The sequence below is a fragment of the Cupriavidus basilensis genome, from assembly GCF_008801925.2.
Taxonomy (GTDB): domain Bacteria; phylum Pseudomonadota; class Gammaproteobacteria; order Burkholderiales; family Burkholderiaceae; genus Cupriavidus; species Cupriavidus basilensis.
Genome location: NZ_CP062804.1, coordinates 567,565 through 623,088, shown reverse-complemented (window position 1 = coordinate 623,088; position 55,524 = coordinate 567,565). Strand labels below are relative to the sequence as shown.

The window sequence follows — 55,524 nt, the reverse complement described above, 5'->3', positions numbered from 1 at the left end:
GCAGGCGGCTTCACCGCCGCCGCGCGCAAGCTGGATATCTCGCTATCGGTGGTCAGCCGTATCGTCAACGAGCTGGAAACGCACCTGGGCGTGCGCCTGCTGACCCGTACCACGCGGCTGGTCCGCATGACCGACACCGGCGCGGCTTACTTCGAGAACTGCCGCCGCCTGCTGAGCGAGATCGACGAAGCCGAACTGGCGGCAACGGGCGCGCATGCGGCGCCGCGCGGCCAGCTTGCCATCACGGCTTCGGTGCTGTTCGGCGCCGCCTACGTGATGCCGATCGTCACCGAATACCTGACCCGCTACCCGGAAGTCGACGCGACCTGCCTGTTCCTGGACCGGATCGTGAACCTGGTCGATGAAGGTATCGACGTGGGCATCCGCATCGGGTCGCTGCCGGATTCGTCGCTGCAAGCCGTGCGCGTGGGCCAGGTGCGGCGCGTTGTGTGCGCGGCGCCGTCCTACCTGGCCAAACACGGCACGCCGCAAACCCCGGACGACCTCGCCAGCCATGCGACCATCCTGCCCAGTGGCGCCAGCAATACGGCGGAATGGCGCTTCAACCGCGACGGCACGCCCGTCGTCACCCGGCTGCAGCCGCGCCTGACCACCACCACCAGTGACTCCGCGATTGCCGCCGCCGTGGCCGGCTTTGGCGTCGTGCGGTTGTTGTCGTACCAGGTGGCCAGGCAACTGCGCGACGGCACGCTGCGCATCGTGCTGGCCGATCTGGAGCCGCCGCCCCTGCCCATCAACGTGATCCACCGGGAAGGCCGCTATGCCACGCGCAAGGTCCGCGCCTTCCTGGACCTCGCCATCGAAACGCTGCGCGCGGACAGTACGCTGAACGCACCGGCAAGCTGACGGGGGCGCCAGGCGCCCGGACTCTTCTCGCAACGAGAATAGTGCCTTCTCGCCGGGGCCGTTTTTCGTGCTTCGGGACGCACCTATGATCCATTCACGCACACGGACCGGACACGGCACAGGCAGGCCATCTCCCAAACCCCCGTCAAGAACCCTCCGCACCCTGTGCCAGCCGCCACCAGGCGGCGCCATTCCCCCAACACGCCGAGGATCACCGCCATGCAAATCTACTGCCACCCCCTCTCCGGACATTCGCACCGCGTCCGCCTGTTCCTGTCGCTGATCGGCGCCCATGCCGAAGCGATCGAGGTCGACCTGGCCAACGGCGCGCACAAGGCCCCCGAATTCCTCAAGCTCAACCCGTTCGGCCAGGTGCCCGTGCTGGTGGACAACGACATCGTGATCACCGACTCCAACGCCATCCTGGTGTACCTGGCCAAAAGGTTCGGCAAGACGGACTGGCTACCCGAATCGCCCGCCGGTGCCGCCGCGGTTCAGAAATGGCTGTCGGTCGCCGCCGGCGAGATCGCCTACGGCCCGGCCGCCGCGCGCCTCGTCACCGTGTTCGGCGCCCCCTACAACGCCAAGGAAGTGATTGCCCGCGCGCACGTCATCCTCAAGCGTGTTGACGACGCGCTGGCCAAAGGCGCGTGGCTGGCCGCCGGCCACCCCACGCTGGCCGATGTGGCGCTGTATAGCTACATCGCCCGGGCGCCCGAGGGCTTTGTCGATCTGTCGGACTACGCCAACGTCAAGGCCTGGCTGCAGCGCATCGAAGCCCTGCCGGGCTTTGTGGCATTCAAGCAGACGCCGGCCGGCCTCGCCGCCGCCTGATCGGCACGCCGGCCCATTAGCCCGCCCATCGATCTCCGCACAGCAAGGAGCATCCGCCATGTCCACCCAAGCCCATCCGTCCGCGCAGCCCTGGCACGCCGGCGAGCGTAGCCTGCAGGCTCGAGCAGGCGTTGCCGCGCGCATGGAGGACGTCGGGCTGCGCGTGGTGCGCGACTACATGCCCGACCAGCACCGCGAGTTCTTCGCCCAGTTGCCCATGGTGGTGCTGGGCGCGGTCGCGCCGGATGGCCGGGTGTGGGCAACGCTGCGTGCCGGAAAGCCGGGCTTCCTGAACTCGCCGGACGCCACCACGCTGAACATCGCCATGGCCCGCGAGCCCGCCGACCCGGCTGACGCCGGCATGGAAGACGGCAGCGCCATCGGCCTGCTGGGCATCGATCTGCTGACCCGCCGGCGCAACCGCATGAATGGCACGGCGCGGCGCGGCGCAGGTGGCGGCGATGGCAGCGACGGCGTGCTGCGGATCGACGTGGGGCAGAGCTTCGGCAACTGCCCGCAGTACATCCAGAAGCGCGTGGTCGAATTCACGCGCGCGCCAGGCGCGCCCGCCCCGGCGGCGGCGCGGCACTTCACCGCGCTGGATGCGCGCGCGCGCGCGCTGATTGGCTCCGCAGACACGTTCTTCGTTGCGTCCTACGCGGACCTCGACGAGGGGGAGCGCCAGGTGGATGTGTCGCATCGCGGCGGCAAGCCCGGCTTTGTCCGGATCGATGCGGATGGCGGCCTGACCATTCCCGACTTTGCCGGCAACCTGTTTTTCAACACGCTTGGCAACTTCGTGGTCAACCCCATCGCCGGCCTCGTCTTTGCCGACTTCGGCACCGGCGAGCTGCTCCAGCTCTCCGGCAAGGCCGAGGTCATCCTGGACTCGCCCGAGATCGCCGCCTTCCAGGGCGCTGAACGCCTGTGGCGCTTCCTGCCCGAACAGATCGTGCGCCGCGACGAAGCACTGCCGCTGCGCTGGCAGCCGCAAGCCGATGGCGCGTCGCCAAACTCGCTGATGACCGGCAGCTGGGACGAAGCGGCCAGCCGCCAGCGCGCCGCGGCGCTGGCCAACGCGTGGCGGCCCTTGCGCGTCGCGCGCATCGTCGACGAAAGCAGCGTGATCCGGTCCTTCCACCTGGAACCCGCTGACGGCGCCGGCCGCGTGGCGCATCTGGCAGGCCAGTTCCTGCCGATTCGCGTCACGCTTGCGGGTCATGCGCAGCCGGTGATGCGCACCTACACGCTATCGGTGTCGCCGGCGGACGATGTGTACCGCATCAGCGTGAAGCGCGACGGCACTGTGTCGCGCCACCTGCACGACAACGTCAAGGTCGGCGACCTGATCGAAGCCCGCGCGCCGTCCGGCCACTTCACCATCGACACCGCCGAGCGCAGGCCGGCCGTGCTGCTGGCCGCAGGCATCGGCGTCACGCCGATGCTGGCCATGCTCCGCCAGATCGTCTATGAAGGCCTGCGCAAGCGCCGGGTCCGCCCGACGTGGTTCTTCCACTCGGCGCGCACGGCGGCCGAGCGCGCATTCAGCAAGGAGCTGGCGACGCTCACCGAGAGCGCCGGCGGCGCGGTGGAACTGGTGCGCCTGCTGAGCGACCCGAAGGACGCCACCCGGGGCAAGGACTACGACGTGTCCGGGCGCATCGACATCGACCTGCTGCGCGCGCGCCTGCCCCTCGACGACTACGACTTCTACCTGTGCGGGCCAACCGCGTTCATGCAATCGCTCTACGATGGCCTGCGCGCGCTCAACATCGCCGATTCACGCATCCATGCGGAAGCCTTTGGCGCATCGTCGCTGGTACGCAGCCGCGACGCCGGCCGCCCGGCCCCGCCCACGGCCAGGCCCGCGCTGCAGCCCGTGCCAGTCACTTTCGTGCAATCGGCCAAGGAAGCCCGCTGGACGCCCGGCGGCGGGTCGCTGCTGGAGCTGGCCGAGCAGCGCGGCCTGGCGCCGGCCTTCGGTTGCCGCGGCGGCAGTTGCGGCTCGTGCAGCACGCGTGTGCTGCAGGGCGCGGTGGCCTACGCCAAAGCACCGGAGTTCGACGTGGCGCAAGGCGAAGCGCTGATCTGCTGCGCGGTGCCGGCGGCGGTGGATGGCGACGGGAACCAGGCCGTCGTGCCGCTGCAGCTGGATCTTTGAGCCGGTTTGCCAGAAGAACGCGAACGCCGGTGGCGGGGCAAGCCGGCTAATCCACCTTGTTGAACAAACTGCTCCCATGGTCATGCAGCAGGGCAATCAGCCGGCCAGCCGCCGGCGATAGCGCCACATCCTTGCGATAGGTCACACCAAAATTGCGCACCAGCGTGGTCGCCGCCAGCGGCACCTCCTCCAGTTGCCCGCCGCTTGCGCGCAAGGTGCGCCGCGAGACAAAGGTCAGTAGTTCGGTGTCGGCGACCACGCGCGGGATCAGCGGGATGGAGTTGGTCTCGATCTGCGCCACGGGCCGGGGCAGGTCCCGCGATTCGAAGGCATGGTCCAGCCAGGTCCGGCTGGCCACCGCGCGGTGGGGCAGCGCCCACTGATAACCGGCGAGCTTGTCCAGCGTGACGCGCCGGGTCTTGAGGATCGGATGGCCCGCCACCGCAGCCACCACCACGGTGTCCTTGAGCAGCGTCTCGCAGTGAAACTCCTCCTCCTCCTCGGGCACGAAGCCCAGCACCAGGTCAAGCCGCCCCTCCCGCAACTCGTCGCGCAACTCGTAGTTGTTGCGGATGGTGAGCTGCAGCATCACGTTGGCGGCTTGCCCGAGCAGCATGCTGCAGATCCTCGGAAGCAGGTATTCCGCACCGAGCGGCCCGCTGCCAAGGCGCACGGTGCCAGCCACGCCGCGCGCGATGGCGCCCACCTCGTCGCGCAGCAAGTCGGCCTCCTGCAGCAGCGAGGTGGCGCGCGCACGCAGGGCGATGCCGGCCGTGCTGAGCTTTTGCCCTCGGCCCTCGCGCTCGAACAACTCCGCGCCGAGCGATGCCTCCAGTCTGTCGATGGCCTTGGTGAGCGTGGGCTGGCTACGGTGCACCAGCTCGGCCGCGCGGCGGAAGTTGCCCGCGCTGGCCACGGCAAGGAAGTACTTGAGATCGCGAAGGTCCATGGGAGCGTGCTGCCGGGGCAGTCTTGACTGATTACTTTTTTTGAACAGATGCCAAAAATTATAAGCTGGACGGAAACTATCGAGCGAGCAAGAATTCGGCATCGCACCGGGCCTTTGCCCAACGCCTTGATCAGCCTGAGCGCCATGCCAACTACCGTACTCGTCACCGCCCCTCGCCTGGCTCCGGCCGGTGTCCGCCTGCTGGAAGCAGCGGGCGCGCGGATTCTCTACCTTGCCGATGCGAACGGCGCCAACGATGCTGGCGAGGTGGCCCGCATCCTCGCTGCCGAGCCCGTCGATGCCGTCATCTCGCGCACGGCCGCACTGAGCGGCGCCGCCATCGCGGCATGCCCCACGCTGAAGGTCATCTCCAAGCACGGCGTGGGCGTCAGCAATATCGATGTGCAAGCCGCCACCGCGCGCGGTATTCCCGTCTATGTCACGCCCGGCGCCAACGCCCAGTCGGTCGCCGAGCTCACGCTTGGCCTGATGTTCGCGGCAGCGCGGCGCGTGACGTGGATGGACCGGGAGCTCCATGCCGGCCGGTGGTCGCGCGCGCAAGATGGCATCGAACTGCATGGCCGCACGCTGGGGCTGGTTGGTTTCGGGCAAGTCGCCCAGCGCGTGGCCACCGTGTGCCTGGCGCTCGGCATGCCCGTGTTGGCGTTCGACCCGGCGCTGGCCGGACGCGCCAGCCCTGTCGCAGGCGTGGCGCTCACCGATTCCCTCGACGCGCTGCTTGCAGCCAGCGACGTGCTGAGCCTGCATGTGCCCCTGAACCAGCACACCCGCAATATGCTGGCCGCGCCGCAGTTCGCGCGGATGCGGCGCGGCGCCATCCTGATCAACACCGCGCGCGGCGAGGTCGTGGACGAGGCCGCGCTGGTAGCCGCGCTGCAAAGCGGGCAACTCTACGCGGCCGGGTTGGACACCATGGCCGTCGAGCCCCTGCCCGCGAACAGCCCGCTGGCCGCGCTGGACAACGTGGTGCTCACACCCCATGTGGGTGGCTCCACGCCTGCGGCGCTGGCCGCGATGGCAAGCGATGCCGCGCGCAACGTGCTCGGCTTCCTGCAAGGCAGGCCGCCCGCCGCCACCGCCTGCGTCAATCCGCAGGTACTCGCCGCCCTCGGCGCGTAACACCGCGCCCCACACAACAGCAAGACACCAGGACCACTGACATGAGCAACGAAGCCACCAAGGCATGGCCCGCGGGCTACCGGATCAACCCTTGCGCCGCCGGCCCCGCGAAAGACATCGTCGCGGCCTTCCGGGAGATGCCGGTGGCCGCCATTGGGGATGCCATGAGCCGCAACATCGGCACCATCGGCCTGCGCCCGTATCACAGCCGGCCTGACACCGTGCTGTGCGGGCCGGCCGTGACCGTGCGCGTGCGCCCGGGCGACAACCTGATGATTCACAAGGCGCTGATGATGGTCCGCCCTGGCGATGTGCTGGTGATCGACGGCGGTGGCGACATCACGCAGGCGCTGGTTGGCGGCCTGATGCGCACCACGTGCGTGGCCAGGCAACTCGGCGGGCTGGTGATCGATGGTGCCGTGCGCGACGTGCTGGAGTGGGCCGAAGACGGCATGCCCATCTTCGCGCGCGGCCACACCCACCGCGGCCCGAGCAAGGACGGCCCCGGCGAGGTCAACGTGCCGGTGTCATGCGCCGGCATGGCCGTGATGCCAGGCGACCTGATCGTGGGCGACGCCGACGGCGTGATCGCGGTGCCGGCAGCCGAAGCTGCCGACATCCTGCAGCGCACCCGTGCCCACCTGCTGAAGGAAGCAAAGATCCGCGCCGACAACGCCGCCGGCACCTCGGACCCCGAGCGCTTCGATGCCACGCTGCGTGCCAAGGGACTGCCGGTCTGAATCCGCCAGGGCAAGCCCGCATGGGCACCTAGAAAAAACCTGGAAAAAAACAGGAGACAAGACATGCAACGACGCCATTTCCTCCAGGCCAGCGCCGGCATGACGCTGGTCGCCAGCGGCATTGCCCGCGCACAAGGCCCGTGGCCACAAAAGCCGATCCGCTTCGTCGTGCCCTTCCCGCCGGGTGGGGGCACCGACACCACCTCGCGCCTGATCGCCGAGAAGCTGACCCTGAGCGACCAGTGGACGCTGGTAATCGACAACAAGCCCGGCGCGGGCGGCAACATTGGCCTGGACGCTGTAGCCAAGTCCACGCCGGACGGCTACACCATCGGCATGGGCCAGGCCGCCAACCTGGCGATCAACCCCGCGCTGTACCCGAAGATGCCGTTCGATCCGTTGAAGGATTTCACGCCCGTTGCCGGCGTGGCGGAACAGCCCGTGGTGCTAGTGGTGCGCCAGGATTCCCCGCTGCGCACGCTGGCCGACTTCATCAAGGCAGCCAAGGCGCGCAACGGCGACATGGGCATCGCGCAGGCCGGCAACGGCACCGTGGGCCACCTGGCCGGCGAGATGCTGGCGCGGCGCGCGCGCGTGCGGGTGCTGTAGGTGCCGTACAAAGGCGCCGGCCCGGCCATGACCGACCTGCTCGGCGGGCAGGTGGACACCTACTTTGGCAACGCTGTCTCCGTCATGCCGCAGCTATCCGCCGGCAAGATCCGCGCGCTGGCGGTGACCTCGGCCAAGCGCCTTTCCGCGCTGCCATCCGTGCCAACCGTGGCCGAGCAAGGATTCGCAGGTTTCGAAGCCGCCACCTGGCTGGGCCTGGTCGGCCCCGCCGGCCTGCCGGCCGACATCACCGCACGCCTCAGCGCGGCGACCATCAAGGTGCTGGCGCGCCCGGACGTGCAGCAAAAGCTGGCGCAGGAAGGCAGCGTGCCCACACCCCAGACCTCGCCGCAATTTGCCGCCCACATCCGCGCCGAACACGCCAAATGGGGCGCACTGATCCGCGAGGCGCAGATCAAGCTGAGCTGACAACCCCAACCTGCTGGTGTGCGAACTACCGAGTTCTCGCGAGCGCCCGCCCTCTCCCCCGGCCCCTCCCACAAGTGGGAGAGGGGAGCCAACCAGCGGCAAGATCAACCACTGTGGTAGCCGTGATTCCCGCCCGAAGGGGCGGGAATCACCCACGGCGATGCGAAGCGAGCCGTGGAGGTGTTCAGAGGCCGTATGGGGCGCCTTCTTTGCCTACTTTCTTGGCAAGACAAGAAAGTAGGTCGCCGACCCGCAGGGGCGGTGAAACTGCAGTTGTCTTTGACTTCAAGCAGTTGCATCCACAACCAACAACCCCAATCCCCCATCAACCAGAACCAAACCAAACCAAAATGGAACAAGTTGACTGCGCCGTCATCGGCGCCGGCGTAACCGGCCTCGCCATCGCCCGCACCCTCTCCGCCAACGGCCGCGAAGTCATCATCCTCGAAGCCGAAAACGCCTTCGGCACCCACACCAGCGCCCGCAACTCGGAAGTCATCCACGCAGGCATCTCGTACGCCCCGGGATCGCTGAAGGGCAGGCTCTGCGTCGCCGGCAAACAAGCGCTATATGCCTACTGCGCCGAGCGCGGCATCGGCCATGAACGCATCGGCAAGCTGATCGTGGCGGTGCAAGAGGCCGACATTCCCGAGTTGCACAAGTACGTGCAGCTCGGCGCTGCGCAAGGCGTCACCGACCTGCGCCTCATCGGCGCCGACGAGGCCCGCGACCTGGAGCCCGAGGTGGCATGCGCGGGCGCGCTGCTGTCGCCCTCCACCGGCATCGTCGACAGCCACGGCCTGATGCTGGCCTACCTGGGCGACGCGGAGCGCCACGGCGCGGCGCTGGCGCTGAACAGCCCCGTGCTGGCGGGACGGCCAACGCCGGACGGCATCGTACTGAAGGTGGGCGGGGCGGAGCCGATGGAGTTGCTGTGCGGCACCGTGATCAACGCCGCCGGCCTCGGCGCGCAACGCGTGGCCGCGGCCATCACCGGTATGCCTGCCGGCAAGATCCCGCCGCTCTACTACGCCATCGGCCACTACTTCACGCTCTCTCGCCCCTCGCCCTTCCGTCGCCTGGTTTATCCCACCGGCCGCGAAGGCGCGCTGCGCGCGCACGTTACGCTGGACCTGGGCGGGCAGTGCAAGTTCGGCCCCGACCTGGACTGGCGCGACGGCGTGGACTACAGCTTCGACGCATCGCGCGAAGCTGTGTTCTACCAGGCCGTGCGCCGCTACTACCCCGCCCTGCGCGACGGCGACCTGCAGCCCGGCTACACCGGCATCCGCCCACGCCTGGCCGGCCCGGGCTCGTCGATGCACAACAGTGCAACCGACTTCATCGTGCAAGACGCGAGCGAGCACGGGATTCCCGGCCTGATCAACCTGTTTGGCATCGAGTCGCCCGGGCTGACGGCATCGCTGGCGATGGGTGAATACGTGCTTGAGCGGGTGGCGGCGCTGGCGCACTGACTGCGGCCCTCATGCCGCAGGCCGCGCCCCTTCAAACGCATCCTGCAGCAACTGCCGGATCGCCGCCCTCTCAAGCGGGCGCGGATTCGGGTACTGGTTCAGCAAGGCAAGCTCGCAAGCACGATCCAGGTCGCGGTCCCGCATGCCGATATCGCGCAGCGCAACCGGTGCGCCATTGTCGCGGGCCAGATCGAACAGCGCTTGTGGCGCGCTCGCCGCGCCAAGCGCCGATGCTACCGTGGCGATCGCCTCCGGCGCGGCGCTCGCGTTATAGGCCAGCGCATGCGGCAGCACGATGGTGTGCACCTCGGCGTGCGGCAGGTTGAAGCTGCCGCCCAGCGTATGGCACAGCTTGTGATGCAGCGACATGCCCACGTTGGCCAGCACGCTGCCGCACAGCCACGCGCCATACAGCGCATCGCTGCGTGCGGCCAGCATGTCCGGTGCGCTGCCGCTGGCGTGCGCCTGGCGGATGGCGGGAAGCGCACGGCCCAGCGCGGCGATGCCTTCGCGCGCCATGAGGCTGGCGACGGGATTGGCATCGCTCGCGTAGAGCCCTTCGGCGGCGTGCGCAATGGCGTTGATGCCGCTGGTCACGCTCAGCATCAGCGGCAGACCAAGTGTGAGCTCGGGGTCGTACACCACGGTGCGCGGCAGCACGCGCGCGTCGCGGCCGGTGCGCTTGATGCCGCCTTCGGTCAGGCCGAAGATCGGCGTCATCTCGGATCCAGAGTAGGTGGTTGGCACCGCCACGATCGGCAGGCCCGACTCCAGCGCGATGGCCTTGCCCAGCCCGATGGTGGAGCCGCCGCCGATCGCCACCGCGCCATCCGCGCCCAGGCGCGCGGCCTGCTCGCGGGCGGCGCGCGCGGATTCGATCGGCACGTGCATCACGGCACCGTCGAAGACGCCCGCGGCACGCTCGCCCAGCAGGTCCGCCACATGCTCGGCCTGGCCGCGCTGGCCGGGCGTGGACAGCACCAGGACGCGGCGCGCGCCCAGCGCGTCGATCTCGGCGCCGAGCCGGTCCAGGGCGCCGGCGCCAAACACCACGCGCTGCGGATGACTTTGGTAGACAAAGGATTTCATGATGCGATGCTCAGTCGGCCACGATATTGCGGCTCTTGATCACGCGGGACCAGCGCTGCGACTCGCTCTTGACCAGCGCATTCATCTCCTGCCGGCCGCCCGCCACCACCTCGAAGCCGCCGTCGGCCAGGCGCTGCGCCACCTTGGGGTCACGCAGGGTGGCGCTCATGTCCGCTGCCAGCCGGTTCAGGATGGCCTCCGGCGTCTTGGCCGGTGCGATCATGCCTACCCACGAATAGACTTCGAAGCCCTTGTAGGTCTCGGCAATCGCCGGCACTGCGGGCAGGTGCGCATCGCGCTTGGGCGAGGTCACCGCCAGCGCGCGCAGCTTGCCGCCCTGGATATGCGGCAGCACCAGCGGCAGGCTGGCGATCATCGAATCGACGTGGCCGCCAAGCAGATCCGAAATGGCCGGGCCGCCGCCCTTGTAAGGGGTGTGGATGCCGCTGGTGCCCGCGGTCTCGTGGAACAACTCGGCCGCCAGCTGGTTGGAGCTGCCGGCACCCACCGATGCATAGGAAACGGTGGCCGGCTTCTTCGCGGCGGCCACGTAATCCTGCAGCGTCTGGAACCGCGAGCTGACCGGCACCACCAGCACCATGGGCGAGCGCACCATGTATGACACGCCGGTCAGGTCACGCTCTGGCGCGTATGGCAGCTTGGGGTACATCGACGATTCCGTGGCGAACGAGTCGAAGATCATCCCCACCGTGTAGCCGTCCGGCGTGCTGCGGGCGATGGCGCCAGTGCCGATGGTGCCGCCCGCGCCAGCGCGGTTCTCGATGACCACTGTCTGGCCAAGGCGGCCACGGAAATCCTCCTGGACCAAGCGGCCTACCTTGTCGACCGTGCCGCCGGCCGCAAACGGGATGATCAGCGTGACCGGCTTGGCCGGGTAGGTTTGCGCGCTGGCGCCGCCAACAAGGCCGAGCGCCAGCGCAGCGGTGGCCGCCAGGTGCCGCAGCAGCGCTTGGCCGCGTGCGGCGTGGGGTTGATCGGAATGGCTTGTCTCCAGTCTTGTTGTCATTTTGTCTTCCTGTTGCGGTGACGGCGCCTCACCATCGTGCACGCCGAGGCAAGTGCACGATGGCGTGCTTTTGCCAAAATTGCGAAGATAGCCCGAGAGAAAGGCGTGGATTCGATGCTAACCTGTCACATCGGCCGGGGCAATCCGGTCCGGCCGCGAAACGCCTTTGCACAGGACGCACAAATGGAATCGGCAAAATTTGCGGAGAATCTTTCGATCTTTGTCGAGGTGGCGCAGGCGCGCAGCTTTTCCGCCGTGGCCCGCCGCAAGGGCATGGTGGCCTCGTCGGTGGCCCGCCAGATCGACTCCCTGGAGAACGAGCTGCAGGTGGCGCTGTTTACCCGTTCCACCCGCGCGCTGGTCCGCACCGACGCCGGCAACCTGCTGTTCGAGCGCGCGGTCAAGATCCTGCACGACATGACCGACGCGCGCAGCGAGGTCACCTCGCTGGAGCAGGGCGTGGGCGGCCTGCTTCGCGTAAGCTGCCTGCCCGCCTTTGGCCGGCGCCACGTGGTGCCGCACCTGGCCGCCCTCTATGACAAGTACCCGCGCCTGGCCATCGAGCTGGACCTGACCGAGCGCATCGTCGACCCCGTGGTGGAGCGCATCGACCTGGTGATCCGCGTGGGCCAGCAGGCGGACAGCAGCCTGATCGCCCAGCGCGTGGCCAGCCAACGCTACGTGATCTGCGCCTCTCCGGCTTACCTGGCGCGCCATGGCAAGCCGCGGCATGCCAGCGAACTGGGCAGCCACCGGCTGATCGACCGCCGCCACAGCACCAGCATGCGCGGCTGGCGGGAGCTGCTGGACAGCGACGTCGCGCAACAGGCCATGTTCGCCTTCGAGTGCGACGACTGCGATGCGCGACGGCTATCGGTGCTGCAAGGGCTGGGCATTGCCCTGATGCCGGACTGGTCGATCGGCGGCGATATCGGCGATGGCCGCCTGATCGAGCTGGAGATGGATGGGCTGGCCACGCAACCGGAGACCGGCATCTACCTGCTGCGCGCGCTGCCGCGCGCCAGCGCCAAGGTGCGGGCGTTCTGCGAGCACCTGAGCGCCAGCATCGGCAGCCCGCCGCGCTGGCAGGTGGCCATGGCGCCGGTGGGCGAATAGCGCCGGGCTGGATGACACAGCATCGCGCAGGCGCCCCCGGCCGCGTTGTCCGCGCTATTCGCCTGGCAGCAGCCCCAGCGCAATTGCCGTGCGCACCGCCTGCAAGCGGTTTCCCACATCCAGCTTGCGCATCACGTTGCGCATGTGGTGGGAAATGCCATGCTCGGAGATGCCGAGGATCTGCCCGGCCTCCCAGGAAGTCTTGCCCAGCGCCACCCAACGCAGCACCTCCAGCTCCCGCGCCGTCAGCGACACCGCCGGCTCGGCACGCCCGCGCGCGATCGCGCAGAAACGATCGAGCACGGCCTGCGTGATGGCCGGGCCGAACAGGCGCGCGCGGCAGACGGCGGCCTCGTCGTCGCCCGCGTTGCCATCGAGCGACAGCAGCGCCAGCGTGCCCATCTCGTGGCTTGGCATGCTGGCGGAAAAGGCAATGGCCGCGGTCAGCCGGCGGTCCAGCTCGGCCCGTGCCAGCGTCGCGTCATCAGGGGTCCGCACCAGGGGTTCCGCGCTGCTGCACACCACCGGCCCCAGGGAATCGCGCGCCTTGACCACCAGCGCCGCCAGGGCTTCGCCGTGGGCTTGCAGCGGCAGGCTCGCGCCGCCCGGCAGGCTGGTCAGCGAACCGGCATGGGCCGCGCCGGAACCCGGCAGCCCCTTGTAGCGCAAATAGAAATGATTGAACCCGAGCAGCCTGGCGGCGGTGCAGACGGCGCCCGCCAGCCCCTCGATATCCTGGGCACGGTCGATGTCGCCAAGCAGCACGGCCAGGGCGGGAGGCGCATCCGCGGGAATCGCGGCGCCAAGCGAAATATCGGGAGAACGCATATGTGAAAACCGCCGCTCCTGCCGCGGGATGGCATCTGTCAGACGCCAATCATAAGCGCGTTTCCCGCACGGGCAGCGTAAAACGGAATGTGGCGCCCGGACCCGGCTGCTCGTCGACCCAGATGCGCCCGCCGTGCGACTCCACCACCGAGCGGCAGATCGACAAGCCCATGCCCAGACCCTCCGGCCGGGTGGTAAAGAAGGCGTCGAACAGGTTCGGGATGTTCGCCGGCGCGATGCCCGGGCCCGTGTCCTGCACCGTGCAGAGCACCCGCGGCGGCGCGGCGCAGAGCCGTTCGCACCGCACCAGGATCGAACGCAGCCCGGCTGGCACCGCCGCGCAGGCCTGCATGGCATTGAGCAGGAGGTTGATCAGCACCTGCTGCAGCTGGATGCGATCGCCCAGCACCGCCGGCAAGCCCGGCACCACATGGGCGGACACCGCCACGCCCTGGTTGCCCATTTCGGGCATCAGCAGCGCCAGGGATTCAGCGAGGGCGGCGCCCAGGTCCACGGGTGCGCGCTGCGGTACGCCCTTGGCCGCCAGCGCGCGCGTGCGGCCGATGACGGCGCTGGCGCGCCGGCCTTCACTGATCATGCGCTGCACCGCGCTGCGCGCCTCCTCCAGGTTGGGTTGCGCCCGGTCCAGCCAGCGCAGGCAGGCTTCCCCATTCGTGATGATGCCCGCCAGCGGCTGGCTGACTTCGTGCGCGATGGATGCCGTCAGTTCGCCCAGCACGGCGACGCGCGACACATGCGCCAGTTCCGCCTGCGCCACGCGCAGCACTTCCTCGGCGCGGCGGCGCTCCGTGATATCGACCACGGTGCCGACAAAGCCCAGGCTGTGCTCGCTGCCCCGGCGCGGCTGTCCCACGCAGATGAGGTGCTTTTCTTCGCCGTTGTGGCACAGAATGCGGAACTCCTGCTGGAACGGCGTGCCCTCCTTGCAGGCGCGAGCCATGCCGGCGAGCACGCGGGCACGCTCGCCGGCATGGATCATCGCTACCAAGGTGTGCATGCCGGGTGCGCCAGGCGCGGGGTCGAGCCCGAAGAGCCGGTACATCTCCGCCGACCAGCGCATCTCGCGCCGCGCCGGCCACCATTGCCAGCTGCCGGTCTTGCTGATGCGCTGGCCCTCGGCCAGGGAGGCCTCGCTTTCATGCAGGCCGCGCCGCCTCGCACGGGCGTTGCCCAAGCTGCCTTTGCGCAGCGAATGACGCGGATGATAGGGTCTGCGCATCGTGATCACGCCTGCGCCGCCGCGTTGGTCAGGCCAAGCACGTGCGCCATCACCACCAGGTCGGCAAAGGTCCGCGCGCCCATCTTCTTCATGGCCTGCGCGCGGTGGATCTTGACCGTGACCGTGCTCAGGCCCACATCGTCGGCAATCTGCTTGTTCATCAGGCCCGCCGCCGCCAGTGCCATGACTTCGCGCTCGCGCGATGTCAGCGTCTCGAACGCAGCCTTCAGTTCGCGCCCGCGCCGCTCGCAAGCGCGCCGCTGCACGTCCCTGCCAATGGCTTCCGTCACCGCATCGAGCAGGTCCTGGTCGCGGAACGGCTTGGTCAGGAAGTGCGTTGCGCCGGCCCGCATCGCCATGACCGACATGGCAACGTCCGCGTGGCCAGAGATAAACACCACCGGCACCGGGCAGCCCACCTCGGCCAGCATGGCCTGCAGCTCCAGCCCGCTGGCCCCCCTGAGGCGTACATCCAGCACCAGGCAGCACGGCACATCGGGAATCGGAAAGCACAGGAACTCGGCCGCCGAGGCAAAGGTCCTGACCTGGATGTCCATCGAGCGGAACAGGCTGGCAATGCCATCGCGCAAGGCCGCGTCATCGTCAACGACCAGCACCACGCCGTCGTCGACGAGCCAGGCGCCGCCGGGACTGGGATAGCTGCCGGATATCGTCATGCCGCGTCCTATGCCCGGCACCTGGGAAAAAGGCATGCGACGATCATTTGAATCCTCTATTCTCAAACTCCGGGAAAAAACGGCAACGCGAGATGCGCCAACCTGCCTGGCGGGCAGCGCGATTCTTCCCTATCCGCATGAGGCCGGCCATTGTCCAGGGGTGTACACGGCCGTCCCTGGGTGTAGCCGGGGCGTGAGCCCATGCAAAGGACACCTCGCCAGCCTCACAATTCCGGTTGATGCCGGGTGCCTCGCGTCGATTCTGCAAACGTTTGCATTATGGATTAAAACACCGAAAGATCAAGGCCGAAAACATCGGCGCGCCGGATCCGCACAACTCAAAAATGACCTGCAGCCCTTGCTGCGCATGGCTTTGAAGCCGATGACCCGTGCCCACTACAAGGATGTGTAGTTGACCACCGTTGCGATTCCCGGAAGATGCGGGTTGCTCGCCTGCGCGAGCCGCCTAGTGCGCCGGCGGCGCCGTCGAGCCGCGTACGATCAGCTCCGGGCGGAGCACCACGCTGGCAGCCTCGGCCTTCGCGTTCTCGATGCGCGCCAGCAGCAGCGTCGCCGCCTGCACGCCCATCTCGTGAACGGCAATCCGGATGGTGGTGAGCGCGGGCGTGAGCGCATCGACAAAGGGCATATCGTTGTGGCCGATCACCGAGACGCGCGCGGGGCATGCAATCCCGGCCTCGCGCAGGTAGTCATAGCATCCCAGCGCCACCAGGTCGTTGCCCGCGGCGATCGCGGTCAGCGCGGGAAACTGCGCCAGCAGCGCGCGGCACGCTTCGCGCCCCGCTTCGCGGCCGTAGCTTGCCGCTTCCACGATCGCCCATTCGTTCTTGCGCAGCTTGTGCCGGCGCACCGCATCGATAAAACCCTGCTTGCGCTGGTGGCCGGTGGACAGCGAGTCCGGCCCGGCGATATGGCCAATGCGGCGATGCCCGAGCGCCACCAGATGATCGACGGCGAGCCGCATCCCGAGCAGGTTGTCGCTCACCACGCAGGGCACCCGGCCGAGATCTTCGCCGCGATTGACCATCACCACGGGGATGTGCTGCTTGACGCAGTAGTCCAGCACGGCATCCTCGCGCTCGGCGGTCGCCAGGATCAGGCCGTCGACCTGGCGGCCCATCATCTGGTCGATGACAAAACGCTGGCGCGTCTTGTCGGCGCCTACATTGACCACGATGGGCACATAGCCATGCGAGGCCAGCACGCCCTCGAGCCCGGCCAGGATCGGCGGGAACACGGGGTTGGAGATATCCGGCAGCACCACGCCGATGAGCCCGGAGCGCTTGGTGCGCAGCCCGGCGGCGATGCGGTTGGGCCGGAAACCGAGCTCGTCGGCCATGCGCAGGATGCGCTCGGCCACCTCATCGGCGACCAGGTGCCGCGTGGCGGCGTTCATCACCCGGGAAACGGTGGAGTAATGGACATCCGCCTTCGCCGCCAGGTCCTTCAGGGTAATGCGCTTGCGCTGGTCCATGCGGGCAGGAGGGCTGGTGTGTGGTGAGTGAGAACATGCCATTTTAAGCGAAGACGCACGCGCCGGGCCCGCTTGCCTGCCAACCTTCCCGCGCGCCTCCTACTGCCCGGCCTGCACGCCGGACTGCCGCACCACCGGCGCCAGCTTGGCGATCTCCGCCTTGATATAGCGCTCGAACTCCTGCGGCGTGGACGTGCGCGCTTCGGCGCCTTGCACCGACAGCCGCTCGCGCACCTCGGGCGTGGCCAGCGCCTTGGCGATCTCGCCATTGAGCGCGGCCACGATCTCCTTGGGTGTGCCCGCGGGCGCCAGCACACCGAACCATGACTCGAAGGCGTAACCCGGCAAGCCCGACTCCGCCACCGTCGGGATGTCCGGCAAGGCGGTAGCCCGCTTCGGTGTGGTCACCGCCAGCGCCTTGAGCTTGCCCTGGCGCACGAACGGCATGGCGGAGACAGTGGGCGCAAACATCAGGTCGACACGGCCCGCCATGACATCGGTGAGCGCCTCGCCCGTGCCCTTGTAAGGAATGTGCGCGATATCCACGCCGGCTTCCATCTTGAACAACTCCCCGCTCAGGTGCGTCGAGCTGCCGGACCCGGCGGAATCGAAGTTCATCGTGCCAGGCTTGGCCTTGGCCGCTGCCACCACGTCCTTGACCGAACCCAGCTTGCTGGCGCTGTTTACCACCAGCACGTTGGGCACCGTCGCCACCAGCGTCACCGGCGCGAAGTCCTTGACGGTGTCGTACGACAGCTTGGGATAAAGCGTGGCATTGATGGCATGCCCGACCGATACCAGGATCAGGGTGTAGCCATCCGGCGCGGCCTTGGCGACCAGCCCCGCGCCGAGCGTGCCGCCCGCACCGGGCCGGTTCTCCACGATCATCTGGTAGCGGCCGGATTCGCCCAGCTTGTTGCCAACGATGCGGGCGAGGATGTCGGTCGCGCTGCCGGATGAGAATGGCACCACCAGGCGGATCGGCTTGGCGGGATACTGGGGCGGCTGGGCGAGCGCGCCCCCGGCGCTCACCGCGAGGGTGGCGCACAGCAGGATGTTTCGAATCACGGTTGTCTCCTCCACCGCCTCGGGTCCGGCCGGATCGTGGTCCGGCCGGGGCTGGGCGGCGCGATGGTCAGGTTCGAGGGTTAGAAGTTGTGGCGCATGCCTAGCGCAAAGGTTTGCGGATCGGCGCCTGCCGAAACGCCGAGGCTGTTGATGGCGAAGTCGTAGATAGCGTTTTTCCTGTTGTTGATGCGGCTGTAGTAGGTAAAGAGCGCGGTGCGCTTTGACAGCGGGTAGTCATAGCCGACCGTGAACTGGGTGGCGCCGGTCTGCGCGCCGCTGCGAAAAAACCCCACCGTCTCGGTGGCATTGCCGGCGCCGTTGCTGGCTAGCGCGAAACCCAGCCTGATGCTGCCGGGCCCGAGCTTTTGCACCACCGAGGTGTAGTACCCGTTGCGCGTCAGGTCACCCGTGGCGGTGCGGTAGTGCAGCCGCTCATACAGGGCGGAGACCTTGGTGCTGGCGAACTGGTAGGACACGCCCACCTTGATGGCATCGTCGTTGCGGCCCGCCGTCTGGTAGTGCTGGTGTATCTCGTAGGCCAGCGCCACGTTGAGCGGCCCGCGGTCATAGGTGGTGGCGAACGAGTAGAGCGCCGGGTTGCGCGGCGTGGTGAGCTTTTCCTCGGGCACGCCCCAGCCCACCCCCGCGCGCAAGCCTCTCCATTCCGGGCTGCGGTATTGCACGATGTTCTGCTCGCGGCGATCGAAGGAGTGCGTGTCCTGGATGTTGTTGGTGCTCGATGCCGAGCCGTTGCTGATCAGCGCCATATACCCGGCGGTGGTCGGGTAATAGGGGTCGTATTCCATGGTGGCTTCGGTGTAGGGCGTGGTCCAGTGCCCCATGAAAAACGTACCGTAGTCACCGCTCAAACCAATGCGAGAGTTTCGTCCCGCAATCTGCCCGGCCCCGTTATCGATCGACAGGTTGCTCTCGATCTGCCAGATTGCCTTGAGAGAGCCGCCAAGGCCCTCTTCGCCCCGCAAGCCGAAGACCGACCGGTTATTGGTCAGCCGTCCGGTGCCGCCCAGCACGGCGCCGTCGGTGGCGGTGCTGGCGCGCGAATACTCGATGCTGGTGTTGAGCCGCCCATAGACCGTTACCGTGGATTGCGCATGAGCGGGCCCGCACACCGCCACCACGGCGAGCGCCCCGGCGCCAGCCATCAGGCCCGGCCACCGGTGCCGAGGCGCGGGGCTCGCCGCGCTGTCCTTTGTTGTCTCCTGCCACCCATGCAACCGGTGCCTCCTATGCCTCCAGGCATTTCCCATATCTCTCTTCCCCTATTGCGGATTCGCGGCGTGGCGCGTCCGTCTGGTCAATTTGAAGCATTTGCAAACGTTTGCAAGCAAAGTAAAAGTTCAAGGCGGATACGGCATGGCCAGCAGCAGCATGGCGGGACGGTTGCCGGGATTCTCCACCTTGCGGGCTTCACCCGGCGCCAGGCAGACCGAGTCGTACTGCGACAGACGCGCGACCTGCTCCCCGTTGCTGATGGTGACTTCCCCCTCCAGCACCACATAGTGCTTTTCCATGGGCGAGGCATCCAGCCCGGTATGGCCGCCCGGCAGGATCACCGAGACACCGAGCCAGAGCGACGCCGACGGCCCGGCCTCAAACCCCTGCAGGCGCAGGCAGCCCATGCCCTCGTGGCCGGGCGGGAAATAGGCCGGCGCGGCGGCGAACCGGGTCGTGTTCATGGCATCAGCACCACACGTTCCGGGGCGCCTTGCAGCACCGCGCGGTAAGCCTCGGCGGCGCGCGCCAGCGCGAAGGTGTAGTCCGCGTGCACCGGGAAGGGCCTGAGCTGCCCGGCCGCGAACATGGGGCCGAGCTGATCGAAGACCGCCGCGCAAGCGATGCTGTCCATGGCTAGTGTGTCGATGCCCACATACGTATGCTGCCCGCGGTAGAAGGCGAAGATGTCGAACGGCACGGCGCGGTCGATGGTCGAGATGAAGATCTGCGCGGCACCGATCGCCATGGCCTTGTTGGCTTGCTCGAAGTATGGGCTGCCGACCGTGTTGTAGACGATATCCGCGCCGTGCCCGTCGGTCTCGTTGCGCACCACTTCGGCGATGTTGTCGCGGCTGGCGTCCAGCATGCGCACGGTGCTGCTGGCGTGGCCGCGAAACGGCCCGGCCTCGCGTTCCACGGCGAAGACGCGCGCGCCCAGCGCGGTGGCAATCTGGATGGTAGCCTGGCCAACCTTGCCGTTGCCGCCGCACACCAGCACCACGCTGCCGGCCTTCGGCAGGCCAGCGCGGCGCAGGCCCTCATAGGCGGTGACAAACGGCACGCCAACCGCGCCGGCTTCTTGCAAAGTCACATTGGCGGGCTTCTCGCGCACCGCGGCAACGTCGAGCGTCAGATAGCGGCTGTGCGTGCCATCGCGGCGAATGCCAAGCTCGCCGCCGCTGCCCCAGACTTCCTTGCCCAGCAGGTGCGCGGGGCCGTCCACCACCACGCCGGCGTAGTCGCGGCCGGGGACACGCGGCCATACGGCGTGCGGCATCAAACCCAGCGTGGCCTTGACATCGCTCGGGTTGACGCCCGCGCTGGCGACTTCGATGACGCATTGGCCGGAGCCGGGCACGGGCTTGGGAATGCCGACGAACTCGAGTTGCAGCGCGTCGATGTTCGCTGCCTTCTGGGAGACGCGGATAGTGTTCATGATGATGTGATGTATGTGTATGTGTATGTGTATGTGCTTGTGTATGTGCTGGCCTGTTCGTTCATGCCGCCCGCAGGCCGAGCGTGGCCCGGGCCTCGTGTGGCGACGCCAGCGCGCCGCCCAGCGATTTGATGATGTCGCGCGCCTTGGCGACCAGCGCTGCGTTATCCGGCGCGAGCACGCCCTTTTCCAAGTAGATGTTGTCCTCCAGGCCAACCCGGACATGCCCGCCCGCCAGCCACGCCTGCGCCACGATCGGGAACTCCGCCCGGCCAACGCCGAAGGCGGACCAGTGCGCGCCCGGCGGCAGCATATTGCGCGCGTAGAACAAGGTCTCCGGCGTGGCCGCGAAACCGTATTTCACGCCGAGCACGAAGGTCCACAGGCCGGGGCCGTCCAGCACGCCTTCCTGGATGAAGTCGCGCGCCATGTGGAGGTCGCCGGAGTCGAAGATTTCAAGCTCCGGCATGACGCCCGCCTCGCGGATGATGGCCGCCATCTTGCGCACGTTCCGGGGCGTGTTGATGACCACGTCCGCACCGGAATTCATGGTGTTGAGGTCCAGTGAACACACATCGGGGCGCAGCGCGGCGATATGCGCGACGCGCACTTCCGGGCGGACCAGCGTGGTGCCCGGGCCGGCGTTGCGGGGTTCGTCCTCGCCCGGCACGAAGCGCCCGCCCGGGCCGGTGGTCAGGTTGATGATGAGTGCCTTGTTGCGCTTGCGGATCAGCTCGATCACCTCGGCGTAGTACTCGAGCGCCATCGATGGGCGCCCGGTCTCGGGGTCGCGCACATGGATGTGGGCTGCGGCCGCGCCCGCCTCGGCCGCCTCCAGCGCCGCCGTGGCGATCTGCGCCGGCGTCACCGGCAGGCCGGGATGTTGCGCCGGGGTAACGATATTGCCGGTGACGGCGCAGGTAATGATGGTCTTTCTGCTATGCATGGTGAACGTGTTGGTGTCTTGCTGCCTGGAACAATGTGTGGGAGGCGGGATCAGCCAAGCTGGCGCCCGCCGTCGACCACGATGGTGGTGCCGGTGGAAAAGCGCAGCGACGTGGCACAGGCCACGATGGCATCGGCGACGTCATCCGGCTTGCCGATGCGCTTGAGCGGCGTGGTCCTGGCCGCGCGCTCGTTGAAGGCGCTGTCGCGCCCGGGCACGAAATCGGTGTCAACCACGCCGGGCGATACGTTGAGCACGCGGATCTCCGGCGCCAGCGCCCGGCCCAGCGATACGGCCATCATGTCGAGCCCTGCCTTCACCGCGCAGTACGCCACGTTGCTGCCCATGCCGGTGCGCCCCGCGATGGACCCCACGTTGACCACCAGCCCCTCGCCCGTTGCCTTCAGGTGCGGCGCCATGGCGCGGATCGCGGCGAACTGGCCGCGCCAGTTCACGGCGAACATCTCATCGATCAGCGCATCGTCCAGCGCGTCGAGGTCGGCATGCGCTATCGCCTTGGTGAAGCCCGCGCTGTTGACCAGCATGTCGATGCGGCCGTACTTGCGCTGCACGTCATCGGCCAGGCGCACGAGCGAGGCGGTGTCGCTGATCTGTGCCACGGCCGCATGGTGGTTGCCCGGCGGCAATTCAGCCACCGCCCGCGCGGCAGTCTGCGCGTCGCGGCTGACCAGCACCACGCTGGCCCCCAGGGCGGCGAGCTTGCGCGCCGTCGCCATGCCGATGCCGCCGGTGCCGCCGAGGATCACGGCAACCTTGCCGGCAAGTTGCGGGGTCGAGCCTTGTTGTTGAATGGTCATCGTCAGTTCGTCCGTGTTCGGTAATCAGTCGATCGGCGGCGTCGGGAAGGTCTGCTCGCCCGGCTCCAGCACAAAATTGAAATCCAGCGTGTAGAACGGCGCCGGGAAGCCGCCCCAAGGGCTGGTGCCTTCGTCCACACGCCGGAAATGGCCCACCAGTTCGCGGTGCACGCCAAAGGTCACGTCCGACTCCAGATGCTCGGAATCGTCGGCGAACACCTGCGTGACAAGCGTGCGATAACCCGGTGCCGCGGCGATGAAATGAATGTGCGCCGGGCGGTACGGATGGCGGTTCTGTTCGGCCAGCAGCTGGCCGACGGGGCCGCCCGTCGGCACGGGATAGCCCGCCGGGCGCACCGTGCGGAAATGGAAGCGGCCTTGCGCATCGGCCCGAAAGGCGCCGCGCAGGTTCTTGTCCGGTTGCGAGGGGTCCTGGTTGTCGTAGAGGCCAACCGGCGAAGCCTGCCACGCTTCCACCAGCGCGCCGGCCAGGGGCTCGCCGGCGGTGTTGCGCACTTGCCCCCTCACAAACAATGGCAGCCCCGGCGTCTCGCCTTGCACCACGCAATCCCCGCACGCGTAAGACGGCGCGCCGCCGCGATAGAACGGGCCCAGCAGGGCGCCCGGCGTGCGGCCATCGGTGATGCCGTTGTTCATCAGCGTCACCAGCGTTGACAAGCCGAGTACATCGGCCGCCAGCACGACCTCGTTGTTGGTTGCGTTGGTCGCATGGCCCAGCGCCGCGACAAAGCGCAGCCCGAACTCGAACTCCTCGTCACTGGGCCGCACCTGCCGCAGGAATGCGTGCAGATGATCGACCAGCGCGTCGACGATCTCCCGCAGGCGCGGGTTGGTGGTATCGCGCATCGCCTCCTTGACCAGTTGGCTCAGCGTGTGTTCGTCGTCCACCACGGCCAGGCCACGGCCGAGCCTCGGGGCAAGTGTCGTCTCCATATTCATCTCTGGTTTCCGTTTTTTGCAAACGTTTGCATTATGGGCCGGGTTCAGGAAAAATCAAGAAAATTTGCAATTGGACGGGCACGCACGTCCTATGCTGTACTACGGGCGAGCGCCCTCCTCTTCACAAACATGAACCCCGCCATGCCGACCACGCCACAGTCCTCGCCACAGTCCTCGGCACAGTCCTCGCCGCCCACGCAACCGCAGGCAATCGCCAGCCAGGTGTTCAAGGGGGCCATGCTCAGCCTGGTTGCGGGCTACGTCGATGTGGTCGGCTTTATCGCCTTGTTCGGCCTGTTCACCGCGCACGTCACCGGCAACTTTGTCATGCTCGGGGTGGCGCTCGCGCACGCGACCGGTGGCGTGCTGGCCAAGCTGCTGGCGCTGCCGGTGTTCGCGCTATCGGTGGCGGCGACGAAGATCGCCGTCGATGCCATGCAGGCGCGCGGCAGGCCACCGCTGCCGCCGCTGCTGGTCACGCAAGGCTTGTTGCTTGCCGCCTTCATGCTGGCGGGCTGCTTGGCCTCGCCCATGGCCTCGCCCGACATGCCATCGGCCATTGCAACCGGGATGCTGGGGGTAGCCGCCATGGCGATCCAGAACGCGCAATCCCGGATCGTGCTGACCGACCATGTGCCGACCACCATCATGACGGGCAACAGCACGCAGGTCATCATCGACCTGGTCGAGCTGCGCAGCGCCTCGGCCGACAAGGTGGCCGCGGCGAAGAACCGGCTGCGCAAGATGGTCCCCGCCATCGCCGCATTCGCGGCCGGCGCCGTGTCGGGCGCGTATGCCTATGTGCAGGCGTCGTACTGGTGCCTTGCCGTGCCGATCCTCATCCTGCTGGCGCTGGCGTATAGCTACCGGGCCGGCCCCGCCGCGTCCCTGGCCGGCAGACAGGCGTAGTGCCCGGGTGCAACCATGGATGCGTGCCTGAGCCGGCGCCAGACATCCGACGTCCGCCGCCATGTGTCCTATAGTTCAAAGCCAGTGGCGGCGCAAGGAGATGCACCATGGCGACCTGGAAGCCCGATCCGAGCTTTTACCCCTCCCCGCGCCTGGCAGCAAAGGCGCCGCCCGAAGCACTCGCCTATGTGGCGATGTTCGATCCCACGCGTACCCAGCCTGACGGCATTGCCGTAGTCGACGTCGATCCCGCCTCCAAGGCCTACGGCACCATCGTCGGCCAGGTCATGGTGCCCAACGCGGGCGACGAACTGCATCACTTCGGCTGGAACGCCTGCTCGTCCTGCCTGTGCCCGAACGCCCCGCACCCGCATATGGAGCGGCGCTACCTGGTGGTGCCGGGCCTGCGCTCGTCGCGCATCTACATCATCGACACCAAGCCCGATCCGCTGCGGCCTGCCATTACCAAGATCATCGAGCCGGGCGAGCTGGCCGAGCGCACCGGTTACTCGCGCCCGCATACCGTGCATTGCGGCCCCGGCGGCATCTACGTGACCGCACTGGGTAACGCAGAGGGCAAGGGGCCGGGCGGCATCATGCTGCTGGACCAGCAGGGCTTCGACCCGCTCGGGCAATGGGAAGTGGAGCGCGGCCCGCAGCATTTTGCCTATGACGGCTGGTGGCACCTTGGCTTTGACACCCTGGTGACCAGCGAATGGGGCACGCCGGACATGATCGAGGATGGCCTGGTGCCGGAGATCCTGCTCGGCTCGCGCTACGGCAGGCGGCTGCATTTCTGGGACATGACCAAGCGCAAGCACCTGCAGGAGATCGACTTCGGCGAGGAATACCAGCTCGTGTTCGAGCTGCGTCCCGCGCACGACCCCACCAAGGCGTACGGTTTCGTCAACTGCGTGATCAGCCTGAAGGACCTGTCCTCATCCATCTGGGTCTGGTATCGGGACGAAGGCAAATGGGCGATCCGCAAGATCATCGATATTCCAGCCGAGGCTGCGGACCCCGACCTGCTGCCACCCATCCTCAAGGGCTTCAAGGCGGTGCCGCCGCTGGTCAGCGATATCGACCTGTCGATGGACGACCGCTTCCTCTACGTGTCCTGCTGGGGCACCGGCGACCTGCTGCAGTACGACGTCTCCGACCCGTTCGCGCCCAGGCAGACCGGCTGCGTGCGCATCGGCGGCATCGTCTCGCACGCCACGCATCCGGGCGCAGGTGGCGCCGCGCTCAACGGCGGCCCGCAAATGGTGGAGGTCAGCCGCGACGGGCGGCGCATCTACTTCACCAACTCGCTTTATGGCGCGGTCGATGCGCAGTTCTACCCGGAGGGCATCGAGGGCTGGATGGTCAAGCTCGACGCCGCACCCGAAGGCGGCATCCGCTTCGACCCACGGTTCTTCCTGCGCTGGCCGGCGGGCCATCGCCCGCACCAGGTCAGGCTGGAAGGCGGGGATTGCTCGTCGGATTCGTATTGCTTCCCATAGCCGCATAACGCCATTGCGCCCCTGCCATGTTCGCCACCACAGGCGTGCCGCTGGGCACGCAGTTCGCCACGCAGTGGTCCGCCCTGTGGCCGCTCTGGTGGCCGTGGCTGGCCATTGCCGCGCTGGGCCTGTTCCACGGCATCAATCCTGCCATGGGCTGGCTGTTTGCCGTGGCGCTAGGGCTGCATCGCGGGCGGCGCAAGGTGGTGCTGCTAGCACTGCTGCCGATCGCGCTCGGCCACGCCATTGCGGTGGCCCTGGTGCTGGCCGCCACGCTCACGCTTGGCAGCCTGCTAGATCCCCAATGGCTGGCGCGCGCCGGCGGCGCGGTGCTGATCGGCTGGGCTGCCTGGCATGCGCTGCGCGGCCATCGCCAGCGCCCCCGCGTCGGCATGCAGGCCGGCATGGCCGGGCTGGCGCTATGGTCGTTCCTGATGGCGGGCACGCACGGCGCGGGGCTGATGCTGGTGCCGGTGCTGCTGCCGTTGTGCCGCGCCGCCGGCGCACCGGCGGCAGGCGGACCGCTCATGCCGGCGCTGCTGGCGCTCGGGCTGCACACGCTGGCCATGCTGCTTGCCATCGGCACCGTGGCGCTGCTGGTGTACGACCGCATCGGCGTGGGTTTCCTGCGCACCGGCTGGATCAACCTGGACCGGGTGTGGGCGGTGGCGCTGGTGGGCTGTGGCGCGGCATTGCTGTTGATGGCGTAGGCCGACGGCAACCCGATAGAATCGTGGGCCTATCGATTTAGCGCAGGTTTTAGCGCGGGTTTTAGCGCCTATGCAAGCTATGCAGTCTCTGACTCCGGTGCGATTGGCCCGGCTGGTGTTCGCCGGCCTGGCGTTGGCGTTGTCGCTCCCGGCAAGCCCGGCATCGCAACAGTGCGACAGGAGCCGCTTCGTGATTGCCATTGATGCGGGACATACAGCCAGCCACCCGGGCGCAACGAGCGCGCGCGGCGTGCCCGAGTTCGAGTTCAACACGCGCCTCGCGGCAGCGCTGGTGCCGGTGCTGGCGGGCATGGGGTTCACCAACGTCATCCTGACCAACGAGCGCGGCGCGGATATCTCGCTGACAGACCGCTCCGAGCTGGCGAATCGCCGCGGGGCGGATCTGTTCCTGTCGCTCCATCACGACTCGGTCCAGCCGCGTTATCTATCCGCATGGACCCATGAGGCCAAGCCGCAGCGTTACAGCGACGACTTCAGCGGCTACTCGATCTTTTACTCCGGCCAAAACCAGCAGCCAGACGAAAGCCTGCGGTTCGCGCGCGTGCTGGGGTCCGAGCTGCACAAGCGGTGCCTGCGTCCCACCCTGCACCATGCCGAACAGATTGAAGGCGAGAACAGGGAACTGGTCGACCCGGACCTGGGCATCTACAGGTTCGATGCACTCAAGGTCCTGGCTACCACGAAGATGCCGGCGGTGCTGTTCGAAGCCGGGGTGATCGTCAACCGCGCCGAGGAAACCCGGCTTGGCGATCCGGCGTACCGGCAGATGATGGCCGAGTCGATCGGCGCGGCGGTCGCCCGGTTCTGTGCCGGCGACAACGGTGCGGCAACAGCGAGTGCTCAATCATGCCTACCTCCCTGATGGCGCCGGGCGGCGGCGCACGAACACGACCGCCCGGCCGGCGCTCGCAACTTGCGCGGCATGCCGCACGGGCGACAGTCATCGCCTTGCTTGCCCTGTGCGCCGTGGCACCGGTGGCACATGCCGCGCCCTCGGGGCGGGTCGTGGGCACGCTGCTGCGCACCGGCGAATGGCTGGTGCATCAGTTGCGGGAATACGCGGTCCACGAAGCCATCGGCTTCGGGCTCGACGCGCTCGGCATCACCGAAGCCAAGGCCAATGAGCAAGAACTGAAGACACTCGAAAAGCAGCTGGAGGCCAGCCTGGCCGCCAGCGCCGAGAACAGCGCGGCAAAGCAGGCGGAGCTGCGCGAGCAACTCCATGCCGCCGACGTACAGCTGGCGGCGCTGCGCCAATTGCAGACCCAGCGCCTGAGCGCGGCCGACACGAAGCAATTGCGCGACCAGGTCGAGGACAGCATGCAGCGGATCCTGACCGTGATCAACGAACACGAGCGCAGGCTGGACGCCCTGGAGCGCGACCTGAACGCCTTGAAGACGCGCGTGGCGCAGATCGATACGGCGCCCCCGCGCGCGGCGGCGCCGTACAACGCGGGGGCGGGGACGTACAACGCCGGAGCGGCGATGCTGCCGCCGAGCTTCAATTGCGGCAACGCCAGGACCGGGCCGGAGAAACTGATCTGCAATGACCGCCGGCTTGGCGACGCGGATGGACGGCTGGGGATCATCTACGAAAATCTGCGTTTCTTCCTGAACAGCGCCGAATTCATCCAGGTGAGGGACGACGAGCGGCGCTGGATCCGCTGGCGGGATGACCGCCTGGCAACGGATTGCGCGCGAGGCGGGCAGGTCGACATGAACTGCGCCATCGGCCTGTGGGAGACCCGCATCGTGCAGCTGCAGGGCAAGCTGAAGCGCATCCAGCAGGCGCGCGGCGAGCCTGACAGGGCAAGCGGGCGGTAGAGGCAAGGGCGACGTCGCACGGCATGCGCCGCGCCCCCATCCCCTTAGAACTGCACGGTGGCATTCGCCAGGAATGTGCGCGCCGCACTCGGCAACACAAAGCCGCCGTAGGTGGTAGTCCAGTAGCGACGATCGAACACATTGTTGACCGCGGCCCGCAACGTCACCGTCTTGCCGGCATAGCGCGTGGTGTACCTGGCGCTCAAGTCCGCGGTGGTGTACGACGGCACGTACTGGGTATTGGCCGCATTCACCCACATGGCGCCGGTGACCTTGGCGCCGGCCGCCAGCGTCAGGCCGCGCAGGAAGGGCGCGTCGTACTCCACGCGGCCGCTGACGATGTAGCTGGGGGTGGCATAGATGCGCTTGCCGTTGACCGCGGGATCGTCGATGCCGGTGGCCTTGGTGTCGAGCCACAGCACGCCGCCCATCACCCGCCAGTCGCGCGCCACGCGCAGCCAGCCGCTGGTGTCCAGGCCGGTGTAGCGCTGGGTGCCGTCCTGCACGAAGACGTTGGCCGTGTTGGTGTACTCGTAGCCGCGGTCGACGCGGAACAGCGCTACGTTGGCACCCCAGTCGCGGCGCTCGGTCTTGTAGCCAACCTCATACTGCTTGCTCTTGAGCGGGCCATAGGTCTGCGGGAAGTTGGCGTTGGTGTTGCTGGCCGAGCCGCCTTGCTCAAGCGACTCCACATAGCTGACGTAAGCGGTGGAATCATTGTCGGTCTTGAACATCAGGGCCACGGTGGGAGTGACCGGCTTGGCGCCGTAGCTCGCCGTGACATTGGCCGAACTGTCGAAATTGTCCTGGCTGAAATCGGTGTAGCGCAGGCCGGCCAAGACCGAGAAGCGCTGGGTGAGCTGGATGGTGTCGCTGGCGTAGACGGCTTTCTGCGTGATCTTGTAGTCGCGGTACGGCTGGTACACCAGGCCGGAAGCCTGGTTGGCCAGCAGCGTGGGATTGTAGAGATTGTTCTCGCCCAGGAAGATGCCATCGTTGGCGCCAACGCCTGCATCGTTGACGCGCACCTGGGACTGGTAGCCCACGCCGAACACCACGTCGTGCTGGATGCTGCCGGTGGAAAACCTGCCCTGCACCATGCCGTCATAGGCCTGGTAGTAAAACGCCGACTTCCAGTTGTACTGGGTGTCGGAGAAGTTGCCGGCGGCATCGTTGACAAAGATGTAGCTGTCCCCGCTGAAGCGGCTCTCGCGCGCGAAGCGGTACTTGAAGCTGGCCTTCCACTTGTCGTTGATGCGGTAGTCCACGCCGGTGCCCACCGTGGTGGTCTCGGTCTCGTGGAAACTGTAGGGCTGGACGAAGCGGCGCGAGACCTTGCTGGCATCGGCGACCGGCAGGCTGGCGTCGAACCCCAGGCCAAACAGGGTGCCGTTGGTCTTGCGCTTCCAGTACATCACGTCGGCGCTCCATGTCAGGTCCGGCGTAACGCGGAAATCCGTGGCCAGCGATACCACCTCGCGACGCAGCTGCACGCCCGGATCGGCCGTGCGGCCTTCTTCATGGGCCGCGTTGAGGCGATAGCCAAAGCGCTGGTCCGGCCCGAAGCGCCCGCCCAGGTCGATCTTCTCGCTCCACACGTTGTTGGCCTGGTAGCCCACGGTGAACTGGCGCAATGGCTCGTCGGTGGGGCGCTTGACCACATAGTTGATGATGCCGCCGGGGCTGCCAAAGCCGTACATGAAGCCCGACAAGCCCTTGAGCAGTTCTACCTGCTCGAACGGTTCCAGCGGCAGGTCGGTGTTCCAGGAAACGAAGTTCTGGCCGTCCACCTTGGTGCCGTTGAGCAGGTCGATGGCCATGCCACGCACGGCGAAATAGGAGTTTTCGGTACGGCCGTTCTCGCCCAGGATGGACACCGCGGGATCGTACTTGAACACGTCACTGGCGGTCTGCGCCATGCGGTCCTGGATCTCTTCGCTGCTTGCCGCCACCACCGAGAACGGCGTGTCGACAGGCTTGCGCTCGCCCAGCGCTCCACCACCAATCCTCTCCACCTTGGCCGGCTCGGTCAGCCGCTCGGCCATGACGGTGGCCACGGGCAAGGTGGTATCGGCTTGCGTGGCCGCCGGCGTGGCGGTCTGCGCGAGGCTGGCGGCCGGCAGCGTGGCGAACGCGACGGTCAGGCCAAAGACAGCGCTGGCAGTGGGCGAAAGGCGGGGCATTGCCTGGCATGCGGCGGCGCGCAGCGGCAAGCGGCGGTGATTGAACATCGGCGGAAACGTCCTTGGGAAGGTTGGGTCTGGCGGAAACCTGGGCTGCAGTGTGGTGCGAAGCGCCAAGTCATTCTCAAATAATAATGCTAATGAAAATGAGAATGATTCGCTTTTTATCACAAAGCAGGATGCCAACTCAACGACAGTCAGAAATTTCCCAAGGATTTGTACTCTGTACGCAACATAGGCCGGCAAGCCGGCCTATGGACTGTCATCAGCCCGCCAGTGCCTGCATGGCGCGATACAGGTCGGCCTTGCCTTCGAAGCCGATGCCCGGCAAGTCCGGCATGGTGATGTAGCCGTTATCGACCTTCACGCCATCGGGAAAGCCGCCGTAGGGCTGGAACAGGTCCGGATAGGACTCGTTGCCGCCAAGGCCAAGCCCGGCCGCGATATTGAGCGACATCTGGTGGCCGCCATGCGGAATGCAGCGCGTGCGCGACCAGCCGTGCCCAGACAACATGTCCAGCGTGCGCAGGTACTCCACCAGGCCGTAGCTCAGCGCGCAGTCGAACTGCAGCCAGTCCCGGTCGGGACGCATGCCGCCATAGCGGATCAGGTTGCGCGCGTCCTGCATGGAGAACAGGTCCTCGCCCGTTGCCATCGGCTTGTCGTAGTAGTTGCGCAGCGTGGCCTGCAGCTCGAAATCGAGCGGATCGCCCGGCTCCTCGTACCAGAACAGATCGTATTGCGAGAGGGCTTTCGCATACCGTATCGCGGTGTCCAGGTCGAAGCGCCCGTTGGCATCCACGGCGAGTTTCTGGCCATCCTGCAGCACGCTGAGAATCGAGTCGATGCGGCGCAGGTCCTCGTCGAGCGAGGCGCCGCCGATCTTCTTCTTGACCACCGTATAGCCGCGATCAATATAGCTGCGCATCTCATCCTTGAGCTTGCCGTGGTCCTGGCCCGGGTAATAGTAGCCGCCCGCCGCGTAGACGAAGATCTTGCGCTGCGGCTTGCCGTCGCCGTAGCGCTCGGCCAGCAACTGGAACAGCGGCTTGCCCTCGATCTTTGCCACCGCATCCCACACCGCCATGTCGATGGTGCCGATCGCCACCGAGCGCTCGCCGTGGCCGCCCGGTTTCTCGTTGGTAAACATTGCCGCCCAGATCTTGTGGGGATCGAGGTTGGTGCCGTTGTCGTCGATGAGGGTTGCGGGGTCCGCCTCGAGCACGCGCGGGATGAACCGCTCGCGCATCAGCAGCCCCTGCCCATAACGGCCATTGGAATTGAAGCCATAGCCGATGACGGGCTTGCCATCGCGGATGACGTCGGTCACCACGGCGACGAGGCTCAGCGTCATCTTGCTGAAGTCGATATAGGCGTTGCGGATCGGCGAGCTGATGGGCACCGTCTTCTCGCGAATTTCCACGATGTTCATTGGAGCGTCTCCTGGAGCGTGGCACGCGGTGCGTGCGCTGAGTGGTAGGAAGGCTCCAGCGTAGCGAGGCGGCGCATGGCTGAGTTTCGCCAGAACGCATTTCACTATTCACTTATGGTTAATACTGGTGCGGCTCCTGGCGGCAAAAACCGGCTTAGAATCCACCGGGATACCCATCACTCTTCTCCATCAGTGAAAACCGATATCACCTCGGACCTGGAGTTCTTTGTGCTGATTGCGAGACACGGCAATCTCTCGGCCGCCGCGCGGGCGCTGAACCTGACGCCACCGGCAGCCACCAAGCGGCTCGCGCTAATGGAAGAACGGCTTGGCGCGCGGCTGGTGAACCGCACCACCCGCAGCACCAGCCTGACGCGCGAGGGCGAGATTTACCTTGCGCATGCCACGCAGATCCTTGCCCATCTGCGCGAGATGGAGGATGCCATTTCCAGCAGCCGTGCCGAGCCGCGCGGGCTGCTTCGCATCAACGCCACGCTCGGCTTCGGCCGGACGACCATCGCCCCGCTCGTCTCCGAATTTGCCAGGCGCTACCCGTTCGTGGAGGTGCAGTTCGAAGTCACCGACAAGGCAATCGATCTCGTGGAGAGCGGCTTCGACCTGGCAATACGCTTCGGCGCCCTGCCGGATGGCCGCCTCAACGCGCGCCGCATCATGTCGAACCGGCGCTTCCTGTGCGCGTCACCCGCCTACCTTGAGCGGCATGGCACCCCGGCGAGCCTGGCCGAGTTGGCCAATCACCGCTGCATCATCCATCGCCAGAACGACGACGCACATGGCATATGGCGCTTCATAGCAGGAAGCCAAGGCGAGATGGTCAGGGTACATGGCACGCTGTCGAGCAACGATGGCGACATCGTCCTGGGCTGGGCGCTGGACGGGCATGGGATCCTGATGCGCTCCGAGTGGGATCTGGCCAAGTACCTGGAGAGCGGGCGCTTGCGGCTGGTGCTGCCCGGCGCCGCCCTGCCTCCGGCCGACCTGTTCGTCTACTATCCGGGCCAGCGCGACCAGACCGCGCGGGCGCGCGCGTTCATCGATTTCCTGGTCGATCATTTCCGCGCCCCTTTCACGCCGGTGGCCCCGCTGGCCCCAGACAGTGGCGCATAGCCGGGCAGGTCAGGCGCCTTGCTCGCGCACCAGCGCCGTCATGCGCTGCGCGAGCGGCGAGAGATAAGCGCCGGCCCGGGTGATCACGCCCACGCGGCGGCGCAGGTCCAGCTCTTCAAGCCCCAGGTCAAGCGGGCGCAGCCCGGTCATCATCGCATTGGAGTTCGTGCCCGATATGCTCAGCATCCGCGTGCCGCGCATCAGGTCGAAGAGCGAGGCGCTGCCAAAATCGGTCTCGATGCGCAGGTTCGGGGCGGCCAGCCCCTGCTTGCGGAACGCCGCGTCAACCTGCTGGCGCAAGATGATATGCGGCCCGGGCAGCAGCCAGTCCTGGCCCACCAGATCCGCAAGGGTCAGCTTGCGGCGGCGCTGCAGCGGGTGCGCTTCATCGGCCACCACCACCAGCCGGTCGTCGAACAGTTCTTCCACCGCGAACTCGCTGGCGCGCTCCCTCGGCGTGGGGGCAATGGCAAGGTCCAGCTCGCCCGCCAGCAGCAACTCCATGAGGTCCCGCGCCAGCAGCCGGCGCAGCCGCAAGCGGGCAACGGGCCGCTCCCGCAGCAACTGACGGCAGGCGTCCAGCACCAGGGCATTGGGGATCGAAGGCGAATAGCCCAGGCGCAACATGCCCTGCTCGCCCGTGCGGATGCCTTGCATCTCCTTGAGCGCGTCGTCGAACTCCAGCCGCATGCGGCGCGCCCGCACCATGAATTGCATGCCCGCCTGCGTCGGGGTCATGCCGTGGGCCGTGCGTTCGAACAAGGGCAGGCCGATCTGCGCTTCCACGCGCTGCACCGCCTTGGTCAGGGCCGGCTGGCTGATGCCCAGCGACTCCGCGGCGCGGCCGATGCCGCCGTGCGCATCCACGGCCAGCACGTATTCAAGATCTCTCGTCTCCATCGCGACATTCCCGTTGGTTATGTCTTTATAGCCGGTACAGCATTGTAGTGATGCCCTGCATCTTACAGACTACGGCGAAGAACCATCAAGGAGACAACCCATGGGATTCGCTTTCTTCCTGCGCCGCGCGGCGCGCTATTGGGGGGATCACGCCGCCGTGCTTTACAACGACCGCGTGCTGACCTATCGCGAACTGGACGAGCGCTCGAACCGCCTCGCCAATGCGCTGCTGGCCCTGGGCCTCACCCGGGGCGATCGCGTGGCGATTCAGTCGCGCAACCGACCCGAGCTGGTCGAGATCGAGTGCGCCCTGTACAAGGCCGGGCTGGTCAAGGCCGCGCTCAATCCGCGCTTCACGGCGGCGGAGGCATCGGATGTGGCCGAGAACTGCACGCCGCGCATCCTGTTTGCCGGACCGGGCTATAGCAGCTACTCGCCGCAAACCGCTGGCTTTGCCTCAGTGGAAACGTTCATCGCGATCGGCAAACCCGCCGACGGCTACGGCGACTACGAGGCCCTGCTCGCAGGCGCGAGTCCGGCGCCGCTCGACATCACGCCGCAGCCCGACGACCTCGCCGTCCTGCATTTTTCCTCGGGTTCCACGGGCAAGATCAAGGCCGCCATGCAGAGCTACGGCAACCGCCTGGCTGCGCTGCGCAAGATGCTGCTGAGCATGGACAACCCGGCACGGCCCGGTGACCGCCTGGCGCTGATCGGGCCCATCACCCACGCCTCCGGCATGCTGATGCAGCCGTATCTGTACACCGGCGCAACGCTGGTGCTGTTCGACAAGTTCGAGCCCGCGCATTTCCTGGCGGAGGTGGCCAGGCTGCGGCTCACCCATGTGTTCATGGTGCCGGCCATGATCAATATGCTGCTGACCGAGCCAAGCCTGGCCAGCGCGGACCTGAGCAGCCTCAAGACCCTGGCCTACGGCGCCGCGCCGATGGCGCCCGCGCGCATCCGCGAGGCGTGGGAGCGCATCGGCCCCATCCTGTCGCAAGGCTATGGCGCGAGCGAGTCCACCTCGGGCGTGACCCGCCTGTCCACCGCCGATCATGCCCACGCATTGGCGCACCGGCCCGAGCGGCTGGCGTCGTGCGGACGGGCGCTTGGCGAAACGGAGGTGCGCGTGGTCGACGAGCAGGGCCGCGAAGTGGCCGGCGACGACATCGGCGAACTGGTGATCCGCGGCGAGGATGTCTTCCACGGGTACTGGGGCGAGCCGGAACTGACGCGTGAAGTGCTGGTGGACGGATGGCTGCGCACCGGCGACCTGGCCCGGGTGGATGAAGAAGGCTACATCTACCTGGTCGACCGCAAGAAAGACATGATCATCTCCGGCGGCTTCAATGTGTATCCGACCGAGGTCGAGGCCGCGCTTTACCAGCATCCAGACGTGATGGAAGCCTGCGTGATCAGCGTGCCCGACGACACCTGGGGCGAAAGCGTCAAGGCCGTCGTTGCCCTGCGGCCCGGCCGGCAAGGCACCGCGGAAGACCTCATCGCGCACTGCCGCGCGCGCATTGCCGATTACAAGTCGCCGCGAACCATCGACTTCGTCACCGAGCTGCCTAAGAACGCGAGCGGGAAGCTCGCTCGCAAACTGGTGCGCGAGCCTTACTGGCAAGGCGTATCCCGTCGCGTGAATTAAGGAGAACCACCATGTTCGACAACCTGACCAATCCCGTGCTGGTCGAGACCCGCGACAGCATTCAGCGCTACATCCATGAGGAACTGCTGCCGCTGGAGCGCGAGCTCGGCCTGGGGTCCGAAGATGCCTGGCCGCGCGATGTGCTGCGCGGCGTGTGGCGCCGCTCCAGCGAGCTGGGGCTCTATGCCGCCTGCCTGCCCGTGGAGCTCGGCGGCAAGGGGCTGAACATCGCCGAGCAATGCGCGCTGAAGGCGGACCTTGCCGCCAGCGGCGCGGTGCTGGCGCCGCACGTGCTGGGCGACCTGGGCGGCCCGCCGCGTGTGGGCAACATGCTCAAGTACGCCACGCCGGACCAGCTTGCGCGCTACTTCCAGCCGGTCATCCGGGGCGAGAAATCCACGTGCTTCGCCCTGACCGAGCCGCATTCCGGCTCGGATGCCCAGAGCATCTCCACCACGGCCGTGGTGGACGGCGATGACCTCGTCATCAACGGCCGCAAGCACTACATCAGCGGCGCGCCGTTTGCCGACTTTGGCATCGTCATGTGCGTCACCGATGCCACCGCTTCGCCGCCGGCCATCACGGCCGTGCTGATCGACCTGGACCTGCCCGGCGTCAAGGTCAGCACCGAGTACGTGCCGATGTCGGGCCAGCATATCGATGGGGACATCGAGTTCGTCAATGTGCGGGTGCCGCGCGCCAATATCTTTGGCGGCTTAGGCAACGGCTTCAAGCTCGGCATGTCGCGCATCAACGTCAACCGGCTGCTGCACTGCCCCACCATGCTGGGCCTGGCTACCAAGGCCTACGCGTCCTCGCTGGAGTACGCCGGCCAGCGCCGCCAGTTCGGCGGGCCCATTGCGCGCTTCCAGGCTATCCAGCACATGCTGGCGGACATGGCCGCCGCGCTGTGGGCTTGCGAGAGCATGATCGCGCAAACCGCCGCGCTGGCGGACAGTGGCGCGGATCTTCGGGTGAAGGCCGCGGCATGCAAGCTGTTCATCTCCGAGCGCTGTTTCGAGGTAGCCGATAAAGCCGTACAGATCCACGGCAATGTGGGCGTGACGCGAGGACATCCGGTCGAGCAGGCTTTCCGCAAGCTGCGCATGTTCCGGATTTTCACCGGCACCAGCGAGATCCAGCGCAATACCATCGCCCGCGCGATTCTCGAACCCATGCAGGCGAAAGCCTGAGCCGGCAGCGGCTGGTCAGACTGACGCAGGCAAACTGCGCAGAACAAGAACTGGAGACACCCCTATGAAACGCCGAACCTGGCTCGCCACCGCGGGCGCTGCCGCACTTAGCAGCATGCTCACGCCGGTGCGCGCCGCCGCGCCCTATCCCAATCGTCCCGTGCGCCTGATCGTCCCGTTCCTGGCGGGCAGCGCGCCGGATAACATCGCACGCACGCTGTCAGCCGAACTGGGCCGCAAGCTTGGCCAGCCACTGGTGGTGGAGAACATGCCCGGCGCGGGCGGCGTGATCGGCGCGAGCGCCTTGAAGCGCGCCGCCGCTGACGGCTACACGCTGGGCATTCTCGCGAACACGCATGTGATCAACGTGCATCTGTACCGGAACATGCCGTACGATCCCGCGCACGATTTCACCGCCATCGCGGCGATTTCCGGCGGCCCCACCGCGCTCATCGTGCCTGCCGATGCGCCATACAAGACCGCCGGTGACCTGATCGCCGCGCTCAAGCGCGCGCCCGGCAAGCTCAACTACGGCTCGGGCGGCAAAGGCAGCATCGCGCATCTGGCGGTGGAGGCCTTGCTGCATCAGACGGGCACCGATGCCGTGCACATCCCCTACAAGGGCGCGACGGAAATCATCACCTCCATGCTCAGCGGCCAGACCCAGTTCGGCATGCCTGTGCTGGGCACCGCGACCCAGTACCTGCGCAATGGCCAGGTGCGGGCACTGGCAGTGTCGTCATCCACACGCTCCGTCTATTTCCCTGAGGTGCCAACGCTTGCCGAGGTCCTGCCCCCCGGCCTGGTGCTGGACAACTGGAGCGGCCTGTTCGCGCCCGCGCACCTGCCCGCCGAACTCACCCAGCGGCTCTTTGCCGCGGTCACGGAGTTGCAGGCCAGCGGGCGCCTGGATGCGCAGTTGAAGGCCAACGCGGGGGAATTGCGCCGCAGTGCTTCGCCGTCGCAGTTCAACGGCATGGTGGCCGCGGATACCGCCCGATACGGCAAGCTGATCCAGTCGATCGGCATGAACGGCGACTTCAGCTAAAGCACCGGGAGCCGGCAATGAAGCCAGAGTGGTCCTGCCTGAAGGACGTCAAGATCATTGATCTCAGCCAGCTCCTGCCCGGCCCGCACGCCACGACCCTGCTCATGCAGCTGGGCGCGGAGGTGATCAAGGTGGAACAGCCCGGCACGGGCGACACCGCCCGCCAGCTCGGGCCTGCCGTGTTCGCGCAGTTCAATCGCGGCAAGCAATCCGTCGCTCTCGACCTGAAATCCGGCGAGGGCCGCGCGGCATTCCTGCACCTGGTGACCGAGGCGGACGCCGTGGTCGAAGGCTTCCGGCCCGGCGTGATGCAGCGCCTCGGCCTGGGCTATGACGCCCTTGCGCAAGTGAACCCGGCCATCGTGCTGTGTTCCGTGTCCGGGTTCGGCCAGACCGGCCCGTATGCAGACCATGCCGGCCATGACCTGAACTATCTCGCGCTGGCAGGTTACTGGTCCGTGCCGGTGCAGGTGGACGACAAGGTGTCCCGGCCGCGCGTGCGCGTTTCCGACTACGCGGCCTCGGGCTATGCGGCGCTGGCGCTGGCCGTGGCGGTCATGAGCGCGCGGCAGCATGGACGCGGCCAGCATCTGGATGTGTCGATCCATGACGCCATCCTGTCGTGGACCGCGCATGGCGCCTGGGCCGCGCGCGGGTACGAGGATCGCCCGCACGAATCGCCAACCGTCATGCCGGACAACGATCTCTTCGAGACCAGCGATGGCCGCCATCTCGCCATGGGCATCCTGGAAAACAAGTTCTGGCTCAACCTGTGCGAGGCAATCGGTGCGGATTATCCAGCGCTGCGCGATGCCCGGTTCACGTCGCGGCCCGGCCGCCAGCAGCACAAGCCGGAAGTAAACGGCCTGCTCAAGGGGATCTTCCGGTCGCGGTCCCTCGCGCAATGGGCGGAAGTCTTCGCGCCCTTCGACCTGCCATTCTCTCCCGCGCTCAGCGCGCGGGAGCTTTTCGCTGACCCGCACGTCAAGGCGCGAAACATGGTGCGCGAAGTGCCCGCGGAGAACGCCATCGCGCTGAACTTCCCGGTCAGGTTTTCGCTCGGGCTACCCGCAAGCGACGATCACGTTCCCGCGCTTGGCGAACACAACGGGTAGCACTTCAGGCCAAACGATAAAACGATAGAACATGGAGACAGGCATGCATCCTGGAAGCAGGCATGGCGCCAGCGCGGCGCGTTACGGCGCATCGATCGCCATCGCCGCGATACTCGCATCCGCATCCCCCCTGGCTGGCGCGCAAACGCCAAACCCGGCCGAGACCACCGACCCGGTCAGGCTTGGCATCATGCAGGGCTTTCCACCCGCGCCGGACAAGCGCGTGACCAAGGCGAACGCGTTCCAGCTCCCCAACCTGCGATGGGCGTTCCGCCATGCGCGGGAGACCTCGCCCACCGCCGGCATCACGCGCGCCGCGTCGCCGCACGCGTTGCCGGCTGCGCCGGTTGCGCGCCTTGACGATGTGACGTTCGACCTCGAGGGGCAACAGGTCAAATTGTCGAGCTACCTGCACGATACGTACACCGACGGCTTTATCGTCCTGCACAAGGGACAAGTCATCTACGAGCGCTACTTCGATTCCTTTGGTCCCCGGCAGCCTCATATCTGGGCTTCGATGACCAAGTCGATCACCGGCTTGCTTGCCGCCATGCTGATCGACGAAGGCAAGCTGGATCCCGATGCGAAACTGGCCAGCTACGTGCCGGAGCTGGCCGGCAACCCGTTCGGCGAAGCCACGATCCAGAAGAACCTGGACATGGAGGTAGCCGTCAGCTACCCGGCAAGCCTGCCGCCCGATCTGGGCCTGTTTGGCGCCGTTGGCCTGATTGCGCGCCGCGACGGCGCGCCCGACAATATCTACGACTTCCTGAAGGCCGCCCAGGTCCCGCAGCCAGCTGCCGGGACCAATGTCTGGTACTACCAGAACGGTTCCCCGGAGGCACTTGCCTGGGCGCTGCGCAGGATCACCGGCCAATCGTGGAGCGAGCTGGTTGCGCAGCGCATCTGGTCCCGCTTTGCCGAGGACGATGCCTATATCCAGGTCGACCAGCTCGGCACGGAAATGGCCAGTGGCGGCATGAACAGCACGCTGCGCGATGCCGCCCGCTTTGCCGAAGCGATTCGCAAGGCCAGCTCAGGCGAGAACCCGGGCGCCATCGCCGGCAAAGCCGTTCGCCTCGCGCTGAAGCCCAATGACAACCAGGCGCTGTTTGCCACCGGGAACCTGGCAGCCGGCAGAGCCAACTACGCCTACCGCGACTACTGGTACCAGGTCAACGATGGCGACGGATCGATCGAGGCAAGCGGGCGCTTTGGCCAGAAGATCTACATCAACCCGAAGAAGGCGCTGACCATCGTCAAGTTCTCGTCGAGCCCCGACACCGCGCCGCGGCCCACCAGCGCCAACGCCGCGTCTGCCGGCTCGACCCAGCGCCGGCCGGCCGAATCTCCGGCGGCATTCGCCAACGCCGTCAAGGCACTCTATGCGGCGATCCCGCATTAGGCGCCGCTGAAGCGTTCAAGCCTGTGACCGCCAGCGCGACGGCGGCACGGCCTCTTCCTGCCGCCACGCGGCGCGCAACGCCTGCGGGCTGGCAAAGCCGCAGCGCTGCGCAACCATCTCGACTGCCCAGTCGCTGTCCTTCAGCAACCTGCGTGCCAGATCCAGCCGCAATTGCTGCTGGTACTGCTTGAGCGTGACGCCGCACTCCTGCTGGAACAGCCGCGCCAGATGCCGATAGCTCAGCGCGAAGCGGCCGGCCAGCTCGCTGTACGACAATTCGCAGGCTGGCTGCCTGGTCAGGAAATCCTGCACGGCGTGGATGACCGGATGATGATGATCGCGGTAGCGCAGCTGCGCACCGAGCGCCGGATCCTGGCCCAGCCTGCGGAACGGCACGACGTTCTCGCGCGCGACCTGGATCGCGGCCGGGGCACCGAACGCGTGCCGGATGAGGTGCAGCGCGAGGTCGATGCCCGCCGACACACCGGCCGAGGTGATCAGCGCGCCATCTTCGACCAGCACCCGGCCGGCCAGCACCCGGGCGTGCGGATGGCGTTGCTGCAACCGCGCCAGGTGCTCATGGTGGGTCGTGCAGCTGCGCCCATCGAGCAGGCCGGCCGCGCCAAGCAGGAATGCCCCGGTGCAGACGCTGGCCAGCGTCACCTCGCCAAGGCGGGGCTGCACCACGGCCTGGAGCCAGTCAACGATCTTCCGGTGCTCCGGCGTGGACAGCGCGCTGAGCACGAGCTTGAAACCAACCACGATCACCACATCGCCGGGCGCCAGCCGTGCCGGCAAGGCCTGTATCCCGCTCAAGGCCAGGCCTTGAAAGCTTGTCAGCGCCTGCAGCGGCCCGACACAGTGAAGCGCCAGTGGCGAGATCCCGAGCGCGGCCACGGCGCCCAGCACCTGCATCGGCCCGCCAAGATCCAGCATGTGCACCTGCGGCGGCAGCACAAGGAAGATGCGCTTCATCGTTGCCCCCGATCGTTTCTCTTCGGATGGCACGATTTTTACCATACCTGTCATATTTTCGAATTGCTGCGATATTCCCTTGTAATTAGTATGGCAGGGAATTTACTGATATGACATGCCAGAGCGGAGGAGACTGAACATGCTGGAACTCAGGCCAAGCTGCGAGCACTGCAACAAGGCGCTCCCGCCAGCGTCGCTGGAAGCGCGCATCTGTAGCTATGAATGCACATTCTGTGCGTCATGCGTGGACGATGTCCTGGGCAATGTCTGCCCAAATTGTGGGGGCGGCTTCATGCCAAGGCCGATCCGGCCGTCGCGCGACTGGAAGGACAACAACTTCCTGGGCAACGATCCGGCGAGCACGAAAACCAAGCACCGGCCAGTGGACCCGGCCACGCATGCGCAGTTCTCAGCCGCCATTCGCGGGCTTCCTCCCGAGCAACGATAGTCGGCCCGATTGCAAAAATCCGTCCGCACCCTTCTGGTGGCACTGCCACGGGATGTAAACTCTGCCTCCTCGGTCAATGCACCCATGACCATGAAAAAAGAGCAGCGGATGAGCAACGAACTACAGGTTGAGGACATGCAACTCGGCGACGGCAAGGCCGTGGTCAAAGGCGCCTTGATCACCACCCAGTACAGCGGCTACCTGGAGGACGGCACCAGGTTCGACTCCTCCTACGATCGCGGCAAGCCCTTCCAGTGCGTGATCGGCACCGGGCGCGTGATCAAAGGCTGGGACCTGGGGCTGATGGGCATGAAAGTCGGCGGCAAGCGCAAGCTCCATGTCCCCGCCCACCTTGCCTATGGCGAGCGGCAGGTCGGCGCCCATATCAAGCCAAACTCGAACCTGGTCTTCGAGATCGAGCTGCTGGAAGTGCTGACGCGAGACGATTGATACTGACGCCCATACAAGCTGGCGCATGCCGAAGGCCGGGGTTCCACCGGGGTTCCATTACAATCCACCAAAATTGCAAGGAACCACCATGATCATCGGACCCCGCGTGCGCGGCTTTATGTGTGTCACCGCCCACCCCGCCGGCTGCGAAGCCAACGTCAACCAGCAGATCGCCTACGTGAAGGCAAATGGCCCGGTCGCCAACGGACCCAAGAAGGTCCTGGTCATCGGCGCCTCCACGGGCTATGGGCTTGCCGCTCGCATCACGGCGACGTTCGGCTGCGACGCCGACACGCTCGGCGTGTTCTTCGAGCGCGCCGGCACCGAGAGCAAGCCTGGCACCGCGGGCTGGTACAACACGGCGGCGTTTCACAAGGCGGCAATGGCCGCGGGCCGCTATGCCATGAGCATCAATGGCGACGGCTTCTCCGACGAGATCAAGCAGCACACCATTGACATCATCAAGCGCGATCTTGGCCAGGTCGACCTGGTCGTCTACAGCCTTGCTGCGCCGCGGCGAAAGCACCCTAAGACGGGGGAAATCTTCAATTCCACGCTCAAGCCCATTGGCAAGGAAATCCGGCAGCGCGGCCTGGACACCGACAAAGAGGTCATCAAGGAAATCAACCTGCAGCCAGCAACGCAGGAAGAGATCGATCACACGGTCGCCGTGATGGGCGGCGAAGACTGGCAAATGTGGATCGACGCCCTGCTCGCGGCCGGCGTGCTCGCCGATAATGCAAAGACCACCGCATTCACCTACCTGGGCGAGAAGGTCACCCACGACATCTACTGGAACGGCTCCATCGGCGCCGCCAAGAAAGACCTGGACCAGAAGGTGCTGGACCTGCGCGCCAAGCTGGCCGCCACCGGCGGCGACGCCCGCGTCGCGGTGCTCAAGGCCGTGGTGACCCAGGCCAGCTCCGCCATCCCGGTGATGCCCCTGTACCTGTCGCTGCTGTTCAAGGTCATGAAGGAAACCGGCACCCACGAAGGCTGCATCGAGCAGGTCTACTCACTCTACCAGGACTGCCTGTACAGCCAGTCGCCACGCCAGGATACCGAAGGCCGCCTGCGCACGGACGAGAAGGAACTCAGCCCGGATGTCCAGGCCCGCGTGACGCAGTTGTGGGACCAGGTCACCGACGACAATATCTACGCGCTCACCGATTTTGCAGGCTACAAGGCGGAGTTCCTGCGCCTGTTCGGGTTCGGCATCGACGGCGTGGACTATGCGGCCGACGTCAATCCTGCCGTGGAGATTCCCAACCTGGTCGAAGCGTAAGCCGCAGGCATAACGCCATGAACCTGTCCCCCGCCATCCCCATCTTCCGGATCTTCTCGGTCGAGAAGGCCAAGGAATTCTATCTGGACTATCTTGGCTTTTCCCTCGATTGGGAGCATCGTTTCGGTGAGGAATTTCCGCTCTACGCCCAGGTGAGGCGATCCGGCCTGACGCTGCACCTGAGCGAGCACCATGGCGACGCCACGCCGGGTTCGACGGTGTTCGTCCCCGTGGAGGACATCGATGCCCTGCATCGCGAACTGGATGCCAGACAGTATCGCTATGCAAAACCGGGCATCGACGTGGTGGGCTGGGGACGGCAGTTGCAAGTCGCGGATCCGTTTGGCAACCGCCTGCGGTTCTGCGAGCTATCCAAGGACTAGGTTTTGTTTGGCGACACGCGGCTTGAAGGGAGACCCCGATGGAATACATCGACGTCATCTGGCGGCACGAGCTACCCTCTGAGCCGGTTCGGCTCGTGTCGGAGCTTGACGGCGCACGCTTCGAGACCAGGAAGCTGGAGTTCTTCCGGGATGGAACCGTAGGCTTTGCGAGCACCGGCGCGGCAACGGGCAGCACCAATCTCGGGCTGGTGCCGGTTCCCGGCCTTGCCGAGATCAACGCCGACCCGGAGTTCGACGGCACGGCGATGACACCGGAGGAATTTGAAGTCCTCTGGCTATTGCACGCGCGCCCGGCAAAGCACTGAGCCGTTCCTGGCGGCGCCAGCTACGGCACGTGCTACAGCAGCACCAGTGTCACCAGCAGCGATGCGTTGCTGATCGCCGTCACATCGTGCATCACGTTGGACTCCAGATAGATCAGGTCGCCCTGGCGCAACAGCCGGTGCGCGCCCTCCACGCCGATATCGACCTCCCCTTCCAGGCACTGCACCGTGATTGGCCCGGCTACCGCATGGGCCGGCATATGCTTGCCTGCGGTCAGCACCAGGCGCATGACCTCCAGGCGGCTTTCCTTGAAGAAGGCGGTAGTGGGGGTCTTCGCGAGACGCTCGCCTAGCGGCAGCACGCTGGCCACCTGGCCGGAAGCTAGATGAGGCAGGGACATGGGCGGCTCCTCTGGTGTGAACGGTATGGGCAATGCGAGCAACGCGAGCGATGTGGGGCGTGGCGGGCACTTCAGTGCGAAGCGCCTCGGTCCGGACAATCCATTCTAGTCGTGCCCGCCAGCGATCCGGAAATTGGCAGACACGGAAAAACCCCGATACCTGGCCGTCGCGCCGCCACAACACACCCTCCTTGGTGGCGATAGCAGTTTGCCGGGGCGGTGCTAACGTCTGGCGCACGCTGGGATTCCCGCGGGCAAGCCGGCGCGCAACGCACAACGCAAACCGCGCCGACGTCCGATAAGCCATGCCGTTGCACAGACAAGGACCCCGCACCATGCTCAGTGATTTCGATGATCTCGTTCAGGCGTCGATGCAAGAATGGAAGGTGCCGGGCCTTGCGATCGCTATGATCCGGGATGGCGAAACGGTGCTGGTAAAAGGCTATGGCGTGCGCGACACCGAAGCGCCGGCGCCCGTGACGGCGGACACCCAGTTCCTGCTGTGCTCGCTCACCAAGTCCTTCACCGCCGCCGGGCTTGGCCTGCTGGTGGACGAGCGCAAGCTCGACTGGACCCGGCCCGTGCGCGATTACATACCGGAGTTTCGGCTGCACGATGCGGTTGCGACCGAGCGCGTGACCGTGCGGGACTTGCTTTGCCATCACAGCGGCATGCCGCGCCACGACTGGATCCACTCGCCGGGAGACCTGTCCATGGTGCAGATCCTGGCGGCCTTGCGCCATCTGGAGCCGAGCCGGGACGTGCGCGAGGCCTACCAGTACCAGAACCTGGGGTATCTCGTGGCCGGGCATATCGCGGAGCGCATCAGCGGGCAGCGCTGGGAGGATTTCACCACCGAGCGCCTGCTCCGTCCGCTGGGCTTCGCGCACTTCGGGCTATCCATCGAAGCGCTCGCCGCCGCGCCGAACCATGCGCATCCGCACATCATGCAGGGCGACGAAAGCCAGCGTGCGATGCTGACGCCTATCCGTGCTCTGCCCGCCGGCGGGCTCAATGCCTGCGTGTCGGACCTGGCGAAATGGATGCGCTTGCTGATCGATGAAGGCTCCGTGGACGGCAAGCCGCTGGTGTCGGAAGCTATCATCCGGCAAATGATGACCCCGCGCGTGCACGTGGGCCGCTCCGTGTTCAAAGAAGTGGGTGAGTTCCACTACGGGCTCGGCCTGTCGCTGGAACACTATCGCGGCGAACGGAAGGTCTCCCACACCGGCAGCTGGGTCGGCTGGGCCCACTCGATGGCGATGCTGCCGGAACGCCGGATCGGCGTCGCGGTGCTGACCAATCGCGCCCCAAGTGCCGTCACCGAACTGCTGACCTACACCGCGCTCGATCAGCTTTGCGGCCACAAGCCGATCGACTGGTTCGACCGGTTCCTCGCCATGCGCCGCCAGGCGCTTGCTCAGCAGAAGATCGACCAACAGGCGCGCAGCGAATGGCGCCGGACCGGCACCACGCCGAGCCATCCGCTTGACGACTATGCGGGCGAGTACGAACACCCGGCTTACGGGCGGATCGGCATCACCAAAGAGAACAACGCTCTGGCATGGCGCTGGCGCGGCATGTCGGGCCAGCTCGAACACCGCCACTACGATGTGTTCACTACCCCCGACAAGCCAGCTGAGATCCATCCCGATAACCTTCCACTGAGCTTCGGCTATGACCGGGAAGGCAACATCGACCGGATCTGCGCGCCTTTGGAGCCGATGGTGGCGGATATCGTGTTTCGCCGCGCGGCGGGCGGCGACGTGCTCGACCCGGCATTCCGCGCCCTCTGCGCTGGCAGCTTCCTGCACGGCGCGCAGGAGATCAGCGTCACGCTCGACGCGGCGGGCCAGCTATCGCTGCGCATCGGCGGGCAGCAAAGTTGGCCACTGCGGCCATTTGACGGTCGGACCTTTGACCTCGAAGGCCTCCAGGGGTATCGGGTCGCGTTTCGCCGTCCCTCCCCAGACATCGTGGACGCGGTCATCTTCTACCAGCCGGATGGCACCTTCCTGGCACTGCGGCAGGCTATGTCAGCGTAAAACAGTCCAGGCGATAACGCGGGCCTGGCGCAGACGCAGCGGCAAGACAAAGGCCCGCTGCGGCGAGCGCATATGGATTGCACCAAAGCTTCGTTGCGCGGCCCGCGCCAGTTGGCTACTGTCATTCGATCATTCGATCTGCCAATCGCCACTGCCGGGAGGAATCGCCGCATGCCATCCATCGGGACCGAGTACCACGCCAGGACGCCCGCGCCACAGACCGATGTGCTGGTCATCGGCGGCGGCCCTGCCGGCACCTGGGCAGCCATTGCCGCTGCCGAAAGCGGCGCGCGCGTCGTGCTGGCCGACAAAGGTTACTGCGGCACCTCGGGCGCAACGGCGGCAGCCGGCACCGCTATCTGGCACGTTGCACCCGACCCTGCCGCGCGCGCGGCGGCCAAGGCCAGCCGCTACACACTTGGCGGCGAACTGGCCGAGCCGGCCTGGATGGACCGGGTGCTGGACCGCACCTACGCGGGGCTCGAACAGCTTGCGCAATGGGGCTACCCTTTTCCGCAGGACGCCTCCGGCCAGGCGCAGCGCATCTCCCTGCAAGGGCCGGAGTACATGCGGCTGATGCGCCGGCGCGCCAAGGCGGCGGGCGTCCGCATTCTCGACCACAGCCCGGCGCTGGCCCTGCTGGTGGATGCCGGCGGTGCGGTGCGCGGCGCACGGGGCCTGCACCGCCAGCCCCGCGCGGGCCAGCCGGGCGAGTGGACGCTGCGCGCAAGCGCGGTGGTGATCGCCACCGGGGGCTGCGCCTTCCTCAGCCGCGCACTGGGCTGCAACGTGCTGACCGGCGACGGTTACCTGATGGCGGCCCAGGCCGGCGCCGACCTGTCCGGCATGGAGTTCTCCAATGCGTATGGCCTTGGGCCCGCGTTCTCGTCGGTCACCAAATCGCTGTTCTACCAATGGGCAACCTTCTATGACGCGCGGGGCCAGGTGCTGGAAGGCGCGGGTTCCGCGCAGGGCCGCAGCGTGATTGCCCGCGCGCTGCAAACGCAAGCGGTGTACGCACGGCTGGACCGCGCGGACGCCAAGGTGCGTGCGTGGATGCGCAGCGCCCAGCCAAACTATTTCCTGCCCTTCGACCGCCTTGGCATCGATCCCTTCACGCAACGCTTCCCGGTGACCTTGCGGCTGGAAGGCACGGTGCGCGGCACCGGCGGCCTGCGCATCCTGGACGCGCAATGCGCCACCAGCGTGCCCGGCCTGTACGCAGCCGGCGACGCCGCCACGCGCGAACTGATCTGCGGCGGCTTTACCGGCGGCGGCAGCCACAACGCCGCATGGGCGATGTCGTCCGGCTGGTGGGCCGGCCAGGGCGCGGCCGCCTTCGCGCAGGATGCGCGCCTCACGACCGGGCAAACCCTGTACAGCGCCGGCTACGGAAACCCAGCGCAGGCGACCCCGGATGAGCCTGACGTATCGGCACTCGTCAGCGCCGTGCAAGCCGAAGTGTTTCCCTACGCGCGCAACTGGTTCCGCCATGGCGAGGCGCTCACCGATTCACTGGCGCGGCTCGATGCGCTTTGGCGGCAATGGGGCGACGCCGCTGCGCCACCCGGCGCAGCGCATGCCTTGCGCACACGCGAGGCCACCGCCATGCTCGCCACCGCGCGCTGGATGTACCGCAGCGCGCTGGCGCGCACCGAGACGCGCGGCATGCACCGGCGCATCGATCATCCGGCCCAGGACACAAGCCAGCGCCACCGGGTGATCAGCGGCGGGCTGGACGAAGTCTGGACCGCACGCGAGAACATCGCCGGCACCACCTGGAAGGCAGCCGCATGATCGAACTGCTCAACAGCGCGCGCTGCACCGGCTGCAATATTTGCGTGCGCGTATGCCCCACCAATGTCTTCGCCATCGTGCCCGGACAGCCGCCGGCGATCGCGCGCCAGCAGGACTGCCAAACCTGCTTCATGTGCGAGCTGTACTGCCCCGAAGACGCGCTCTTCGTGGCGCCGCTGGCCGACGCCTGCCAGCCGGCGGACGGCGCAGCCTCCATGCAGCCCCGCCACGCCGGGAGCTACCGCGCGGCAGTAGGCTGGGGCAGCGGCCGCACATCCACCGCCGCGCAGGACGGCAGCCACGCGCTGCTTGGACTGGTCCGGCGCTAGCAAACCAGGGATGTAACAGGGAATCCATGAAAGACCTGATCGACTGGATCACCGCCATCGCCACCGTCGCGCTGGTGTACGCGGCGCTGCGCTACCCGCTCTATCCGCCACGCTTTGGCGCCACGGATGAGAAGCGTGACAGCTGACCAGCCCTGCGCCACATCGACCCACTGCCGCCTTGGCCAGTTGCGCCAGGTGCTTGGGCGAAATGCGGATCGCGGCATGGGTTGCATCGGGCGGGCCGGGTTCCTCCAGGAGCATCTTGATGCGTTTCGTGTACCCAGGTCATGATCGACCTGCCTGAGCCGGCCTCAAAGCGGGACAATGCGGCTTGAGACTTCAACCGCTCCCACCGGGAATCGCATGCGGAAAACGATGGGGACACCAACTCGCCAAAGGAAATGAACATGCTGCACAACGCCGCCGAATCCGTTCTAGTGCTGGTGGATTTCCAGGGGCGCCTGATGCCGGCGATCCACGAAGGCGATCGCGTGGCAAAGGAGGCCGTCCGTCTCGCCAACATCGCGCGCGTGCTGGGCGTGCCTGTGATTGGCACCGAACAAAGCCCTGGCAGCCTGGGCGGGAATATCGATGACATCAAGCGCCTGTGCGATCGGACCCTGGCCAAGGATTACTTCGACGGCTGCCGGGACGGTTTGCTCGACATGCTTCCTGAAGGCCGGAGGAACGTGGTGGTAGCCGGCTGCGAAGCCCACGTCTGCGTGCTCCAGACCGTTGCCGGGCTGCTCGGGCACGGCTTGAAAGTCACCGTGGTGCTGGATGCCATTGGCTCGCGGCAAGCCTCCAGCCGGGAGGCGGCAATCGACAGGATGCGCAACGGCGGGGCAATCGCGGCCACGGTCGAGATGGTTGCCTTTGAATGGATGCGTACGAGCCAGCATGAACGGTTCCGGGAGGTGCTTGGCTTTGTGAAGTAGTGGGCAGCGGTGCGCCCGTGCCGCCTGCCTACATATTCAAAAATTCTGAATAACCTATCCGGATAAGACTGGTCTTACGCACCGATGATTCTCCTATAGTTCGTTACATGGACGGCGCGCACAAACAAAGCAACGTTCTGGCAGTCGCAGCGAACAATCAACGAAATTCAACGAATTTTAAGATACTGGAGAACATCATGACCAAGACCTTCGCCCTCAAGCTCGCTTCCACCCTCGTGCTGTCGCTCGCCGCCATCGGCGCCGCCCAGGCCGCTTCCGCCAGGGACACCCTCGCCGGCGACAAGTACGGCTATGAATTCCGCACCTCGGTCCCCGCCGACAAGTACGGCTACGACTTCCGCTCCACCGACACCTTCACCGACGGCGCACGCAGCGGCAAGCTGGATACCTTCACCGAAGGCGCCCGCATCGCCGGCCTGGACCGCTCCGGGGTTTCGGCTACACCGGCCCGCAGCTTCGATGCCTACACCGACGGTGCACGTGCCGGCAAGTTTGACCCGTACACCGATGGCGCGCTGGTTGCCGGCCTGGATCGCACCGGCGTATCGGCTACGCCGGCCCGCAGCTTCGATGCCTACACCGATGGCGCTCGCAGCGGCAAGGTCGATGTCTTCACCGAAGGCGCCAACGCCTGATGCATCCGTTAGCAAGAGGTTTCACCGCGCGCGGTGCCGGCTGACAGCCGCGCCGCGCGCTTTGCTTTGAAGCGAGATGGAACATGTGAGCTAACAGCTAACGGCTAATGGATAGATTGCATTTCGCCGTCCACCCGCACCGCAAGACCCAGCGGATTGCCCGCGCGCAACGCTTGCGGCAGTAAAGCCGCGGGCATGTCCTGGTAGCAGACCGGACGCAGGAAGCGCGCGATCGCCAGCGAGCCAACGGAGGTTGAACGCCCGTCCGACGTGGACGGATATGGGCCGCCGTGCACCATGGCGTGGCTGACTTCCACACCCGTGGCGAAACCGTTCACCAAGATCCGGCCCACGCGCCGCTCCAAGGCTGGCAGGAAGCTGCGCGCAGTCTCGTAGTCGGCTTCATCGATGTGGATGGCGGCGGTCAGTTGCCCTTCGAGGGATTCCACCACGCACTGCATGCTGGCCAGGTCCGGGCAACGCACCACCAGCGACGCCGCGCCGAATATCTCCGCGCGCAGGGCCTCGTGTTCGAGGAACGCTTGCGCGGTGGTGGAGAACAATGCGGCCTGCCCCTGGTATTGCACACCCGCCTGGCCACGCGCCACCGTGCTCACCTGCGGATGGCGGCCGATGGTTTCCACCCCCGCGCCGTAAGCGCGGTGAATGCCGGGAGTGAGCATGGTTGAAGCCGGGATCTGCGCGATCGCCGCTTCGGCCGCTGCCAGGAAGCGCTCCAGATCCGGGCCGTCCACGGCAAGGATCAGGCCGGGATTGGTGCAGAACTGGCCGGCGCCCAGCGTCAGCGAGGCAGCGAACGCCTTGCCGATGGCATCAGCGCGGTTGCCCAGCGCGTTGGGGAACAGCAGGACCGGGTTGATGCTGCTCATTTCCGCGTAGACGGGAATCGGCTCGCTGCGGGCCGCGGCGAGCTGCATCAGCGCGGTGCCGCCGGCGCGCGAGCCGGTGAAGCCGACCGCCTTGATGCGATGATCGCTGACCAGCCCCTGCGCGATCTCCAGCCCGGAGTCGAACAGCAGCGAGAACGTGCCCTCAGGCAAGCCAAGTTCTTCCACCGCCCTCTGGATCGCACGGCCGACCAGCTCCGAGGTACCGGGATGCGCCGGATGCGCCTTGACGACGACCGGGCAGCCGGCGGCGAGCGCCGACGCCGTGTCGCCTCCCGCCACCGAGAACGCCAGCGGGAAATTGCTGGCGCCGAACACGGCCACCGGGCCCAGCGCGATGTGGCGCAGGCGCAGGTCCACGCGCGGCAGCGGCATGCGCTCCGGCTGCGCGGGATCGATGCGCAGACCGAGGAAGTCGCCCTTGCGCACCACGCCGGCAAACAGCCGCAACTGGCCCACGGTGCGCCCCCGTTCGCCTTCGATGCGGGCGCGCGGCAGTCCGCTCTCGCTGACGCAGCGCGCGATCAGCGCGTCGCCGAGCTCCAGGATATTGGCGGCGATCTTCTCGAGGAACGCGGCGCGTTGCTCGAGCGGCGTTTCGCGATACGCATCGAACGCCTGCGCGGCCAGCGCGCAAGCCTGGTCCAGCTGCGAGCGCGTGGCGCCGCCAAAAGCCGGCGCCAGGGTCTCGCCGGATGCGGGATCGATGGCCCGGATCTCGCCATGGGTGCCGCGCACGGACTGGCGGCCAATAAGCAGTTCGCCTGTGAGTTTCATCTTGGGTCCTTGAAATGAAAAGGCGGCGCGCCTCACTTGCCCCAGCGCAGCACTATCGGATCCAGCCGGCGCGCGATCTGCAGTAAGCCGGCACGCGTGGCCGGGTGCATGGGCTGCAAGGGATGGCGCAGCGCGTCGCAGGCAATCACGCCGCCCTCCTTCATCAGCGCCTTGGCGGTTGCCAGCCAGCCTTGCCGGTTCTCATAGTTGATCAGCGGCAGCCATTGCTGGTAATGCTGCGCGGCCAGCTCCGTGTCGCCGGCCTGGTAGGCATCGACGATCTTGCGGATGCCATCGGGGAAGCCCGCGCCGGTCATCGCGCCGGTGGCGCCGGCATCCAGGTCGGCCATCAACGTGATGGCTTCCTCACCATCCCACGGGCCGACGATGGCGTCGCCGCCAAGCGCGATCAGCTCGCGCAGCTTTACCGCGGCTTGCGGCACCTCGATCTTGAAGTAAGAGACGTTGGCAATCTCCTTGGCCATGCGCGCCAGGAACGGCGCCGACAGCGTGGTGCCGCTGACAGGCGCGTCCTGGATCATGATGGGGATATCGATCGCCGCCGAGACGGTCGCGAAGAAGTCGTAGATGGCGTGCTCGGGCACGCGGATGGTGGCGCCGTGGTATGGCGGCATCACCATCACCATGGCGGCGCCGGCATCCTGCGCGGCACGGCTGCGCTCGGCGCAGATGCGCGAGCTGAAATGCGTGGTGGTGACGATCACCGGAACGCGGCCGGCCACGTGCTCAAGCACCGTGGTCATCAGCAGGCTGCGCTCATCGTCGGTGAGGACGAACTGCTCGGAGAAGTTCGCCAGGATGCAGATGCCGTTGGAGCCGGCGTCGATCATGAAATCGATGCAGCGGCGCTGGCCGTCGAGGTCAAGGCCACCTTGCTCGTCGAAGATGGTGGGGGCCACCGGGAATACGCCACGGTAGGCGGGATGGATATCGGGCATGGTGTCTCTCTCCTTGTTATGGCTGGGCGACTTGCGGCAGGGAATGAATATACGGCGCGCCATGCCACGCTGTATATTGAAACCTTTCCATCTCGTGATCGCTTTTACGACTCACATGGCCGCTCACATGACCGTCATCCTTCCGGAACCCGAACGCACATGAAAGCCACGCTGGACGTGCTGATGTCCCGCCTGCGCATGAAGCAGCTGCAATTGCTGATCGCGCTGGACGACCACAAATCGCTGCACCAGGCCGCGTCGGCCATGTCCATGACGCAGTCCGCGGCCAGCAAGGCCTTGCAGGAACTGGAAGGCATGCTCGATGCGCCGCTGTTCGAGCGTTCCAAGACCGGCATGCGGCCGAACCAGTTCGGCCACTGCGTGATCCGCTATGCCCGCCTGCTGGCAACGGACCTGACGTCGCTGTGCCAGGACATGGCCGAGATCCGCTCGGGCCGCGGCGGGCACCTGGCCGTGGGCACCATCATGGGCGCGGTGCCGCAGGTGCTGGTGCCGGCGCTCGATGCCATGCAGGCCGACCAGCCGAACCTGTCCATCGAGATCGTCGAGGACACCAGCCTGCGCATGCTGACGCTGCTCGACGATGGCCGGCTGGACCTTGTCATCGGTCGCGCGCTGGTCAGCGAGCAGCCCGCCAGTTATCACTACGAGCCGCTGGGCGACGAGCCGATCTCCGTGGTGGTGGGCTATGCCCACGCGGCGCCGCGCGGCCGGGAACTGGACTTTGCCGACCTTGCCGGCTACCGCTGGATCGTTTATCCCGGCCAGATGCCCATGCATGCCCTGCTGCAGCGGGAGCTGGACATGGCGGGACTGGGCATGCCGCCCAATGCGATCTCTACCTCATCCACCTTTGTCACGGTGACCATGCTGCAGCGCAGGGCCAAGCTGGTATCGCTGTTGCCGACCAGCGTGGCGGAGCTGTTTGCCCGGCAAAAGCTGCTGCGGATCCTGCCGGTGCGGATGCAGTCCCGGCAACAGACCTTCGGCATCGTGACCCGGCGCGGGGGCACGCTGTCCGCCGCGGCCGGCCAGTTGATCAAGCTGCTGCGTGCCGGGTGTTCGCCAGCCTGAAAGGGCGTTCCGGCCCGGCCGCAGGGCTTGCAAGACACGCCAGAGGGCGTCCCGATGTATTCCCACAGGTAATCACCCATTCAATAAACATCATTAGTCAGATATCACTCCGATCCTTATAGTCTGGCTATCCGCGCATCTGCACATCAGCGCAGGCCCATAACAAGGATGGAGACAACGATGAAACGATGGATGTCCGGCGCCCTCGCCGGCTTGCTGGGAATTGCCACCGCCATGACCGGCGCCTACGCGCAAGACACCCGCCCGGTACGGTTGATGGTGGGTGCCGCGCCCGGCGGCGGCACCGACGTCATGGCCCGCATCGTCTCCGACAAGCTCGCCGCCATCCTCAAGCAACCCGTGGTGGTGGACAACCGGCCCGGCGCTTCCAACACCATTGCCGCCGACATCACGGCCAAGTCCGCGCCCGATGGCAACACGCTGCTGATGGGTGTGGTCACCTCGCAAGCTATCGCGCCGCACCTGCTCAAGCTGCAATTCAATCCGCTCAAGGACCTGGTGCCGGTGGCGCTGGTGTCGTCGGTGCCCAATGTACTGGTGGTCAACAACCAGGTGACGGCGCGCGACGTCAAGTCGCTGGTGGCGCAGATCCAGGCCAATCCCGACAAATTCCGCTATAGCTCCTCCGGCGTCGGCAGCACCCAGCACCTGGCCGGCGCGGCGTTTGCGCACCAGATCCACGGCAAGCTGCTGCACGTGCCCTACAAGAGCAGCAGCAGCGCGCTGGTGGACCTGATGGGCGGGCAGGTCGACATGAGCTTCGAGACCATGCCGTCCGTCATCAACCATATCAAGGCCGGCAAGCTGCGCGCGCTGGCGGTCACCGCCGACCAGCGCTCGGCGCTGTTGCAGAGCGTGCCCACGCTGGCCGAAGCCGGCGTGCCGGGCATCCAGACCAATGCCTGGTACGGCGTCTACGCCCCCGCCGGCACGCCACCCGCCACGCTGCAAAAGCTGGGTGCCGCGCTGGCCACCGTACTCAAGGACCCCGACACCGTGCGCCGCCTCAACGACGTAGGCGCGCTGCCGGGCACGCTCAATGCTGCCCAGTTCGATGCCTTCTCGCGCGCCGAATATGCGCGCTACGGCAAGATGATCGCCGAGCTCGGCGTCAAGCTGGACTGAACCAACATCTCCCGATCACTCTGAGAACCCCATGACCCAACGACCCAGAATCGCCATGGTGCTCGGCGACCCCGCCGGCATCGGCCCCGAACTGATCGCCAAGCTGCTTGCGGACCCCGATACCGCGGCGCGCGCCGATATCCTGCTGATTGCCGATCGCGACGAATGGCGTCACGGCATGCAGGTGGCCGGTGTTGACATCGCGCTGCGCGAAACCGATTCGCTGGTGTTCGCCGGCAATGACAGCGACAACGCGGCGCGCCTGTTCCACTGGCAACTCGACGGCAAGCCCGCCTACCAGCGCGGCGTGGCCAGCGCCGAAGGCGGGCGCTACAGCCTCGGCACGCTGGCACTGGCGCTGGAACTGGCCGACGCCGGCAAGGCCGATGCCATCCTGTTCGGCCCGCTCAACAAGAGCGCGCTGCACGCCGCCGGCATGGGGCATAACGACGAGCTGCACTGGTTCGCCGAGAAGCTCGGCTACC

The 55,524-nt window shown here is 66.7% G+C and carries 53 protein-coding genes and 1 pseudogene (2 of these 54 cut by a window edge); 33 read left to right on the top strand and 21 right to left on the bottom strand.

Translation table 11 applies throughout. The features are described from left to right. From F7R26_RS23785 to F7R26_RS23775, 3 genes are all read left to right on the top strand, one after another. Positions 1-867 carry the 3' portion of a LysR family transcriptional regulator gene (locus tag F7R26_RS23785; protein ID WP_150984972.1) on the top strand. The gene continues 45 nt to the left of window position 1, outside the view, so the window shows 867 of its 912 coding nt (coding positions 46-912); its start codon lies off the left edge, out of view; the stop codon is at positions 865-867. 219 nt (positions 868-1,086) lie between these two features. After that, positions 1,087-1,701, top strand: a complete 615-nt coding sequence (locus F7R26_RS23780) for a glutathione S-transferase family protein (protein ID WP_150984971.1) — start codon at positions 1,087-1,089, stop codon at positions 1,699-1,701. Between the two features lie 58 nt (positions 1,702-1,759). Further along, a complete protein-coding gene (locus tag F7R26_RS23775; protein WP_150984970.1) occupies positions 1,760-3,862 on the top strand; it encodes a 2Fe-2S iron-sulfur cluster-binding protein in 2,103 nt (700 codons plus the stop codon). A 46-nt stretch (positions 3,863-3,908) separates the two neighbouring features. On the opposite strand, the gene F7R26_RS23770 is transcribed toward F7R26_RS23775, so the two are convergent. Beyond that, positions 3,909-4,811, bottom strand: a complete 903-nt coding sequence (locus F7R26_RS23770; RefSeq protein WP_170301805.1) for a LysR family transcriptional regulator — start codon at positions 4,809-4,811, stop codon at positions 3,909-3,911. 144 nt (positions 4,812-4,955) lie between these two features. Here F7R26_RS23770 and F7R26_RS23765 point away from each other — a divergent pair, with 144 nt between their 5' ends. The 4 genes and pseudogenes from F7R26_RS23765 to F7R26_RS23750 all read left to right on the top strand — a co-directional run bounded on the left by F7R26_RS23765 (position 4,956) and on the right by F7R26_RS23750 (position 9,204). Beyond that, positions 4,956-5,951 (top strand): hydroxyacid dehydrogenase, encoded by a 996-nt coding sequence (locus tag F7R26_RS23765; protein WP_150984968.1) that lies wholly within the window; start codon positions 4,956-4,958, stop codon positions 5,949-5,951. Between the two features lie 41 nt (positions 5,952-5,992). Further along, the gene (locus F7R26_RS23760; protein ID WP_150984967.1) at positions 5,993-6,691 is read left to right on the top strand and encodes an RraA family protein; all 699 of its coding nucleotides are present in this window, start codon (positions 5,993-5,995) and stop codon (positions 6,689-6,691) included. 63 nt (positions 6,692-6,754) lie between these two features. Further along, positions 6,755-7,729, top strand: a pseudogene (locus F7R26_RS23755) (Bug family tripartite tricarboxylate transporter substrate binding protein). 350 nt (positions 7,730-8,079) lie between these two features. Then, on the top strand, positions 8,080-9,204 hold the full coding sequence (locus F7R26_RS23750; protein ID WP_150984966.1) for an NAD(P)/FAD-dependent oxidoreductase: 1,125 nt from the start codon (positions 8,080-8,082) through the stop codon (positions 9,202-9,204). A gap of 9 nt (positions 9,205-9,213) precedes the next feature. On the opposite strand, the gene F7R26_RS23745 is transcribed toward F7R26_RS23750, so the two are convergent. Further along, a complete protein-coding gene (locus tag F7R26_RS23745; RefSeq protein WP_150984965.1) occupies positions 9,214-10,293 on the bottom strand; it encodes a maleylacetate reductase in 1,080 nt (359 codons plus the stop codon). Between the two features lie 10 nt (positions 10,294-10,303). Further along, on the bottom strand, positions 10,304-11,320 hold the full coding sequence (locus tag F7R26_RS23740) for a tripartite tricarboxylate transporter substrate binding protein (RefSeq protein ID WP_193692231.1): 1,017 nt from the start codon (positions 11,318-11,320) through the stop codon (positions 10,304-10,306). Positions 11,321-11,503: 183 nt separating this feature from the next. On the opposite strand from F7R26_RS23740, the gene F7R26_RS23735 reads away from it, so the two are divergent. Further along, a complete protein-coding gene (locus tag F7R26_RS23735; RefSeq protein ID WP_150984964.1) occupies positions 11,504-12,436 on the top strand; it encodes a LysR family transcriptional regulator in 933 nt (310 codons plus the stop codon). Between the two features lie 54 nt (positions 12,437-12,490). Here F7R26_RS23735 and F7R26_RS23730 read toward each other — a convergent pair whose 3' ends face one another. From F7R26_RS23730 to F7R26_RS23720, 3 genes are read right to left on the bottom strand one after another with little or no spacing between them, the layout of a single operon-like run. Then, positions 12,491-13,264, bottom strand: a complete 774-nt coding sequence (locus F7R26_RS23730; RefSeq protein WP_150984963.1) for a helix-turn-helix transcriptional regulator — start codon at positions 13,262-13,264, stop codon at positions 12,491-12,493. A 49-nt stretch (positions 13,265-13,313) separates the two neighbouring features. After that, on the bottom strand, positions 13,314-14,504 hold the full coding sequence (locus tag F7R26_RS23725; protein WP_150984962.1) for a PAS domain-containing sensor histidine kinase: 1,191 nt from the start codon (positions 14,502-14,504) through the stop codon (positions 13,314-13,316). 5 nt (positions 14,505-14,509) lie between these two features. Then, positions 14,510-15,181: a response regulator transcription factor gene (locus F7R26_RS23720; protein ID WP_150984961.1), complete on the bottom strand. Its 672-nt coding sequence runs from the start codon at positions 15,179-15,181 to the stop codon at positions 14,510-14,512. Between F7R26_RS23720 and F7R26_RS23715 the strand changes: the two genes are divergently transcribed. Then, positions 15,180-15,593, top strand: coding sequence for a hypothetical protein (locus F7R26_RS23715; protein ID WP_150984960.1), 414 nt, complete (start codon positions 15,180-15,182; stop codon positions 15,591-15,593). The genes F7R26_RS23720 and F7R26_RS23715 overlap by 2 nt on opposite strands. A gap of 54 nt (positions 15,594-15,647) precedes the next feature. Here F7R26_RS23715 and F7R26_RS23710 read toward each other — a convergent pair whose 3' ends face one another. The 8 genes from F7R26_RS23710 to F7R26_RS23675 all read right to left on the bottom strand — a co-directional run bounded on the left by F7R26_RS23710 (position 15,648) and on the right by F7R26_RS23675 (position 23,133). Then, positions 15,648-16,676, bottom strand: a complete 1,029-nt coding sequence (locus F7R26_RS23710; RefSeq protein WP_193692230.1) for a LacI family DNA-binding transcriptional regulator — start codon at positions 16,674-16,676, stop codon at positions 15,648-15,650. Between the two features lie 99 nt (positions 16,677-16,775). Continuing rightward, entirely contained in the window at positions 16,776-17,744 is a 969-nt protein-coding gene (locus tag F7R26_RS23705; RefSeq protein WP_150984958.1) for a tripartite tricarboxylate transporter substrate binding protein, read from the bottom strand. A gap of 80 nt (positions 17,745-17,824) precedes the next feature. After that, complete coding sequence (locus tag F7R26_RS23700; RefSeq protein WP_150984957.1) at positions 17,825-18,907, bottom strand: porin; 1,083 nt, start codon at positions 18,905-18,907, stop codon at positions 17,825-17,827. A gap of 195 nt (positions 18,908-19,102) precedes the next feature. After that, the gene (locus F7R26_RS23695) at positions 19,103-19,441 is read right to left on the bottom strand and encodes a cupin domain-containing protein (RefSeq protein WP_150984956.1); all 339 of its coding nucleotides are present in this window, start codon (positions 19,439-19,441) and stop codon (positions 19,103-19,105) included. After that, positions 19,438-20,415, bottom strand: a complete 978-nt coding sequence (locus tag F7R26_RS23690) for a quinone oxidoreductase family protein (RefSeq protein ID WP_150984955.1) — start codon at positions 20,413-20,415, stop codon at positions 19,438-19,440. The genes F7R26_RS23695 and F7R26_RS23690 overlap by 4 nt, the downstream gene beginning before the upstream one ends. 61 nt (positions 20,416-20,476) lie before the next feature. Beyond that, positions 20,477-21,361, bottom strand: coding sequence for a beta-keto acid cleavage family enzyme (locus F7R26_RS23685; RefSeq protein ID WP_150984954.1), 885 nt, complete (start codon positions 21,359-21,361; stop codon positions 20,477-20,479). Positions 21,362-21,411: 50 nt separating this feature from the next. After that, complete coding sequence (locus F7R26_RS23680; RefSeq protein ID WP_150984953.1) at positions 21,412-22,179, bottom strand: SDR family NAD(P)-dependent oxidoreductase; 768 nt, start codon at positions 22,177-22,179, stop codon at positions 21,412-21,414. Between the two features lie 24 nt (positions 22,180-22,203). Continuing rightward, the gene (locus F7R26_RS23675) at positions 22,204-23,133 is read right to left on the bottom strand and encodes a dioxygenase family protein (protein ID WP_150985084.1); all 930 of its coding nucleotides are present in this window, start codon (positions 23,131-23,133) and stop codon (positions 22,204-22,206) included. 147 nt (positions 23,134-23,280) lie between these two features. Between F7R26_RS23675 and F7R26_RS23670 the strand changes: the two genes are divergently transcribed. The 5 genes from F7R26_RS23670 (at position 23,281) to F7R26_RS23650 (ending at position 28,105) form a co-directional block, all read left to right on the top strand. Next, on the top strand, positions 23,281-24,048 hold the full coding sequence (locus tag F7R26_RS23670; RefSeq protein WP_241754702.1) for a YoaK family protein: 768 nt from the start codon (positions 23,281-23,283) through the stop codon (positions 24,046-24,048). Between the two features lie 107 nt (positions 24,049-24,155). After that, the gene (locus F7R26_RS23665) at positions 24,156-25,550 is read left to right on the top strand and encodes a selenium-binding protein SBP56-related protein (RefSeq protein WP_150984952.1); all 1,395 of its coding nucleotides are present in this window, start codon (positions 24,156-24,158) and stop codon (positions 25,548-25,550) included. Between the two features lie 26 nt (positions 25,551-25,576). Next, positions 25,577-26,260, top strand: coding sequence for a hypothetical protein (locus F7R26_RS23660; protein ID WP_150984951.1), 684 nt, complete (start codon positions 25,577-25,579; stop codon positions 26,258-26,260). A 190-nt stretch (positions 26,261-26,450) separates the two neighbouring features. Beyond that, positions 26,451-27,143: an N-acetylmuramoyl-L-alanine amidase family protein gene (locus tag F7R26_RS23655; protein ID WP_170301804.1), complete on the top strand. Its 693-nt coding sequence runs from the start codon at positions 26,451-26,453 to the stop codon at positions 27,141-27,143. After that, positions 27,128-28,105 carry a lysozyme inhibitor LprI family protein gene (locus F7R26_RS23650; protein ID WP_150984949.1) on the top strand — a complete coding sequence of 326 codons (978 nt, stop codon included), beginning with the start codon at positions 27,128-27,130 and terminating at the stop codon, positions 28,103-28,105. Before F7R26_RS23655 ends, F7R26_RS23650 begins: the two co-directional genes overlap by 16 nt. Before the next feature lie 44 nt (positions 28,106-28,149). On the opposite strand, the gene F7R26_RS23645 is transcribed toward F7R26_RS23650, so the two are convergent. Together F7R26_RS23645 and F7R26_RS23640 are read right to left on the bottom strand one after the other, a co-directional pair. Beyond that, positions 28,150-30,336: a TonB-dependent siderophore receptor gene (locus F7R26_RS23645; RefSeq protein ID WP_150984948.1), complete on the bottom strand. Its 2,187-nt coding sequence runs from the start codon at positions 30,334-30,336 to the stop codon at positions 28,150-28,152. 217 nt (positions 30,337-30,553) lie between these two features. Then, positions 30,554-31,720, bottom strand: a complete 1,167-nt coding sequence (locus F7R26_RS23640; RefSeq protein WP_150984947.1) for a mandelate racemase/muconate lactonizing enzyme family protein — start codon at positions 31,718-31,720, stop codon at positions 30,554-30,556. Between the two features lie 192 nt (positions 31,721-31,912). Here F7R26_RS23640 and F7R26_RS23635 point away from each other — a divergent pair, with 192 nt between their 5' ends. After that, positions 31,913-32,848 (top strand): LysR substrate-binding domain-containing protein, encoded by a 936-nt coding sequence (locus tag F7R26_RS23635; RefSeq protein ID WP_150984946.1) that lies wholly within the window; start codon positions 31,913-31,915, stop codon positions 32,846-32,848. A 9-nt stretch (positions 32,849-32,857) separates the two neighbouring features. Here the strand turns inward: F7R26_RS23635 and F7R26_RS23630 are convergent, their stop codons facing one another. After that, complete coding sequence (locus tag F7R26_RS23630; RefSeq protein ID WP_150984945.1) at positions 32,858-33,748, bottom strand: LysR family transcriptional regulator; 891 nt, start codon at positions 33,746-33,748, stop codon at positions 32,858-32,860. Between the two features lie 100 nt (positions 33,749-33,848). Between F7R26_RS23630 and F7R26_RS23625 the strand changes: the two genes are divergently transcribed. The 5 genes from F7R26_RS23625 (at position 33,849) to F7R26_RS23605 (ending at position 40,163) form a co-directional block, all read left to right on the top strand. Further along, positions 33,849-35,402, top strand: coding sequence for an AMP-binding protein (locus F7R26_RS23625; RefSeq protein ID WP_150984944.1), 1,554 nt, complete (start codon positions 33,849-33,851; stop codon positions 35,400-35,402). Positions 35,403-35,413: 11 nt separating this feature from the next. Next, positions 35,414-36,595: an acyl-CoA dehydrogenase family protein gene (locus F7R26_RS23620; protein WP_150984943.1), complete on the top strand. Its 1,182-nt coding sequence runs from the start codon at positions 35,414-35,416 to the stop codon at positions 36,593-36,595. Positions 36,596-36,659: 64 nt separating this feature from the next. Beyond that, entirely contained in the window at positions 36,660-37,643 is a 984-nt protein-coding gene (locus F7R26_RS23615; protein WP_150984942.1) for a Bug family tripartite tricarboxylate transporter substrate binding protein, read from the top strand. 17 nt (positions 37,644-37,660) lie between these two features. Further along, a complete protein-coding gene (locus F7R26_RS23610; RefSeq protein WP_150984941.1) occupies positions 37,661-38,758 on the top strand; it encodes a CaiB/BaiF CoA transferase family protein in 1,098 nt (365 codons plus the stop codon). Between the two features lie 43 nt (positions 38,759-38,801). Next, complete coding sequence (locus tag F7R26_RS23605) at positions 38,802-40,163, top strand: serine hydrolase domain-containing protein (RefSeq protein ID WP_150984940.1); 1,362 nt, start codon at positions 38,802-38,804, stop codon at positions 40,161-40,163. A gap of 15 nt (positions 40,164-40,178) precedes the next feature. Here the strand turns inward: F7R26_RS23605 and F7R26_RS23600 are convergent, their stop codons facing one another. Then, on the bottom strand, positions 40,179-41,138 hold the full coding sequence (locus F7R26_RS23600; RefSeq protein ID WP_150984939.1) for a GlxA family transcriptional regulator: 960 nt from the start codon (positions 41,136-41,138) through the stop codon (positions 40,179-40,181). 139 nt (positions 41,139-41,277) lie between these two features. On the opposite strand from F7R26_RS23600, the gene F7R26_RS23595 reads away from it, so the two are divergent. From F7R26_RS23595 to F7R26_RS23575, 5 genes are all read left to right on the top strand, one after another. Continuing rightward, positions 41,278-41,586: a DUF1272 domain-containing protein gene (locus F7R26_RS23595; RefSeq protein ID WP_150984938.1), complete on the top strand. Its 309-nt coding sequence runs from the start codon at positions 41,278-41,280 to the stop codon at positions 41,584-41,586. 108 nt (positions 41,587-41,694) lie between these two features. Continuing rightward, a complete protein-coding gene (locus tag F7R26_RS23590; RefSeq protein WP_150984937.1) occupies positions 41,695-42,036 on the top strand; it encodes an FKBP-type peptidyl-prolyl cis-trans isomerase in 342 nt (113 codons plus the stop codon). Positions 42,037-42,124: 88 nt separating this feature from the next. Then, positions 42,125-43,321, top strand: a complete 1,197-nt coding sequence (fabV, locus tag F7R26_RS23585; protein WP_150984936.1) for an enoyl-ACP reductase FabV — start codon at positions 42,125-42,127, stop codon at positions 43,319-43,321. A 17-nt stretch (positions 43,322-43,338) separates the two neighbouring features. Next, positions 43,339-43,704 carry a glyoxalase superfamily protein gene (locus F7R26_RS23580; protein ID WP_043353348.1) on the top strand — a complete coding sequence of 122 codons (366 nt, stop codon included), beginning with the start codon at positions 43,339-43,341 and terminating at the stop codon, positions 43,702-43,704. A 38-nt stretch (positions 43,705-43,742) separates the two neighbouring features. Then, positions 43,743-44,030, top strand: a complete 288-nt coding sequence (locus F7R26_RS23575) for a DUF6881 domain-containing protein (protein ID WP_150984935.1) — start codon at positions 43,743-43,745, stop codon at positions 44,028-44,030. A gap of 32 nt (positions 44,031-44,062) precedes the next feature. On the opposite strand, the gene F7R26_RS23570 is transcribed toward F7R26_RS23575, so the two are convergent. Further along, positions 44,063-44,389: a cupin domain-containing protein gene (locus F7R26_RS23570; protein WP_150984934.1), complete on the bottom strand. Its 327-nt coding sequence runs from the start codon at positions 44,387-44,389 to the stop codon at positions 44,063-44,065. Positions 44,390-44,724: 335 nt separating this feature from the next. Between F7R26_RS23570 and F7R26_RS23565 the strand changes: the two genes are divergently transcribed. From F7R26_RS23565 to F7R26_RS23545, 5 genes are all read left to right on the top strand, one after another. Then, entirely contained in the window at positions 44,725-46,434 is a 1,710-nt protein-coding gene (locus tag F7R26_RS23565) for a serine hydrolase (protein ID WP_150984933.1), read from the top strand. A gap of 171 nt (positions 46,435-46,605) precedes the next feature. Then, a complete protein-coding gene (locus tag F7R26_RS23560; RefSeq protein WP_150984932.1) occupies positions 46,606-48,231 on the top strand; it encodes an FAD-dependent oxidoreductase in 1,626 nt (541 codons plus the stop codon). Continuing rightward, the gene (locus tag F7R26_RS23555) at positions 48,228-48,560 is read left to right on the top strand and encodes a 4Fe-4S dicluster domain-containing protein (protein WP_150984931.1); all 333 of its coding nucleotides are present in this window, start codon (positions 48,228-48,230) and stop codon (positions 48,558-48,560) included. Before F7R26_RS23560 ends, F7R26_RS23555 begins: the two co-directional genes overlap by 4 nt. A 407-nt stretch (positions 48,561-48,967) precedes the next feature. After that, positions 48,968-49,498 (top strand): isochorismatase family protein, encoded by a 531-nt coding sequence (locus F7R26_RS23550; RefSeq protein ID WP_150984930.1) that lies wholly within the window; start codon positions 48,968-48,970, stop codon positions 49,496-49,498. A 197-nt stretch (positions 49,499-49,695) separates the two neighbouring features. After that, on the top strand, positions 49,696-50,154 hold the full coding sequence (locus tag F7R26_RS23545) for a hypothetical protein (RefSeq protein WP_150984929.1): 459 nt from the start codon (positions 49,696-49,698) through the stop codon (positions 50,152-50,154). A gap of 104 nt (positions 50,155-50,258) precedes the next feature. Here F7R26_RS23545 and F7R26_RS23540 read toward each other — a convergent pair whose 3' ends face one another. Together F7R26_RS23540 and F7R26_RS23535 are read right to left on the bottom strand one after the other, a co-directional pair. Then, positions 50,259-51,839, bottom strand: coding sequence for an aldehyde dehydrogenase (NADP(+)) (locus F7R26_RS23540; protein ID WP_150984928.1), 1,581 nt, complete (start codon positions 51,837-51,839; stop codon positions 50,259-50,261). A gap of 32 nt (positions 51,840-51,871) precedes the next feature. Next, positions 51,872-52,798: a dihydrodipicolinate synthase family protein gene (locus F7R26_RS23535; protein ID WP_150984927.1), complete on the bottom strand. Its 927-nt coding sequence runs from the start codon at positions 52,796-52,798 to the stop codon at positions 51,872-51,874. 159 nt (positions 52,799-52,957) lie between these two features. Between F7R26_RS23535 and F7R26_RS23530 the strand changes: the two genes are divergently transcribed. The 3 genes from F7R26_RS23530 to F7R26_RS23520 all read left to right on the top strand — a co-directional run. Next, positions 52,958-53,893, top strand: coding sequence for a LysR family transcriptional regulator (locus tag F7R26_RS23530; protein ID WP_150984926.1), 936 nt, complete (start codon positions 52,958-52,960; stop codon positions 53,891-53,893). A 180-nt stretch (positions 53,894-54,073) separates the two neighbouring features. Further along, a complete protein-coding gene (locus F7R26_RS23525; RefSeq protein WP_150984925.1) occupies positions 54,074-55,039 on the top strand; it encodes a Bug family tripartite tricarboxylate transporter substrate binding protein in 966 nt (321 codons plus the stop codon). Between the two features lie 31 nt (positions 55,040-55,070). After that, positions 55,071-55,524: the beginning of a 4-hydroxythreonine-4-phosphate dehydrogenase PdxA gene (locus F7R26_RS23520; protein WP_150984924.1), read on the top strand. It continues 578 nt past the right edge of the window; 454 of the gene's 1,032 nt are visible here — the first part of the coding sequence; it begins with the start codon at positions 55,071-55,073; the stop codon falls past the right edge of the window.

Excerpts from the sequence above, each read along its gene's own strand:
- F7R26_RS23780 (WP_150984971.1), top strand. The coding sequence starts at position 1,087 with ATGCAAATCTACTGCCACCCCCTCTCCGGACATTCGCACCGCGTCCGC.
- F7R26_RS23775 (WP_150984970.1), top strand. The coding sequence starts at position 1,760 with ATGTCCACCCAAGCCCATCCGTCCGCGCAGCCCTGGCACGCCGGCGAG.
- F7R26_RS23770 (WP_170301805.1), bottom strand. The coding sequence starts at position 4,811 with ATGGACCTTCGCGATCTCAAGTACTTCCTTGCCGTGGCCAGCGCGGGC.
- F7R26_RS23765 (WP_150984968.1), top strand. The coding sequence starts at position 4,956 with ATGCCAACTACCGTACTCGTCACCGCCCCTCGCCTGGCTCCGGCCGGT.
- F7R26_RS23760 (WP_150984967.1), top strand. The coding sequence starts at position 5,993 with ATGAGCAACGAAGCCACCAAGGCATGGCCCGCGGGCTACCGGATCAAC.
- F7R26_RS23750 (WP_150984966.1), top strand. The coding sequence starts at position 8,080 with ATGGAACAAGTTGACTGCGCCGTCATCGGCGCCGGCGTAACCGGCCTC.
- F7R26_RS23745 (WP_150984965.1), bottom strand. The coding sequence starts at position 10,293 with ATGAAATCCTTTGTCTACCAAAGTCATCCGCAGCGCGTGGTGTTTGGC.
- F7R26_RS23740 (WP_193692231.1), bottom strand. The coding sequence starts at position 11,320 with ATGACAACAAGACTGGAGACAAGCCATTCCGATCAACCCCACGCCGCA.
- F7R26_RS23735 (WP_150984964.1), top strand. The coding sequence starts at position 11,504 with ATGGAATCGGCAAAATTTGCGGAGAATCTTTCGATCTTTGTCGAGGTG.
- F7R26_RS23730 (WP_150984963.1), bottom strand. The coding sequence starts at position 13,264 with ATGCGTTCTCCCGATATTTCGCTTGGCGCCGCGATTCCCGCGGATGCG.
- F7R26_RS23725 (WP_150984962.1), bottom strand. The coding sequence starts at position 14,504 with ATGCGCAGACCCTATCATCCGCGTCATTCGCTGCGCAAAGGCAGCTTG.
- F7R26_RS23715 (WP_150984960.1), top strand. The coding sequence starts at position 15,180 with ATGCCGCGTCCTATGCCCGGCACCTGGGAAAAAGGCATGCGACGATCA.
- F7R26_RS23720 (WP_150984961.1), bottom strand. The coding sequence starts at position 15,181 with ATGACGATATCCGGCAGCTATCCCAGTCCCGGCGGCGCCTGGCTCGTC.
- F7R26_RS23710 (WP_193692230.1), bottom strand. The coding sequence starts at position 16,676 with ATGGACCAGCGCAAGCGCATTACCCTGAAGGACCTGGCGGCGAAGGCG.
- F7R26_RS23700 (WP_150984957.1), bottom strand. The coding sequence starts at position 18,907 with ATGGCTGGCGCCGGGGCGCTCGCCGTGGTGGCGGTGTGCGGGCCCGCT.
- F7R26_RS23695 (WP_150984956.1), bottom strand. The coding sequence starts at position 19,441 with ATGAACACGACCCGGTTCGCCGCCGCGCCGGCCTATTTCCCGCCCGGC.
- F7R26_RS23690 (WP_150984955.1), bottom strand. The coding sequence starts at position 20,415 with ATGAACACTATCCGCGTCTCCCAGAAGGCAGCGAACATCGACGCGCTG.
- F7R26_RS23685 (WP_150984954.1), bottom strand. The coding sequence starts at position 21,361 with ATGCATAGCAGAAAGACCATCATTACCTGCGCCGTCACCGGCAATATC.
- F7R26_RS23680 (WP_150984953.1), bottom strand. The coding sequence starts at position 22,179 with ATGACCATTCAACAACAAGGCTCGACCCCGCAACTTGCCGGCAAGGTT.
- F7R26_RS23675 (WP_150985084.1), bottom strand. The coding sequence starts at position 23,133 with ATGGAGACGACACTTGCCCCGAGGCTCGGCCGTGGCCTGGCCGTGGTG.
- F7R26_RS23670 (WP_241754702.1), top strand. The coding sequence starts at position 23,281 with ATGCCGACCACGCCACAGTCCTCGCCACAGTCCTCGGCACAGTCCTCG.
- F7R26_RS23665 (WP_150984952.1), top strand. The coding sequence starts at position 24,156 with ATGGCGACCTGGAAGCCCGATCCGAGCTTTTACCCCTCCCCGCGCCTG.
- F7R26_RS23660 (WP_150984951.1), top strand. The coding sequence starts at position 25,577 with ATGTTCGCCACCACAGGCGTGCCGCTGGGCACGCAGTTCGCCACGCAG.
- F7R26_RS23650 (WP_150984949.1), top strand. The coding sequence starts at position 27,128 with ATGCCTACCTCCCTGATGGCGCCGGGCGGCGGCGCACGAACACGACCG.
- F7R26_RS23645 (WP_150984948.1), bottom strand. The coding sequence starts at position 30,336 with ATGTTCAATCACCGCCGCTTGCCGCTGCGCGCCGCCGCATGCCAGGCA.
- F7R26_RS23640 (WP_150984947.1), bottom strand. The coding sequence starts at position 31,720 with ATGAACATCGTGGAAATTCGCGAGAAGACGGTGCCCATCAGCTCGCCG.
- F7R26_RS23630 (WP_150984945.1), bottom strand. The coding sequence starts at position 33,748 with ATGGAGACGAGAGATCTTGAATACGTGCTGGCCGTGGATGCGCACGGC.
- F7R26_RS23625 (WP_150984944.1), top strand. The coding sequence starts at position 33,849 with ATGGGATTCGCTTTCTTCCTGCGCCGCGCGGCGCGCTATTGGGGGGAT.
- F7R26_RS23620 (WP_150984943.1), top strand. The coding sequence starts at position 35,414 with ATGTTCGACAACCTGACCAATCCCGTGCTGGTCGAGACCCGCGACAGC.
- F7R26_RS23615 (WP_150984942.1), top strand. The coding sequence starts at position 36,660 with ATGAAACGCCGAACCTGGCTCGCCACCGCGGGCGCTGCCGCACTTAGC.
- F7R26_RS23610 (WP_150984941.1), top strand. The coding sequence starts at position 37,661 with ATGAAGCCAGAGTGGTCCTGCCTGAAGGACGTCAAGATCATTGATCTC.
- F7R26_RS23605 (WP_150984940.1), top strand. The coding sequence starts at position 38,802 with ATGCATCCTGGAAGCAGGCATGGCGCCAGCGCGGCGCGTTACGGCGCA.
- F7R26_RS23600 (WP_150984939.1), bottom strand. The coding sequence starts at position 41,138 with ATGAAGCGCATCTTCCTTGTGCTGCCGCCGCAGGTGCACATGCTGGAT.
- F7R26_RS23595 (WP_150984938.1), top strand. The coding sequence starts at position 41,278 with ATGCTGGAACTCAGGCCAAGCTGCGAGCACTGCAACAAGGCGCTCCCG.
- F7R26_RS23590 (WP_150984937.1), top strand. The coding sequence starts at position 41,695 with ATGAGCAACGAACTACAGGTTGAGGACATGCAACTCGGCGACGGCAAG.
- fabV (WP_150984936.1), top strand. The coding sequence starts at position 42,125 with ATGATCATCGGACCCCGCGTGCGCGGCTTTATGTGTGTCACCGCCCAC.
- F7R26_RS23580 (WP_043353348.1), top strand. The coding sequence starts at position 43,339 with ATGAACCTGTCCCCCGCCATCCCCATCTTCCGGATCTTCTCGGTCGAG.
- F7R26_RS23575 (WP_150984935.1), top strand. The coding sequence starts at position 43,743 with ATGGAATACATCGACGTCATCTGGCGGCACGAGCTACCCTCTGAGCCG.
- F7R26_RS23570 (WP_150984934.1), bottom strand. The coding sequence starts at position 44,389 with ATGTCCCTGCCTCATCTAGCTTCCGGCCAGGTGGCCAGCGTGCTGCCG.
- F7R26_RS23565 (WP_150984933.1), top strand. The coding sequence starts at position 44,725 with ATGCTCAGTGATTTCGATGATCTCGTTCAGGCGTCGATGCAAGAATGG.
- F7R26_RS23560 (WP_150984932.1), top strand. The coding sequence starts at position 46,606 with ATGCCATCCATCGGGACCGAGTACCACGCCAGGACGCCCGCGCCACAG.
- F7R26_RS23555 (WP_150984931.1), top strand. The coding sequence starts at position 48,228 with ATGATCGAACTGCTCAACAGCGCGCGCTGCACCGGCTGCAATATTTGC.
- F7R26_RS23550 (WP_150984930.1), top strand. The coding sequence starts at position 48,968 with ATGCTGCACAACGCCGCCGAATCCGTTCTAGTGCTGGTGGATTTCCAG.
- F7R26_RS23545 (WP_150984929.1), top strand. The coding sequence starts at position 49,696 with ATGACCAAGACCTTCGCCCTCAAGCTCGCTTCCACCCTCGTGCTGTCG.
- F7R26_RS23540 (WP_150984928.1), bottom strand. The coding sequence starts at position 51,839 with ATGAAACTCACAGGCGAACTGCTTATTGGCCGCCAGTCCGTGCGCGGC.
- F7R26_RS23535 (WP_150984927.1), bottom strand. The coding sequence starts at position 52,798 with ATGCCCGATATCCATCCCGCCTACCGTGGCGTATTCCCGGTGGCCCCC.
- F7R26_RS23530 (WP_150984926.1), top strand. The coding sequence starts at position 52,958 with ATGAAAGCCACGCTGGACGTGCTGATGTCCCGCCTGCGCATGAAGCAG.
- F7R26_RS23525 (WP_150984925.1), top strand. The coding sequence starts at position 54,074 with ATGAAACGATGGATGTCCGGCGCCCTCGCCGGCTTGCTGGGAATTGCC.